Annotated in this window: 52 protein-coding genes, 5 tRNA genes and 1 riboswitch; of the genes, 55 read left to right on the top strand and 2 right to left on the bottom strand. The window is 48.1% G+C overall.

Annotated features, from left to right (window positions below; all coding sequences use genetic code 11):
* Positions 1-177 precede the first annotated feature (177 nt).
* On the bottom strand, positions 178-450 hold the full coding sequence (locus BLQ59_RS05000; protein ID WP_074571817.1) for an IS3 family transposase: 273 nt from the start codon (positions 448-450) through the stop codon (positions 178-180).
* A gap of 35 nt (positions 451-485) precedes the next feature.
* Positions 486-728: a transposase gene (locus BLQ59_RS04995; RefSeq protein ID WP_176756731.1), complete on the bottom strand. Its 243-nt coding sequence runs from the start codon at positions 726-728 to the stop codon at positions 486-488.
* A gap of 442 nt (positions 729-1,170) precedes the next feature.
* Here BLQ59_RS04995 and BLQ59_RS04990 point away from each other — a divergent pair, with 442 nt between their 5' ends.
* From BLQ59_RS04990 to metK, 55 genes are all read left to right on the top strand, one after another.
* Positions 1,171-1,872: a hypothetical protein gene (locus BLQ59_RS04990; RefSeq protein ID WP_074571815.1), complete on the top strand. Its 702-nt coding sequence runs from the start codon at positions 1,171-1,173 to the stop codon at positions 1,870-1,872.
* A gap of 63 nt (positions 1,873-1,935) precedes the next feature.
* Positions 1,936-2,541, top strand: coding sequence for a hypothetical protein (locus tag BLQ59_RS04985; protein ID WP_074571814.1), 606 nt, complete (start codon positions 1,936-1,938; stop codon positions 2,539-2,541).
* Positions 2,542-2,628: 87 nt separating this feature from the next.
* Complete coding sequence (locus BLQ59_RS04980) at positions 2,629-2,829, top strand: hypothetical protein (protein ID WP_074571813.1); 201 nt, start codon at positions 2,629-2,631, stop codon at positions 2,827-2,829.
* Between the two features lie 76 nt (positions 2,830-2,905).
* Complete coding sequence (locus BLQ59_RS04975) at positions 2,906-3,421, top strand: CbrC family protein (RefSeq protein WP_074571812.1); 516 nt, start codon at positions 2,906-2,908, stop codon at positions 3,419-3,421.
* 258 nt (positions 3,422-3,679) lie between these two features.
* The gene (locus BLQ59_RS04970) at positions 3,680-4,360 is read left to right on the top strand and encodes a TIGR00266 family protein (RefSeq protein WP_074571811.1); all 681 of its coding nucleotides are present in this window, start codon (positions 3,680-3,682) and stop codon (positions 4,358-4,360) included.
* Between the two features lie 25 nt (positions 4,361-4,385).
* On the top strand, positions 4,386-4,775 hold the full coding sequence (locus tag BLQ59_RS04965; RefSeq protein ID WP_074571810.1) for a hypothetical protein: 390 nt from the start codon (positions 4,386-4,388) through the stop codon (positions 4,773-4,775).
* 40 nt (positions 4,776-4,815) lie between these two features.
* The gene (locus BLQ59_RS04960) at positions 4,816-5,148 is read left to right on the top strand and encodes a hypothetical protein (RefSeq protein WP_074571809.1); all 333 of its coding nucleotides are present in this window, start codon (positions 4,816-4,818) and stop codon (positions 5,146-5,148) included.
* A 179-nt stretch (positions 5,149-5,327) separates the two neighbouring features.
* Positions 5,328-5,852 (top strand): hypothetical protein, encoded by a 525-nt coding sequence (locus BLQ59_RS04955; RefSeq protein WP_143005289.1) that lies wholly within the window; start codon positions 5,328-5,330, stop codon positions 5,850-5,852.
* A gap of 132 nt (positions 5,853-5,984) precedes the next feature.
* On the top strand, positions 5,985-6,401 hold the full coding sequence (locus BLQ59_RS04950; protein WP_176756730.1) for a PHP domain-containing protein: 417 nt from the start codon (positions 5,985-5,987) through the stop codon (positions 6,399-6,401).
* A 125-nt stretch (positions 6,402-6,526) separates the two neighbouring features.
* The gene (locus BLQ59_RS04945; protein WP_256324609.1) at positions 6,527-7,177 is read left to right on the top strand and encodes an ATPase, T2SS/T4P/T4SS family; all 651 of its coding nucleotides are present in this window, start codon (positions 6,527-6,529) and stop codon (positions 7,175-7,177) included.
* A 315-nt stretch (positions 7,178-7,492) separates the two neighbouring features.
* Entirely contained in the window at positions 7,493-7,858 is a 366-nt protein-coding gene (locus BLQ59_RS04940) for a transposase (protein WP_143005287.1), read from the top strand.
* A gap of 5 nt (positions 7,859-7,863) precedes the next feature.
* Complete coding sequence (locus BLQ59_RS04935) at positions 7,864-8,223, top strand: hypothetical protein (protein ID WP_143005286.1); 360 nt, start codon at positions 7,864-7,866, stop codon at positions 8,221-8,223.
* 64 nt (positions 8,224-8,287) lie between these two features.
* Positions 8,288-9,232: a TFIIB-type zinc ribbon-containing protein gene (locus tag BLQ59_RS04930; protein ID WP_074571803.1), complete on the top strand. Its 945-nt coding sequence runs from the start codon at positions 8,288-8,290 to the stop codon at positions 9,230-9,232.
* Between the two features lie 19 nt (positions 9,233-9,251).
* Positions 9,252-9,797: a hypothetical protein gene (locus tag BLQ59_RS04925; protein ID WP_074571802.1), complete on the top strand. Its 546-nt coding sequence runs from the start codon at positions 9,252-9,254 to the stop codon at positions 9,795-9,797.
* Between the two features lie 27 nt (positions 9,798-9,824).
* Positions 9,825-10,454: a hypothetical protein gene (locus BLQ59_RS04920; RefSeq protein ID WP_074571801.1), complete on the top strand. Its 630-nt coding sequence runs from the start codon at positions 9,825-9,827 to the stop codon at positions 10,452-10,454.
* A complete protein-coding gene (locus BLQ59_RS04915) occupies positions 10,451-10,924 on the top strand; it encodes an Imm50 family immunity protein (protein ID WP_074571800.1) in 474 nt (157 codons plus the stop codon). The genes BLQ59_RS04920 and BLQ59_RS04915 overlap by 4 nt, the downstream gene beginning before the upstream one ends.
* On the top strand, positions 10,914-11,318 hold the full coding sequence (locus tag BLQ59_RS04910) for a hypothetical protein (RefSeq protein ID WP_074571799.1): 405 nt from the start codon (positions 10,914-10,916) through the stop codon (positions 11,316-11,318). Before BLQ59_RS04915 ends, BLQ59_RS04910 begins: the two co-directional genes overlap by 11 nt.
* A gap of 38 nt (positions 11,319-11,356) precedes the next feature.
* Positions 11,357-11,878 (top strand): hypothetical protein, encoded by a 522-nt coding sequence (locus tag BLQ59_RS04905; RefSeq protein ID WP_074571798.1) that lies wholly within the window; start codon positions 11,357-11,359, stop codon positions 11,876-11,878.
* A gap of 29 nt (positions 11,879-11,907) precedes the next feature.
* Positions 11,908-12,453: a hypothetical protein gene (locus BLQ59_RS04900; protein ID WP_074571797.1), complete on the top strand. Its 546-nt coding sequence runs from the start codon at positions 11,908-11,910 to the stop codon at positions 12,451-12,453.
* Between the two features lie 112 nt (positions 12,454-12,565).
* Entirely contained in the window at positions 12,566-12,937 is a 372-nt protein-coding gene (locus tag BLQ59_RS04895; RefSeq protein ID WP_074571796.1) for an immunity 22 family protein, read from the top strand.
* Positions 12,938-12,951: 14 nt separating this feature from the next.
* Positions 12,952-13,386 carry a hypothetical protein gene (locus BLQ59_RS04890; RefSeq protein ID WP_143005285.1) on the top strand — a complete coding sequence of 145 codons (435 nt, stop codon included), beginning with the start codon at positions 12,952-12,954 and terminating at the stop codon, positions 13,384-13,386.
* 365 nt (positions 13,387-13,751) lie between these two features.
* Positions 13,752-15,251 carry a Y-family DNA polymerase gene (locus BLQ59_RS04885; RefSeq protein WP_074571794.1) on the top strand — a complete coding sequence of 500 codons (1,500 nt, stop codon included), beginning with the start codon at positions 13,752-13,754 and terminating at the stop codon, positions 15,249-15,251.
* Positions 15,248-15,451 (top strand): hypothetical protein, encoded by a 204-nt coding sequence (locus tag BLQ59_RS04880; RefSeq protein WP_074571793.1) that lies wholly within the window; start codon positions 15,248-15,250, stop codon positions 15,449-15,451. The genes BLQ59_RS04885 and BLQ59_RS04880 overlap by 4 nt, the downstream gene beginning before the upstream one ends.
* 133 nt (positions 15,452-15,584) lie before the next feature.
* On the top strand, positions 15,585-16,142 hold the full coding sequence (gene efp, locus BLQ59_RS04875) for an elongation factor P (protein WP_014424354.1): 558 nt from the start codon (positions 15,585-15,587) through the stop codon (positions 16,140-16,142).
* 180 nt (positions 16,143-16,322) lie between these two features.
* Positions 16,323-16,724, top strand: coding sequence for an Asp23/Gls24 family envelope stress response protein (locus BLQ59_RS04870; RefSeq protein ID WP_014424355.1), 402 nt, complete (start codon positions 16,323-16,325; stop codon positions 16,722-16,724).
* A 28-nt stretch (positions 16,725-16,752) separates the two neighbouring features.
* Entirely contained in the window at positions 16,753-17,328 is a 576-nt protein-coding gene (amaP, locus tag BLQ59_RS04865) for an alkaline shock response membrane anchor protein AmaP (RefSeq protein ID WP_074571792.1), read from the top strand.
* A gap of 12 nt (positions 17,329-17,340) precedes the next feature.
* Entirely contained in the window at positions 17,341-17,586 is a 246-nt protein-coding gene (locus tag BLQ59_RS04860; RefSeq protein WP_074571791.1) for a DUF2273 domain-containing protein, read from the top strand.
* 36 nt (positions 17,587-17,622) lie between these two features.
* A complete protein-coding gene (gene nusB, locus BLQ59_RS04855; protein WP_074571790.1) occupies positions 17,623-18,051 on the top strand; it encodes a transcription antitermination factor NusB in 429 nt (142 codons plus the stop codon).
* Positions 18,052-18,113: 62 nt separating this feature from the next.
* Positions 18,114-19,319 carry an exodeoxyribonuclease VII large subunit gene (gene xseA / locus BLQ59_RS04850; protein ID WP_074571789.1) on the top strand — a complete coding sequence of 402 codons (1,206 nt, stop codon included), beginning with the start codon at positions 18,114-18,116 and terminating at the stop codon, positions 19,317-19,319.
* The gene (xseB, locus tag BLQ59_RS04845; protein WP_074571788.1) at positions 19,319-19,558 is read left to right on the top strand and encodes an exodeoxyribonuclease VII small subunit; all 240 of its coding nucleotides are present in this window, start codon (positions 19,319-19,321) and stop codon (positions 19,556-19,558) included. Before xseA ends, xseB begins: the two co-directional genes overlap by 1 nt.
* 2 nt (positions 19,559-19,560) lie before the next feature.
* Positions 19,561-20,442 (top strand): polyprenyl synthetase family protein, encoded by an 882-nt coding sequence (locus tag BLQ59_RS04840; protein WP_176756729.1) that lies wholly within the window; start codon positions 19,561-19,563, stop codon positions 20,440-20,442.
* 19 nt (positions 20,443-20,461) lie between these two features.
* On the top strand, positions 20,462-22,333 hold the full coding sequence (gene dxs / locus BLQ59_RS04835; RefSeq protein WP_074571822.1) for a 1-deoxy-D-xylulose-5-phosphate synthase: 1,872 nt from the start codon (positions 20,462-20,464) through the stop codon (positions 22,331-22,333).
* Complete coding sequence (locus BLQ59_RS04830) at positions 22,333-23,142, top strand: TlyA family RNA methyltransferase (RefSeq protein ID WP_074571787.1); 810 nt, start codon at positions 22,333-22,335, stop codon at positions 23,140-23,142. Before dxs ends, BLQ59_RS04830 begins: the two co-directional genes overlap by 1 nt.
* A 26-nt stretch (positions 23,143-23,168) precedes the next feature.
* Positions 23,169-24,038: an NAD(+)/NADH kinase gene (locus BLQ59_RS04825; RefSeq protein WP_256324608.1), complete on the top strand. Its 870-nt coding sequence runs from the start codon at positions 23,169-23,171 to the stop codon at positions 24,036-24,038.
* 35 nt (positions 24,039-24,073) lie between these two features.
* Complete coding sequence (gene argR, locus BLQ59_RS04820; protein ID WP_074571820.1) at positions 24,074-24,526, top strand: arginine repressor; 453 nt, start codon at positions 24,074-24,076, stop codon at positions 24,524-24,526.
* A gap of 14 nt (positions 24,527-24,540) precedes the next feature.
* On the top strand, positions 24,541-26,259 hold the full coding sequence (gene recN, locus BLQ59_RS04815) for a DNA repair protein RecN (protein ID WP_074571786.1): 1,719 nt from the start codon (positions 24,541-24,543) through the stop codon (positions 26,257-26,259).
* Positions 26,260-26,724: 465 nt separating this feature from the next.
* Positions 26,725-27,084, top strand: coding sequence for a hypothetical protein (locus tag BLQ59_RS04810; protein ID WP_074571785.1), 360 nt, complete (start codon positions 26,725-26,727; stop codon positions 27,082-27,084).
* A 132-nt stretch (positions 27,085-27,216) separates the two neighbouring features.
* A complete protein-coding gene (locus tag BLQ59_RS04805) occupies positions 27,217-28,926 on the top strand; it encodes an MATE family efflux transporter (RefSeq protein ID WP_218122869.1) in 1,710 nt (569 codons plus the stop codon).
* Between the two features lie 5 nt (positions 28,927-28,931).
* Positions 28,932-31,100: a SpoIIE family protein phosphatase gene (locus BLQ59_RS04800; protein ID WP_074571783.1), complete on the top strand. Its 2,169-nt coding sequence runs from the start codon at positions 28,932-28,934 to the stop codon at positions 31,098-31,100.
* Positions 31,101-31,102: 2 nt separating this feature from the next.
* Positions 31,103-31,519: an ATP-binding protein gene (locus tag BLQ59_RS04795; RefSeq protein ID WP_074571782.1), complete on the top strand. Its 417-nt coding sequence runs from the start codon at positions 31,103-31,105 to the stop codon at positions 31,517-31,519.
* 75 nt (positions 31,520-31,594) lie between these two features.
* Positions 31,595-33,463, top strand: coding sequence for a condensation domain-containing protein (locus BLQ59_RS04790; protein ID WP_074571781.1), 1,869 nt, complete (start codon positions 31,595-31,597; stop codon positions 33,461-33,463).
* 32 nt (positions 33,464-33,495) lie between these two features.
* Entirely contained in the window at positions 33,496-33,795 is a 300-nt protein-coding gene (locus BLQ59_RS04785) for an STAS domain-containing protein (protein ID WP_074571780.1), read from the top strand.
* Positions 33,796-33,798: 3 nt separating this feature from the next.
* On the top strand, positions 33,799-34,422 hold the full coding sequence (locus BLQ59_RS15955; RefSeq protein WP_176756727.1) for a hypothetical protein: 624 nt from the start codon (positions 33,799-33,801) through the stop codon (positions 34,420-34,422).
* A gap of 71 nt (positions 34,423-34,493) precedes the next feature.
* Positions 34,494-34,976 carry a hypothetical protein gene (locus BLQ59_RS04775; protein WP_074571779.1) on the top strand — a complete coding sequence of 161 codons (483 nt, stop codon included), beginning with the start codon at positions 34,494-34,496 and terminating at the stop codon, positions 34,974-34,976.
* A 119-nt stretch (positions 34,977-35,095) separates the two neighbouring features.
* Positions 35,096-35,172 (top strand) — tRNA-Asp (locus tag BLQ59_RS04770).
* Between the two features lie 2 nt (positions 35,173-35,174).
* Positions 35,175-35,250 (top strand) — tRNA-Gly (locus tag BLQ59_RS04765).
* Between the two features lie 6 nt (positions 35,251-35,256).
* A tRNA-Cys gene (locus BLQ59_RS04760) sits at positions 35,257-35,330 on the top strand.
* A gap of 10 nt (positions 35,331-35,340) precedes the next feature.
* A tRNA-Gly gene (locus BLQ59_RS04755) sits at positions 35,341-35,416 on the top strand.
* Between the two features lie 7 nt (positions 35,417-35,423).
* A tRNA-Cys gene (locus tag BLQ59_RS04750) sits at positions 35,424-35,497 on the top strand.
* Positions 35,498-35,607: 110 nt separating this feature from the next.
* Positions 35,608-36,177 (top strand): NUDIX domain-containing protein, encoded by a 570-nt coding sequence (locus BLQ59_RS04745; RefSeq protein ID WP_074571778.1) that lies wholly within the window; start codon positions 35,608-35,610, stop codon positions 36,175-36,177.
* Positions 36,178-36,804: a site-2 protease family protein gene (locus BLQ59_RS04740; protein ID WP_073089483.1), complete on the top strand. Its 627-nt coding sequence runs from the start codon at positions 36,178-36,180 to the stop codon at positions 36,802-36,804.
* Positions 36,805-36,811: 7 nt separating this feature from the next.
* Positions 36,812-37,537, top strand: coding sequence for a segregation and condensation protein A (locus BLQ59_RS04735; RefSeq protein WP_074571777.1), 726 nt, complete (start codon positions 36,812-36,814; stop codon positions 37,535-37,537).
* A complete protein-coding gene (gene scpB / locus BLQ59_RS04730) occupies positions 37,530-38,162 on the top strand; it encodes an SMC-Scp complex subunit ScpB (protein WP_074571776.1) in 633 nt (210 codons plus the stop codon). The genes BLQ59_RS04735 and scpB overlap by 8 nt, the downstream gene beginning before the upstream one ends.
* A gap of 54 nt (positions 38,163-38,216) precedes the next feature.
* A complete protein-coding gene (locus BLQ59_RS04725) occupies positions 38,217-40,697 on the top strand; it encodes a U32 family peptidase (RefSeq protein ID WP_074571775.1) in 2,481 nt (826 codons plus the stop codon).
* 84 nt (positions 40,698-40,781) lie between these two features.
* Positions 40,782-40,885, top strand: a riboswitch (SAM riboswitch).
* A gap of 101 nt (positions 40,886-40,986) precedes the next feature.
* A complete protein-coding gene (gene metK, locus BLQ59_RS04720; protein ID WP_074571774.1) occupies positions 40,987-42,177 on the top strand; it encodes a methionine adenosyltransferase in 1,191 nt (396 codons plus the stop codon).
* The last annotated feature ends 77 nt before the right edge of the window (positions 42,178-42,254 follow it).

The following is a 42,254-nucleotide window of genomic DNA, read 5'->3' as shown; positions in this document are numbered from 1 at the left end:
ACGATTATGTATCCTGATAGATTGTAAAAATTTTGATGCGGCTCTTTAAGCAATTCATAGAAGACCTATTTACAGACTTTTATTCACACCCTCCTTTAGGTCATTTCATCAAATTAGGCAGCAATTTTCTCAACTGACACACGCTCCATATAATATTCTTCTGGAGTTTGGTAATTGTTACTCCTTCATTATACGCTCTACCCGCTTGTGGTTTACCTTGATGCCTATTTTTCGAAGTTCTTTAACCACACGAACAGCGCCGTAGGTTTTATTGGATTTTTCATGAATTTGCTTGATAATGCGTAAAAGTTCATCATTACTGTTATCACGTGGACTTGGCTTGCGGGAAAGCCAAGCGTAAAAACCGCTTCGGGAAACTTTAGCCCAGCGCACCATCTTTGCAATCGGATATTTGCCGCGGTTAGCTTTGATGTAATAATATCGGATCACTTCAGGTTCTTGGCAAAGAAGGCGCTTGCTTTTTTTTAGAATTCGTTCTCCTGCTCAAGGTCTTTAATCCGTTTCTGCAGTCTGCGTAACTCCGCATCTTCGTCACGAAGCTTGCCACTACCTACAAAGGGCTGCTCCGGGTGCTTCAGGTATCTAGCTTTCCAAGTGTATAGGGAACTTACGTTGACACCTATTTCTCTGGCTACCTGACTAGCTGGAACACCGCTCAGGACTCTCTTTACGGCTTCTTCCTTAAATTCATTACTGTACTTATTCAATCGTATCACCCCATGAATGTATTTTACCATTCATTTAAGGTGTCTAGCAAAGCGGGTATGGGGCAAAGAAGTCATGGAAAAGGTCTGGAACAGTATGAATGCAGGATTTATGGAGATAAAGCCTGAATGATATGCTGATTGTTCCGAGAAGTAAGACAAGGCTACTGGGCTTAAAGAAGGGGATAGAAACATCTGGCAAAATACAAAGAGATATATGCAGCTTGCTCCGAGGGAATTCAATGATACTTTCGGAGTTTTTGATGTATAAAAGACAAAAATGTTTGAAGGTATGATAAATCTAATGAATCCTTAACCAAACGCTAAACAGGTTTTAAGAAACAAGTGATAAAATTTATCAGTATTTATATGAAGCTGGGAAAATAGCACTGCAGATGCCGTGCAGCCAAGAATTTGGTGAAATGGAAGAAAGGGAGTCAGATTTGTGGAAGCAGAATTAAATGAGGTACAGGTAGCGAAAAAAGAACCAGTAGACAAGGGCTGGTACAGTTATTTCCTATGGGTGAACTGGTTGGTTACATACGCGACATTACGGCAAGATGCAATACAAGTGCTTATTGCAAGTGTTGTCTACGCGCTGATAACCTTTTATGTGGCCTGTCGGAGCAAAAGCCTGCAATTTTGCCTGAAGATGCTCCCAGGAGTATTACTGAGTATGTTCCTGACTTTTAAAGGTTTTGAGCTGATTGGGGGAGCGGCCTTTGCGATAGCGCTCATTGCAGCATTGTACGTAAATCGGAAGCGGTTCAAGATGTATGGGAGATATAAGTCATTTATGATCTTTTATGGCTCTCTTGTGCTTATGTGGGTCGGGTTCGTTGGAATTCCCTTTGTTTCGCTGATGCTGGATAACATCGGTCAAAATGTAACCTATACAACGCCACGCTGGGTGGATATAACCTGGAGTATACTGACCTGTTTGGCTTTGTGGCTGCTGTTTCATAGGGAACAAACAAATGGCCGCAGGTTTTGGGAAACAATGCGAATCTTGTATCTTTTTCCCATAGTATTTGCGATACTCCTAATCGATTGGGCTACACTGATACCAATAAGATTCATCTCCGGCAAGAGTACTTTGGGGGATGATGAACATGATTTTTTTTTGCATGGGAAAGCTAGAATATAAGTAAAAATAGCCAAAGAAGAAATAGTATATGGAGTTATTGCACCACTAGGAGATGATTAAATCATGAACACTTTTTGGAAGCGATTTATTATAATAGGACTTCCTATGCTTGTTCTTATGACAATAAAATATTCCAATAAAATAGAAAACTATACCCATAGTCAATTGCCTATAGTTACTGAAAAAAATATCACCAGCTGGCAATTGGCGAACTTAAAGCAAGATGATGGTAGGATGCTCAGACTTGAACTGCCTTTTGAACTTGACAAACACATGGATTTGTCATCAAAGGGAGATCCTAACCTTAAAAAAGCTGAAAGCTATACTCATGAGGGGATGGAGGGCGGAATATTTGTTGTTGTTTACCATGGTGTTGTGTCGGATCCAAATATCAAAGTAAATTTCAATAAGCGGACTTTTATGTCTAGTTTTAATAACAGTGAGAAACAAAAAACAGAAGTTCAGTCACTTGAACCGCGAATAATAAACGGAAAAAATGTGACTTACGCGAAAATAAAGTATGCTGTTGATGATGAAGAATGGGAGATGCAAGGACTTGGTATAAATGAGAGCAACGAATTCTGGAAAATAATGTGCTGCTATCGTGCAGATAATGGTAAAGCTGCCCAAAATGCCAAACACACTATAGAGTCTCTAAAAATACAATAATCATGACAACACTAAAAAGTACCATTTCACAATGGAGAGTTGCCGCGTAATAATGAGTATAAGGTGTGTAGAATAGAAGGATTTCAAATGGATGATAGAAACGAGAGCCCCTGGGGGAGTTCTGTTTCATTGGATGCAGAATTTGCAACTTCCTTATCCGATGATGAAATTAAAGACTTTTACATGCAATATTTAACTGAAAATGGATGGGATTATCATGAGAAAGATAATGGATATATGAAAGATGGATTGAGACTTGTTGTCAGGAAAAAGAAAGAAGGAAAGTAATCTATAGGAATAGTTAAGTTTTATAACTATAGACTTGCCAATGTGAAAGAGTAAAGTGTTAGAAAAGGTGGAGCATATGAAAAAGGTTAATTTCAAGTATTTTCCAAACATATATGAAGATGACGCCTTGATTCATGCAGAGGGAGTATGCCAATGCTGTGGCAAGCGTGTAAATGAATATATCGAAACAATGTATACCAAGGTTGATGTTGATTGCATATGTCTCCATTGTGTCAGTGATGGAAGTGCCGCAGCAAAATTTCACGGCGATTTTATTGATGATGCAGACCCGGTAAGTGATCCAGCTAAGCGGGACGAATTATTTCATAGGACACCAGGGTACCTTTCCTGGCAGGGAGAATACTGGCTGGTATGCTGTGATGATTATTGTAAGTATATTGGATATGCAGGAATCGAAGAACTCGAAAAATTGGGATGTAAAGAGGAAATTCTCAAGGAATATGTGGAACGTGATCCATTAATCCCTATAGAAGATTTAGAAGAATGCTTAAATAAAGATGGATATATGCGTGGATATTTATTTCAATGCCTGCACTGTGGGAAATATCACTTATGGGTTGACATGGATTGATGAAAAATGAGTGGGGATTGATAAATCGATGAACAGCAACGAATTAAAGAAGTATTATGAAGATAAGAAACAGTCTGCTTAGTTATCGTAAGGAACTGCAGGATGAGCTCCGATTTCCAAACGGGTGGAATACTGTTAATCCCTGGGATGAGATAGCGAGACGCTGGAATGATGTATTAGGCGCTGCAATAACTGTCAGCAATAAACAAGGCTAGGTTACCTCTAAATTAAAGAATAAAGAAGGACAGGTGGTTTAAAATGAAATATGAAATTATGTACTCAGAGGCTTTTCCAATTGTAAAATATCAGCTGGAGCGAGGTGAAAAACTGAAGGCAGAATCAGATGCTATGATAACGATGTCGGCCACTATTGATGTGGAAGGCAAGATGAATGGCGGATTGTTATCTGGACTTGCTCGGAAGTTTCTGACTGGTGAAAGTTTCTTCTGTCAGGAGTTAATTGCGTCCAGAGGAGCAGGTGAGGTACTGCTGGGACATTCTCTGCCCGGTGGCATACTTGATTTAGCATTGAATGGCTCTTATGGCTGGAGAGTGCAAAAAGGCAGCTATATGGCAAGTACAGAGGGAATTGAGTTTGATACAAAAATGCAGAACCTGTCTAAGGGACTGTTTTCAGGGGAAGGTTTCTTTATATTAAACGTTAAAGGAAGTGGAACCTTATTTGTAAGCAGTTTCGGTGCAATTCATCCCCTAAGTCTTGCTGATGGAGAAGAAATCATCATTGACAATGGAAATCTGGTTGCATGGCCGGACTATATGGATTATACAATCGAAAAAGCTTCCAGCGGATGGATATCTGGGATTAAGTCAGGGGAATGTCTGGTGACGCGGTTCCGGGGGCCGGGCACGGTATTGATTCAGACAAGAAATCCCAATGGTTTTGAAGCATGGATTCGTTCGATGGTGCCGGCAAAATAACGGTGATGTGTGCAGGAGACGCGGGATGAACAATAAGATCAATTCATCATATTCGAAAATGGGAAACGCGGAAATTGTAAGGGCGGAAAAGATATGGTATAAGTTATTCGGAGGGGAAAAAAGAGCATTTATACACTGGTATATCGTTATATATGTGATAGCTGTAACACATCATGAATATCATTCGATAATGCATTTTTTTCCTATAAAGCTGATACCATATCTTTTCGCCAGAGATATTGGTGAATTGTGTTATAAGAGGGCAATGAAAATCAGCAATTCACAGGTACAAATATCAGAAGAAGAATTTAAGAAACGGATAATAGAGGATGGCATAGCATCTCTATTCGGACTGGTGATAGTATTACTGCTGGAACATATATCAGGGCAGGACTTGATTTGGCTTCTTATGTGAAAGGATATCGAATAGACCTATGTGAAGCGAGGATAATGATATGAAAAATAAAGAATTATTACTTGAAGCAATAAATAATACAATAGTTGAACTGGAGAAGGCATATACACAAGAAGAACTGAGTAAGGGAATTTTACATTTAGTCTATAAATACTATAAAAGAGATAGAGAGATTTTAGAATCAGGACATGAACCATGGGATTCTGATGGCTGGATGCTGGCAGGCGGCTGCCATGCATATGCAGATCAAGCTGGATATCAATATAAGCATTTAGAAGCAGTAGGGAACTGTATGCACCAGGCAGAAAAACTTATGAAGGAGGAAATGGATTTGGCGATAAAGGAAGGGAAATTTAAGATAAAAGATGCCTAAGCGGCATAAGATTATAATGCCTGACTGTTGGCGAAGTGTACTAGTGCAGAATGTTGAATTGACAAGTCAGAAAAATGAGGTTATCAATCATATTCCACTGAGAAGATTCCATTTTATCGGACAGCAGGATGATAATAAATATTATTTGTGAAATAGATACAATAATCTTGGAGGTAACTATGGGAATGTTTTTTTCAATTTATAAGCGGGTTACTGCAGTGCTGGTGTTGCTGTATTTAACGAATCATATTCTGCTGGGTGGCGCTTCCTATGGCTTTGCAGATTATACAGGATGCTATGCAATCGGGGAGAGTGGAGATTATTTACCGGTTTCAGCAGTATATTACTATTTTGATTTCATAACATTTTGGGGCTTTGGTCTGCTTGCGTTGTTAAGCCCATGGATAATTTGGAACTCCTTGAAATCTACGTACAAAATCATACAGCAAAGGATAAAGCATGAAAAGAATAAAGTGAGAGTGGCCACGGGTATGGAATATGCGTTATACGTTGGTTGGTATTTTCCTGGTATAATTAAATTGTTTCTGAAGAAAAAGGGAGACTGGCAGCAGAAATGGCAAAAATTGTGCATGGAAAATAATGTAACCAAGTTGTTGGTTTTCGACTCGGGGATAGCGTTTTACTTTTGGTGTATGTTATTTTTTTCATATATTGTAGGGATATATCATAAGTTCGCAATATAACTTTCTTTATAGTTAATGCGATTTTTCATTCACAAAAAATATTATCGGTTTACTATCTTATCTGGCCTTCAAATTGTTCAACGTCCATCATATAACCAGTGGAGGCAAATGGTGGAGATACAAACGATTGGATTGGAGAAAAAGATGATTGATTTACATATACATACTTGTGCTTCAGATGGGACGGATGACACCCGCAGCCTGTTGGAACGGCTTAGACAAGCAGGGATAAAGACGTTTGCTGTTTCTGACCATGATACTGTGGATGGTATTTCGAGTATAGAGCCTTTGGTACCTGAGGACATGATGTTCATCCGGGGAATTGAGTTTGGATGCATTACGGAGGTAAGGAACTGCCATATTCTGGGGTATGGTTTTATGCCAGTGGCGAAAGCCTTTGTGCGGATACTGGAAAAAGCCTGTCAGAAAAACAGGAGGTTATTCATAGGAATATCGGCTTTATTGCCAGCCAATATGGAATTAAGCTTGAAGAGGAGCTTATACAGCTGTATGGAAATGGTGATTGGAAGCAGCGACTTGGTGAGATAGGTTCATCTTTTAATAAAAATTCCTCGTCGAACCATACATCATATTCGGTGCCCTTGTATTCAAAGTATCGTCAGTCAACAAGTTTGCATTTGATGATGTCGTAGGCTTCGTGGGGCTTTGAGATTATGAATTTTCTGCAGGATCAGGACGTTAATGAGATTATCGTAAATCCGGATACGAGAATCTGGGTGGATACCTTCTCGAAAGGGCGGGTGCTTACGGCAAGACAGCGGGAAATCATACTGGGGGCCATCCGGGACAGGAAGAACATCATCGCGGCAGGGGGAACCAAGTCGGGGAAGACTACGTTCCTGAACGCCATTCTGGCGGAAATATCCAGAAGCGATGACCGGATTGTGATGCTGGAGGATACAAGGAAACTGAAATGTGCGGCCAGAAACTATCTGTCCCTGAAGGTTACCGAAAATTGCAGCATGAGCGATTTGCTACGGGATACCCTGCGGGCTACGCCGGACAGAATCGTGGTGGGAGAAGTCCGGGGAGATGAAGCGCTGGCTCTCCTTGATGCATGGAATACCGGCCATGATGGTGGCTGCTCCACAGTACATAGCAGTTCTGCCATGCTGACGCTCAGGCGTCTGGAGCAGCTGGTATCAAGAGTATCTGTAACTCCCCAGCAGGAAACCATAGCCGGCGCAGTAGATGTCATTGTGTACCTAAGGCGCAAGGGAACAGGACGTGTAGTAGAGGAGATATTGAGCATTGACGACTATGACGGTGAAAAAGGCAGATACATAACACATCCATTGCAATAAAAAGAAATAGCAGAAGGGCTCCGAGGCTTAAGTTCCTCGGAGCTTTTTTGTAAATACAGTCTAAGAAACTGCTAAGGAAAAATTAATCATAGTTTAATGATATTGTAATATAATTTTTTGTATTTACATGAAAATGAAAACAAGTAGCAATAGAAGCTGTTAGGAGAACGGAAGATGAGGATGGCAGGTAGGGAATAATGAAAAGAATAGATGTGAGTTTCTCGCTGGAGACTGAAGCTGTATTAGGAAAAATGATTGGCAAGGAATTATTTCCTGCAACTGCAGAATAGTATATACCTGCCGTTGGGGGTTGACTTGTTTGAAGAGACACGTATAGAACACGAAGAAACTAATGAGATTGCAGAGATCCTACAAGGAAGACCTGTGGATGAAGAACTGCTGGTAGAGTATCCGGGAGGTACGATTGTATCTGGAGTGATAGATGAGATTCGCGAGAATTATGACTATATAGGAATTGATGAGCCTCTATACCGGAAACGTGAAGACTATATCTTACATGTACATGATGTAATTCAGAATGGGAGAGAGGAAATAGGGCCAGGACGGTTACTTGCTCTTAATAGCCGTGAGAAGCCAAAGAGAATTATGGATAGCAATGGGAATGTTATATGGGGGCTCCACATAACGAATATAAGGGTAACAGACGGAGAAAGGGGATAAACTTGTTGAAAAAAATAGTAGAAATAAGCATGCGATATAAGATATTGATGCTGGTTTTGCTGATTCTCATAGGTGTCGGAGCATTTTATTGGGGATATTCATTGGTAAATCAGGATACTAAAGCGGACAATATGGTTGTTGAGACAAATACCGAGAAAAGCATAACAGAAAGTTCTGTAGAGACGGCCAATACAAAAGCAGAGGAAGATTTAGAAAAAATGGCCAGGGAACTTGACGAACATAAGAAAAAAGTGGAAGAAGACAAGTCTATAGGTACAAGAACAAACGGAACGGTGAAAGTTGCACCGCCTAAATTTGAAGCACCTAAAGACCTGAAGGTCAGACAGGCTGATTTTAAGGACTAAGCATAAGATGGCAGAATGGTCTACGGTTTCGTATGTAGGTTCAAGATGAGAGAAGGGTGGCAGAGTGGCGGATACTTCAGTGGCATATAAATGTCCGAACTGCAGTGCCCCGTTGGAATTTCAACCTGGTACGCAGAAAATAAAATGTGAGCATTGTGATACGGAACTCGAAGCAGCAGCAATAGAGGAGCTGTATCGGGCTAAAGAGCTGATGGCGGCCCAGGCAGCAGATAATGAAGATATAAAGTGGAACAAAGCTAATGCGGAAAAATGGAGTCCCGAAGAAGTGGCATCCATGAAGACATTTGTCTGTGAATCCTGTGGCGCGGAAATCATTGCGGATGGTAATACTATGGCTACAGAATGCTGTTACTGTGGCCATGCAGTCATGATACCACAGCGATTTAGTGGTTCGTTGCGGCCGGATTACATTATCCCTTTTAAAACGACGAAGGATGAGGCCATGAAGGCAATATCGGAATTTTATAAGGGCTTGTGGCTTCTGCCTAGGGGATTTATGTCTAATAATCGGATTGAATCTGTTCAAGCACTATATGTTCCCTTCTGGCTCTTTGACTCCTTTGTAAACACGCTTGCCAATTTTCGTGCTAAAATAATTCGGGTTTATACCGATGGGGATGAAGCGGTGACAGAGACCAGCCACTATGAGTGCCTGCGGCAAGGAAATATGAGTTTTGCCAAAATCCCCGTGGATGGCAGTGAAAAAATGAATAATGACTATATGGAAAGCATCGAGCCTTTTGACTATGCAGATATGGTGCCTTTTACCAGTTGTTATAAGAACAAAATCTATACGTTTATGATGAACGGGCAGACAGGTAAAGTCGCTGGGGATCTTCCTGTAAGCTGGATAAAAACATTCCAGTTTTTTTCTTTTACATTTGGTGTTTTCTGGGGACTTTTATATTACATAATCAAGATTAGCTGGCCTTATGTTGGCGAATACGTACTTATGTGCATACCTATAATTCTATCAATTGTTTTATGAGCATACACAGGAGGGAAATATGACCGGCGATGATTTTGTAAAACTATGTCATAATGAAAAAGAAAAGTTGATGAAGGATTATTTTGATCAAGAATCTAGCCTTGTGGTTTCGAATATAATCAAAAAATTGGTTCAATCTGGGACGGACAGGAAGGAGCTTGTTAAATTAATCGATGAGGTGCTGAATGAGAGCTTTCTATCCGACTTATCCAATGGCAAGTATATGGATAGTTTCACTGCCTTCACGGAAGGGGTAGATAAACAGCTGTCTGGAGATGATGAGGAAAAAGATAGTGATCCGGACAGATATAATAAGATTTATGCGGCGGTGGCCGGAATATTAGCTTTTATTATAGCAGTAATCTCTACCGTGCTGTTGGTAGACTGTATGGGAAATGTTGCAGCAGCCAAGGAAGCGAATGATTATTTGAAAAAAGATAGCGTAGATATTACGAATCAAAAGGATACCTTTGTAGGCATGACTGTTGTCCGTGTGAAAAAATCCAGCAGTTCGAGTGCTAGCAGCAGTAGTAGTGGAGGGGGCGGAGGAGGCGGCAGTTTCTGATGACAGGCGAGCGAAGGGGGTAAACATATGATTCGAAGCAATAATGGCCAAATTGCTATATTCGGTAAAAGTGGATATGGGCACTACTTTGGAGGAAATACGTGGAAAATGCCAATCTGTTCAATCTGTGATGAGCCTTATCATCAGATACTGACATTAGACACTAAGGATGAACAATTAAACTGGCTTGAATGCTCATTAAAGGAACTCCCTTTAATATCTTGTGTAAATTGCTCTACCTGCTGGGAGAGGCAGTTTTATCATATCGATGAGAAAGATAGGGCAGTAAAGATGCTAGAGGTTGCTACCGCAGATGCATGGCAACAAGATGAGGAAGATAAAATTGGATATCCATTGCCTGTACGGAGATTGAAACTGGAGCCGTTAGAATGCTTCGATGTTGAAGAAATCATTGAAAGCATGGGGTGTGATTATTTCTGCAAACTGGGTGGTAAACCTGTATCCTTGACTGATCCCATAGAGATGTGTTGCAAAGAGTGTGGGAGAAAAATGCAATATGTAGGAGTATTAACAGGCAGTGATTTTGAGAACATTGAATTGCTGAATGGCGTAGATTTCTATTTTGGTGACATGTTTTTGTATTTCTATTATTGTGATGCGTGCAATGTAGTAGTGGTTGATTCACAGCCATTATGAAGAAGGATATAAGACGAGAGTATAATTGGTATAATTATTGCCATAAGAATATATTTATAGAAAACCTGTATGGACATGATATCCCTGCATTAGATGATGTAGATATTGAATATATGGATATCAAACTTAGTCCTAATAAGGAAATGGTTTCTTCTGTACAATTTGTTATCCGATTGCGAGCATTGCCAGATAACATGCCTGCAAAATGGCGAATTAGCAACGTAAATTGTCTGAAGATAAAACTGGATGTCATCGAAGTGGACTGCGTGAACATAAAGTCAGCTGCAACTGGCAGAAGCGCAATTGATGTATATACAGATGAAAACAATATTGTGTTACGGGTGAGTGGAGCCATTACAGGAATAATAAAGTGTCCATTGGAATATAAGCAGACTTTAGAAGATGGTACACAATTGGTTGATGATAAATGTTTCGCTATTACGGAGATAAAAGGTATACATGAGGATTGAAAGACTAGAGGAAATCGCAACCCAAAAGATAAGAGATGTCTTGAGAAATATTTATTCCGAAACGATTAGGATTGAAAACTGTCAAATAGATAAGATAGAGTATCATGGTGACCGAATTAGAGTCGGTGGTTATATCACAGTTCCTGTGGATAAAACTAATAAACTGTTTATGAAAGATACTTTTGTCTATTACTTGTTTGAACTGATAAATGTGACAGGATTTATATTAACATCCAAATATATTTTTTCCCATTTCATGATTACAAAAACGAATAATCAAGTAATAGTAAAAGCAGACAGTGGTTTGAAAATAATTGCAGGAGATATAAGGTTGGATAGCATAACAGCAACATGGTGTAAGAAATTGGACAATACAGCTTATAACTATATATAGTTGTTCTAAAAGTATTATAAGTCATTGGGAGTTATTATATGGATATTAATATAGATAAAGAGCACGGATATGTATCCTGGCATAATGGGGATAATACGGTAACACGCAAGGTGGGAAGGATTGAGAGAGCCTGTTATCATGAAGATGATAATTATGTCGAAATGTTTATAGGAGAATATGGTGAAGATGGATATATAGTATTTAGCATGGACGGTGATATTGTTTGTTCAGTTGATTTGATACGGCAACAGTATGTTTTATTAAACTTTAAGGATATACTTCCTGAAAGAACGAAAAATGTAATGTTCTACAAGAAAAGAAATGCGTTATATTGCTTATATGAATACGGTGGAATAAATGCCATTAGGATAATATGTGGTGATAGAAGTGTCACAATTGATATTTCGGCAGGTATTCATCCGCAATATATGCTTGCGATGGATTCTAGAGCTACGCTTGTTGCTGAAACAGATGAGGCTGACCAATATGGCAGATACAGATGGAACTATACAATAGACTCTGAGAATAAAATTATTTGTAAGAGGTGTCTGGCGTATTAAAAGGTGTTCTACTGAAGGAGAGAGCTTTGATGAAGAAAACTATGCCGAGGATTTATCAAGAGTGGCTTGATAATAATCCTATAGGTGTTATGTGGGAAAACGGAATCAAAATATATGGCTCACAAGAGTTGGAGGAAAGAAATATTACTTTTGAATGTGATAAATATTTACCTCTGTATGTAGCGGTGGGGGATGATAGCGGAGATACGTTATTTTTTATGCAACGTGATGTGTCATCTAAAGTCGTATATGCAAGCGATGTTGGAGATATGACGGAAGCAAATATGGTAATCGTAAGCAATGATTTTAACAAATGGATTAAAGGAATAAATGAAGCAGAAGAATTGGATAATAATGGTGATTACTGTGCGGTTTATATAGAAAAGATACCTGAAACTATTACGGATGTAATTCATATTAAAAAATATCTCCGATTAAATTTATCGACAGGTGAGATAATGAAAACATTAAAGAAACAGCAACCTGTTCTGCTGCTTCCAAGAATTCATAAATGTAAGTTGCGAGTTTTAATGAGAGGGCATGAAGAATTGCTTAATTATCTAAGTTTGAAATAAGTTGCTATCATGTCGATAGATGAGAGTGATAAAGAAGTACTGGGCGCTACGCTTGATGAATTCTTTATGACGTTATATAAGCGACGCTAACGTAAGAATGAGGAGGTGGTTCATGGAGAAGTCTTGTGTGTCGATATGGGTTGGGTATGTAGAAGAGGAGGATTCTTTTTATGCTTATACAAGAATAGAATTTGATGATGATGATAATTATGTATGCGTGTTTGCCAAGGATTTTCAGATTGATCGGGATGACATTGATGAAGATTTTATAGAGGTGTACTGGAAAAGAGAGAATCTATCTCCTGCTGATCTCTTGGAAGGATGCTCATATTACGATAGTATGAAAGATGTAGTAGCCAAAATTCAAGATGGAAACAAAACGTATAACTGCTTCGTTCTTTTTTATGACTATGAATATACAGGGCCTGTATGTGAATGTCCTTCTGGCTTGAGTTACCTGGGTGTATTTGAATATGAGAAATGATGGGAATGAACGTAATGGATATACAGGATTTTGTTGAGTTTTTAATAACAGCAATAGAGATTGTTGCTATTGTTATCTTAATTAGTTTGGGAAACCGGAGACATTGGCCTTTGTTATGTTTGGATAATAAACTTGATAGGCAAAGTTTTATTTTTAGAGTACTGCCGTTTTTTGTTTTTTTACTTAGTGGATTAAAAATAGGTAATGCGGAATTATTCTTGATGATCTTTCCATTTTTAATAGTACTGAAAGGTATTATGTTTGCTGCGATAATTCAGCGTGGAAATAAAACGCAAATGAAAAGTCTGACTGTAGAAATGATGTTAGGAGCGGCTGTCGTTGCAGAACTATTGGACTTAGTGGATGCTAAGATATATTTATTGATTTGTATAAGGTTGCTTTTTGCTAAGGATAAAGCGTCAGACCGGCACAATGTCATAACAGCTTGAATGAAAATTGATTTTGGACGGTGAAGTGAATAGATGATACATATAGATTTTTCCAGAGAAAGCGTATGCATGGGGGATGATTATTACGCTGGAACATATAGCATGGAATTCGCGGAAGATGCAGTGATGAAGGATTTAGTAACTGTAATCCTTCATGGCGGGCATGGAAATACATGGCCGGTGGCACGAGTCGCTTCCTAGAGGGGAGACTGGATAATTAAGACAAATGCTGGTATTCTGGCCGATATTTATGCAAAGTTTGGTGGCAAGTGGAAGGTTAACTATCAGGATTTTAATGTTGCCATAAACGCTATATCATGTTACACTGTGTGTAAGTAAACATCACAAAGTGAAAGGTGAATGCTATGGAGAAGGCAAGTTATATAGCAATTGACCTGAAATCATTCTATGCGTCGGTAGAATGCGTAGAGAGAGGGCTTGATCCGCTGACTACATGTCTTGTGGTCGCAGATGATTCGCGGACGGAAAAGACAATATGTTTGGCAGCTTCTCCAGCCATTAAGAGATACAGGATTCCGGGGAGAGCGCGGCTGTTTGAAGTCGTGCAGCAAATAAAACTGGCTAATGGCGGCCGCCGTTGTTTTGCGCCAGGCAGAAAACTGATCGGTGAATCCTGTGATATCGTAGAGCTGGAAAAGAACCCCAATCTGGCCATCAGCTATATTGTCGCTCCGCCAAGGATGGCTCTTTACATGAAATACAGTGCACGGATATACAATGTATACCTGCGATATATTGCCAAAGAAGATATACATACGTACTCTATCGATGAAGTCTTTATCAATGCAGGGCCGTATCTGGAGACCTATAAGCTGACGGCGCATGAACTGGCGCTGAAGATGGTGCGGGAGGTGCTGGATGAAACAGGCATTACAGCTACAGCTGGTATTGGGACGAATATGTATCTGGCCAAGATCGCTATGGACATTGTGGCCAAGCATATGCCGCCGGATAAAGATGGCGTGCGGATAGCAGAACTAGACGAAATGACCTATCGGCAGAAACTTTGGGCACATACACCGTTGACTGATTTTTGGCGTATCGGCAAAGGCTATGCACAAAAACTGGAGAGTATGTGCCTGTACTCTATGGGCGATGTTGCCCGTGAGTCCATGAGCAAAAGAGGCGAAGAGAGACTATACAAGGCTTTTGGCATAAATGCAGAGCTATTGATTGACCATGCATGGGGCTATGAACCCTGCAGGATGGAGGCTATCAAATCATACCGGCCATCAAGCACCAGCCTGAGCAGCGGGCAGGTCTTACATGAGCCCTATACGAACGAACAGGCAAGATTGATTACATGGGAGATGGCCGACCAACTGATACTGGAACTGGTGGCAAAGAAACTGGTAACGAATCAGATAGTTTTGGATGTAGGCTATGATATAGAGAATATTGCGCGTGGTTATACCGGTGAGGTGCATATTGACCATTATGGCAGAAAAGTTCCCAAGACAGCCCACGGAACCGTGAGCCTGTCAAAGCATACATCGTCTACCAGGAAGCTGTTGCAGGAAACGCTGGCGCTATATGACCGGATCACCAATCCTGCGCTGTTGGTGCGCCGTATCACGGTAACGGCAGGCAGGCTTGTCGATGAGGATAGCCTGGAAAATCAGAGAGAGTCCGTGGTGGAGTTTAATCTATTTGCAGATGTGGATGCACAGGCGCAAAAAGAAGAAGCCAGCCTGCGTGAGGAAAAACGGGAGAAATCCTTGCAGTATGCAATGCTTGCGATTAAAAGCAGGTTCGGGAAGAATGCTATCCTGAAAGCGGCCAATCTCAAGGAGGAAGCCCGTACGATAGCCAGAAACAGTGAGATTGGAGGACATAAGGCGTGAAGATAACAAGAGACATCAAAGAGTATGAGGACATCATAAATCTGCCACGGCCTGAGCCGCAGTGTCATCAGCGGATGCCAATGGAGAAGCGGGCTGCCCAGTTCAGTCCCTTTGCGGCACTTACTGGTTACGAGGAAGTAATAAAGCAGACAGCGCAGGAGCATGAGGCTAAGATAAATATTAGCAATCAAGATAGATGAGATTAGGTGGTTCATAATGCGTTAGTCAAAAATTCCTTGAATATTGGTGGTTACTTGTGCTATAATTGTGGCGTTATATTGAAATTGAACCGCTTAGAAAAGCATTCAAGTATTTATTGGAGGGCGTAAGTTAATGATTAATAGTACTGATTTTCGCACAGGTCTGACCATTGAGATCGATGGCAACGTTTGGCAGATTGTGGACTTCCAGCATGTAAAGCCGGGCAAGGGCGCTGCTTTCGTGCGCACGAAAATCAAGAACGTTGAGACTGGTGCAGTTGTTGAACGCACGTTCAACCCGAACGAAAAGATGCCGGCTGCTCATCTCGAAACTCGCACGATGCAGTATCTCTACGAGGCAGATGGCATGTACACGTTCATGGATACGGAAACCTATGAACAGAGCGAACTCAACACCGAGACGCTCGGCGATGCTCTGAACTACCTGAAAGAAAACATGGAAGTAAATCTCCAGACTTTCAAGGGCCGTATCATTGGCATCAGCCTGCCAAACTCCGTTAACCTCGAAGTTACGGAATGCGAACCCAGCGTAAAGGGCAACACGGCTACAGGTGCAACGAAGATGGCTAAGCTCGAAACTGGCTACGAAGTTCGCGTGCCGCTCTTCATCAACGAAGGCGATGTGCTGCGCATCGATACCCGTACGGGTAACTACATCGAACGCGCATAATCTAAGTTCACGATGTACGGTGACTGCCGCATCATTTTGATGGTGCGGCAGTTTTTTCGTCCTGCTTGCATATAATTTCTCACAGACTTGCATAAATTTGCAGGAATTTGTCTATTTATCCGCGAAAATATGATATAATAAAGTTAAGTTTGTAAGTCAGATGATATGGAGGGATTTGTAATGGATCAGGCAAAAGAAATGGTAAAGAAAGACAATTCTCTGGGTTCAATCCGTATCGCGGATGAAGTGGTCAGCATCATCGCTGGCCTTGCGGCAACGGAAGTGGAAGGTATTGCCGGCATGAGCGGCGGTATCGCCGGTGGCATTGCTGAGATGCTGGGCCGTAAGAATTTCGCCAAGGGCGTGAAGGTTGAAGTCGGCGAGAAGGAAGCTGCCGTTGACCTCTATATCATCGTGAAATACGGTGTCCGCATTCCGGATGTGGCACTGGCTGCACAGGAAAATGTAAAACAGGCCATTGAAAACATGACTGGTCTTTCCGTGGTGGAAGTCAATATCCATGTACAGGGCGTAGGCTTCCCGGATGATGAGGAAAATAAGGAAGAGGTTCGCGTCCGCTAAGGCGTAGGCTGCGGAAGAGGCGTAATCTATGAGTATAGTCAATCGTTTTTTTGTTTTACTATTGTCGCTTACATGCATCGGCCTGTCTAGTCTGGTTATGGCGGCGGCTGTGCAGGTGTTGCCGGAGAATGTCTGGCTCAAGCAGCTGCACTATATCCTGGGGCGGCAGGAAACCCTGATGGTCTGCATCGTGGCCCTGCTGATTGCGGTAAAATTGCTTCTGGCTGTGTTTTCCCGCAAAGCCAGTGATCCGTCCACCAGCAAGGGCGAGTATGTCATTGATGCCGGGCCACAGGGCGAGGTGCGCGTGGCGCTGGAGGCCATGCGCAGCCTGGCTGACCGGATGGCCCGGGAGGTACACGGCGTACGGGATGCCAATGTGCGCATCAAGGCCAAGAATCCCAAGGAAGGTGCGGCCAGTCTGTCGCTGGATGTGGATCTGACCGTAGGTCGCGAAGCGGATGTGTCCGTGGTGGCTAAGACGCTCACGGAGCGGGTGCAGGAGCATTTCCGTCGCACGATGGCGCTGGAGAGTGTGCCGGTCAACGTGGTGATTTCTGAGGTTTCCGATGCGGAGCCGGAAAAGAAACATCGTGTGGTCTAAGGCGGTGGGCAGATGAACGAAGATTTGCAGAAGATGCTGCTCGATATGTGGCAGAAGCATCGTGGCAAAAGCTGCGGCCTGATAATGGGCATGCTTTTTGGGACAGCGGTGCTCTGTTTTGGCTTTTGGCACACCTTTTTTGTGCTCTGCTGTGGTCTTATCGGACTGTTTATCGGTACGCAGCTGGATCATGAGGAAGATGCCTTAGGCAGTCTCCGTGAGAAAGCGTGGATGCTTTTTGAGCGTTTTCAGCGATAAAACGCTTGTAATAAAGAATGTTAAGGAAGGTAAGTAATGAGTCGTAGACAAGCAAGGGAAGCAGCCCTGCAGGCGCTTTTCCAATTAGATTTGAATCCCGGTGAGGCAGAACAGCAGGAGCAGTATGAGACGCTCGCCATTGATACGGTGTTAGGGGAGCTGGAGACTCCTTTGAGCAAGCGTGACCGCGAGTTCATCAAGACGCTGGTGCATGGTACCCGGGTGAATCTGTCAGCGATTGACAGCCTGATTGCCGCCAGCTCCAAAGATTGGAAAATTGAGCGCATGGCAACGGTGGACCGCAATATCACGCGGCTGGCAACATATGAGATTCGTTTCGCAGAGGAGAAACTTGTTCCCAATATTGCCATCAACGAAGCTGTGGAACTGGCGAAAAAGTTTGGTACGGATGATTCCAGCCGTTATGTCAACGGTATACTCGGAGCAATGATGAAGGCTCAGTGAGTGACAAAAATTGCCAGCCCCCAAGTTTGGGCTGGCATTTTCGTATGTATGGGGGGACTTTTGTGGCTGTTCATTCCGTCAGCGAGGTAAATCGCTATCTAAAAGACCTGCTTTCTGCCGAGCCAATCCTCAGAGGGATTGCCGTGCGGGGAGAGATTTCCAATTTCAAAAAATATCCTTCTGGTCATTGTTATTTTACCTTAAAGGATGCCGGTTCCGCGCTGAAATGTGTCATGTTCCGGAGCTATGCCCAATACATGCGTTTTGTACCGCAGAATGGCATGCAGGTGGTGGCATCTGGCAGCATCTCGGTCTATGAGCGGGATGGCGTCTATCAGCTCTATGCAGAAAGCCTGTTGCCGGAAGGAACAGGAGATTTGGCGCTGGCCTTTGAGCAGCTCAAGGAAAAACTGACGGCGGAGGGCCTGTTTGATTCGTCAAGAAAGCGCCCCTTGCCACTATTTCCCAAGAAAATCGGCGTCGTGACCAGTTCAGCCGGTGCCGTGCTGCGGGATATTTACCGGGTATCCAAGCGGCGCTGGCCTTCGGTACAGTTGGTGCTTTATCCTGTGCAAGTGCAGGGCGAAGGCGCGGCGGAACAGATTGCCGCTGGCATTGACTTTTTCTCCCGCAAATATCCCGTGGATGTGATCATTGCGGGCAGGGGCGGCGGCTCCATGGAGGATTTATGGGCCTTCAATGAGGAAGTAGTGGTACGGGCCATTGCGGCCGCTAAAGTGCCCCTGATATCCGCCGTGGGGCATGAAACGGACTTCACGCTGGCGGATTTTGCCGCCGATATGCGGGCTGCAACGCCTTCGCAGGCGGCAGAGCTGGCCGTACCTGACCGGTCAGAAATCAGACGTCAGGTGGAAAATCTGACTGGTCAATTGACGCGTCAGATGCGAAGGGAGATAGCCGCCCGCAGGACGCGACTCGAAAATATCCTGCAAAACCGCGTATTGCGGGAGCCGCAGAACCTGTTGGCCGAACGGCGCCAGCGGCTGGATTTCCTGTTGGAAGGCCTGCAGAAAGGCGCGAAACAGAATTTACAGAGCAAGCAGCATCGCTTGGGACTGGTGATGAACCGGCTCGCAGCCATCAATCCGGCAGCCGTGCTGGGGCGAGGCTACGGCCTGTTGACCAGACAGGATAAGCTGGTCACGAGCGTAAAGTCCGTGGCGGTAAATGATGAACTGAAAGTGACGCTCCGGGATGGCAGCATTTCCGTGCGGGCACTTATGATAGAGGAAAAGGGTGACAGGTAATGCCAAGAAAAAAGGAACTTTCCTTTGAGGAATCATTGGACAAGCTGGAGGCTATCGTGGAAGCGATGGAGCAGAGCGATACCAGCCTCAAAGAGCTGATGGCTAACTACACGGAGGGCATGAAGCTTGGCGAAGCCTGCCTGCAGGAATTGGCCAAGGCCGAAGCGGCCATGGATCTGGTCATCAAAAAAGACGGCAATAAGATTGTGGAAGCAGAACTAAACATAGAAGGGGAATAACCATGGAATTGAAGAAAATTTGGCAGGAACGCAGTGCTTTGGTAGAAGCGCAGCTGGTTAAAGAACTGAACGAAGCAAATCCTTTGGACAAGACGCTCTGTGAGTCCATGAAATACAGCCTGATGGCCGGCGGCAAACGCCTGCGTCCGGTGCTGTTGATGGCCGCAGCCGATGCGGTTGGTGCCAAGGGCACGGACTATCTGACTACGGGCTGTGCGATGGAGATGATCCATACTTATTCCCTGATTCATGACGATCTGCCCGCCATGGACGATGATGATTACCGCCGCGGCAAATTGACCAATCATAAGGTCTATGGCGCCGGTATGGCTACGCTGGCTGGCGATGCACTGCTGACGCTGGCCTTTGAAGTGATCCTGCGCCAGCAGGGCGTCAGCGCAGATAAGCTCGTGCAGGTTACCCGGGAAATCAGCCAGGCAGCCGGTCCGGATGGCATGGTGGGCGGTCAGGCCCTCGATATGGAATCCGAGGACAAACAGATTTCCATGGAGACCATGAAGAATATCCATTTAGGCAAAACTGGCGCCCTGTTCCGGGCTGCTATCCGCAGCGGTGCCATCTTGGGCGGTGCGGATGAAAAGGCACTCGCAGCGCTGACCACTTATGCCGATAACTTCGGCCTGGCCTTCCAGATCACCGATGATATCCTGGATGTCATTGGCGATGAGGCTGTGATTGGCAAGCCAGTGGGCAGTGATGAAAAGAATCACAAGTCCACCTATGTGACGCTGACTTCTTTGGAAGAGGCGCAGAAACTGGCTCAGGAAGCCGTGGATACGGCTATTGACGCCTTGCAGATATTTGGGGAAGAGGCGGATTTCCTGCGGGAATTGGTGGCCTATCTGGTAAAACGCAATAAATAATGGGGAAGTGCGGATGATCATGTATCCACTTTTAGAAAAAATCAAGGAAGCCGCTGATGTCAAACGCTATAGCGTCAGCGAGTTGGAGCGGCTCGCTAGGGAATTGCGGGAATTTATTGTGGAGACGGTGGCGGAAAATGGGGGACATTTGGCACCAAGTCTCGGAACTGTGGAGCTGACGCTGGCTCTATACAGTGTCTTTAACTTTCCGAAGGATAAGCTGATTTGGGACGTAGGCCATCAGGCATACAGCCATAAGATACTCACGGGACGCCGGGACAGGTTCCGTACGCTGCGCCAGAGGGGGGGCATCACGGGCTTTCCCAACCGGTTTGAGTCCGATTATGATGCTTTCGGTGTCGGCCATGCCAGCACGTCCATTTCGGCGGCGTTGGGAATGGCCATCTCGCGGGATTTGAGCGGCCGGAAAAATGAAGTGATTGCGGTAATCGGCGATGGCGCTTTGACCGGCGGCGAAGCATTGGAAGCCCTTAACCATGCCGGGGATATCGGCCGGAAGCTGATTGTCATCCTGAATGACAACGAGATGTCCATCGATAAGAACGTCGGCGGACTCAGCGAATACCTGTCACGAATCCGCATCACACCGCAGTACAACAAAGCCAAAAAGGATATGGGCAGCCTGCTCATGAGCATTCCCCATATCGGGGACAAGGCCTTCCGTACGGCACAGGTGGTCAAGGACAGTGTCCGGGCAGCTTTGGTGCCCGGGGGTATCTTTGAGGAGCTGGGGTTTCACTATATCGGGCCGGTGGATGGACACAATATCAGCCTCTTGCAGGAAATCTTGGAAAGTGCCCGGGAAATGAATGGTCCGGTGCTGATTCATATCCATACGACAAAAGGCAAGGGCTATGCGCCTGCGGAGATGGAACCGGACAAGTTCCATGGCATTGGCAAGTTCAACAAGGAAACAGGTAAGTGTCTGCCAAAGGATGGTGCGCCATCCTATACTTCGGTTTTCAGCAAGGCGCTGATTGAACTGGCAGACAAGGACAGCAATATCACGGCCATCACGGCAGCAATGCCCAGCGGTACGGGGCTCAAGGCGTTTGGTCAGGAATATCCCAACCGTTTCTTCGATGTGGGCATTGCCGAGGAACATGCGGTAACGCTGGCTGCTGGTATGGCGGCCGATGGTAAGCATCCGGTGGTGGCACTTTACTCCACCTTTGCCCAGCGGGCCTATGACCAGCTCATGCATGATGTCTGCCTGCAGAACCTGCCGGTAACCCTGTGTCTTGACCGCGCTGGTTTGGTCGGTGCCGACGGCCCCACGCATCATGGGGCATTTGATTTGTCTTATCTGCGGCATATGCCTAACATGACAGTTTTTGTGCCGAAAGATGAAGCAGAGCTCCGGGATATGCTGGCAACAGCTGTCAAAATGGAGAGTCCTGCGGCAGTCCGTTATCCTCGTGGCAATGGCATAGGGGTGGAACTGCAGGCTGGATTCCGTGAGGTTCCGGTGGGCAAGGCCGAGCTTTTGCGGGATGGCAGTGATGTGGCCATCCTGGCGTTAGGGCCGATTACGTATAAGGCGCTGGAAGCAGCAGAGCTTCTGCAGCAGCAGGGAATTTCCGCTGCGGTAGTGAATATGCGCTTTGCCAAGCCTTTGGATACGGAGATGATTCAGCGGCTGCGTCATGTGAACCTGTTGGTAACGGTGGAGGAAAACTCCCTTGTGGGCGGTTTTGGCTCCGGTGTGGCTGAATATCTGACAGACAGTGGTCTGGCGCGCAGCGTAGATCTATTGCGCTTGGGCCTGCCGGACCAGTTTGTGGAGCAGGGCACGCAGGAAGAACTCTTGGCGCTTTGCGGCTTGCAGCCGGAACAGATGGCAGAACGAATAAAGGAAAGATTGAAGTAATGGCAAAACAACGTTTAGATATATTGTTGGTAGAACGCGGACTGGCGGGCAGCCGGGAACGAGCCAAGCGCATGATTATGGCCGGTGAAGTCCTCGTGGACAATCAGAAGGTGGATAAGGCCGGCGCCACGGTAAAGGCAGAGGCTGAAATCCGTCTGCTGGGAAACGATATCCCCTATGTGAGCCGGGGCGGCTTGAAACTGGCGAAGGCGATGAAAGAATTTGGCGTGGCCATCGAGGGCAAGCGCTGTGCAGATATTGGCGCTTCCACTGGCGGCTTTACCGACTGCATGCTGCAAAATGGTGCGGTGCAGGTATTCGCCATCGATGTGGGCTATGGTCAATTGGCCTGGAAACTGCGCACTGATGAGCGTGTGGTCAATATGGAGCGCACGAATATCCGCAATGTGACACCCGATGATATCGGTACTATGCTGGATTTCGCCTCTATTGATGTGGCCTTTATCTCCCTGACCAAGGTGCTGCCTGTCACCCATACGCTGCTCAATGACAGCGGTGAAGTCGTGGCGTTGATCAAGCCACAGTTTGAAGCCGGCAGGGAAAATGTCGGCAAGAAGGGCGTAGTCCGCGATCCTAAGGTACATGAGGATGTCATTCGCAAGGTCACAGCTTTTGCCCGCGAAATCGGTTTTTGCACGATGGCATTGACGTTCTCACCGGTCAAGGGGCCAGAGGGCAATATTGAATATCTGATTCGCCTGTCCAAAGACTTGACAAAAGAGGACACGGTCACCGAAGAGCGTATCCTGCAGGTGGTGGCTGAGGCCCACGGCGAATTGGACAAATAAAACGGGCCAATTAAGGAGCGGTGTGTATGCCAATCAAGACCATTGCTATATTTCCTAATGTGAGCAAGCCGCAGTCTCCGGAAGTGTTGCGGCGGATTTTGAACTTTTATCAGGATAAAGATGTGCGGCTGATGCTGCCGGTGGATGAATCGCGCTATTTTGATTTGGAATATCTAGGCGTGCCGGATATCGAAAAACAGCAGGCGGATATCGCCCTGTCCATTGGCGGCGATGGGACACTTCTGGGTGTCTGCCGCCGCTATGGAGCCAGTGCCGTGCCGGTATGTGGCATTAATATCGGCACCTTGGGGTTTATGGCAGATATTGAACTTGCGGAGCTGGAGACGAAGCTGCAGAAGCTTTTGGACGGCGATTACCGCATTGAACATCGTCTGCTTCTGGCCGGTTTTGCCAAGTCCGATGGGGAGGAGCGTTTCTTGGGACATGCCATCAATGATGTGGTGGTGACCAAGGGCGGTGTGGCTCGTATGCTGCATTTGGGCTTGTCCATCAACGAATCCCATCTGATGGATTATAAGGCGGATGGTGTGATTGTATCTTCACCCACTGGTTCCACGGCATATTCCCTGTCGGCAGGCGGCCCTATCATGAGCCCGTCCATTCAGGCACTATTGGTAACGCCAATCTGTGCGCATACATTCAATATGCGGCCGTTAGTGGTGGGGCAGGATGATGTGGTGCATATCAAGATTGCCGCCATCCATCAGGATATCATCGTGACCTTTGACGGTCAGGAAAGTTTCCGCCTATTGCCGGGGGATGAAGTGACCGTGATGAAATCCACGGCTCAGGCTGGCATTATCAAATTTGAGGACAAGGATTATTATCAGATTTTACGCACCAAACTTTGGAAAAACAACGGGGTGGAATCATGAGCCAAAAAGAAACAACCAAGCGGGAAGGTGAAAAGGTGAAGAGTGTACGTCAGGCTGTGATCAAAAGTATCATTGGCAGCCAGATTATCGAAACCCAGGAGGATTTAGCCGATGCCCTGCGCGGACAGCGCATCAAGGTCACGCAGGCTACTGTGTCCCGGGATATCAAGGAAATGATGCTGATCAAGGTACCCACGGGTGACGGACGCTATCGTTATGCCTATCCCATGCAGAATGCTGTAATCTTTACCGAGGAACGCATGCAGCGCCTGTTCCGGGATACGGTGGTGAACTGCGACTACAGCGAAAACATCGTCGTGGTCAAGACGCTGCCCGGCGGCGCCAATACGGTAGCTTCGGCCCTCGACCATGCCAACTGGCCCGAAGTATTGGGTACGGTTGCCGGGGATGATAATATCTTCATCATCGTGAAGCCCAAGGCTGCTGCAGAAATCGTCACCAAGAGACTCATGTCATTTCTGGAGTAAAGGGGATCACGGCGATGCTGAAAACACTTACGGTTTGGAACTTTGCCCTGCTTGAGCATGTGCAGGTGGAATTCGGTGAGGGGCTCAATATCCTTACAGGTGAGACCGGCGCGGGCAAATCCATCCTGATTGATGCCTTAGGGGCAATCCTCGGTCAGCGGGTATCGGCCGATGCCATCCGTACCGGCTGCGACTGGCTGCGAGTAGAAGCGGTATTTACCTTGGATGATGAATCCCTGGGTCTCCATGAGCTGTTGACCGGTCAGGCTATCGATGATTCGGAAGGCATGCTGATTATCACCCGGCAAGTCACGAAAAACGGGCGCAGCATGGTGTTGGTCAATGGCTGTCATGTAACCTTGACGGTTCTCAAGCAGATTGGCGCTTTCCTGGTGGATATCCACGGTCAGAACGAGAATCTGGCCCTGCTAAAAGAAGAAAGCCAGTTTGCCCTGCTGGATGAATATGATCCGGACCTGACAGAAGCGCTGGCGGGCTATAAACAGATATATACCGCTTGGAAGGATAAGCAGCAGGAGCATAAGGAAAAAGAGCAGGCTGCCCGGGAATATGCCCAGCGGCTCGATATGCTGCGCTGGCAGGACAAGGAAATCAGCGAGGCAGAGCTCAAGGAAAATGAGGATGAGGAGCTGGATGCGGAAATCCGTAAGCTTTCCCATGCCGAAAAGATTGCCGGCTTCGTGGAAGAATCCTATAATCTGCTGGATGTGGGAGCAGGCGGCGGTCAGGCTGTGCTTACGGCCGTGGCTAAGGTCAAGAAGAACCTTGAGGATATGAGCCGCTATGACGACTCATTGGAAAACACCTATACCATGGTGGAAGAGGCCTATATCTCCCTGCAGGAGGCTGCCTCTGAATTGCGCGATTATGGCGAGTCACTGGAATTTCAGCCTGCCAGACTCGACAGGCTGCAGAGCCGCATGGATGTGATTGACCGCCTTTGTCGTAAATACGGTGCGACTATAGCCGATGTGCTGGAACATCAGCAGAAGGTGCAGCAGGAACTGTTGGATATCGAAAATTACGATGACGATATGGCCAGATTGGAAAGGGAAATCGCAGCTTTGGAAGAAAAACTGAGGACTAAGGCTGACAATCTGACGAAGATGCGCCAGCGGGCAGCTGGCGAGTTGGCAACAGCCATTGGCAGCCAGCTGACTGCTTTGGGCATGTTGCAGGCTTCGTTCCATATTCGCGTGACGCCGGCGGATAAATTCCTCGCTAACGGTGCCGACAATGTAGCCATGTATTTTTCCGCGAATCCCGGTGAGGAAGAAAAACTCCTGTCCAAGGTCGCATCGGGCGGCGAGCTCTCACGTATTGCTCTGGCCATCAAGACCGTGGCTGCTTCGAGGGACTCTTCCGTGCCCAGCATGGTCTTTGATGAAATCGACACCGGCATCGGTGGCCGCACTGCCCAGATGGTGGCTGAGCGCATTGCTCTTGTGGCTCAGTACAAGCAGGTGCTCTGCATCACCCATTTGCCGCAGATTGCCTGCATGGCCGATGTTCATCTCTATATTGCCAAGACCAGCGCTGGTGAATCGACGGTAACGCAGGTGCGCCCGCTGACCGAACGCGAACGCATCAGCGAAATCGCCCGCATGGCCTCCGGCGTCGATGTGACCACGGCATCGCTGGATAACGCCAAGGAAATGGTCAGCCATGCCAAACTGGTCAAGAATAAGTTCAGCGCAAATAAAAATAATTGAAACGGAAAACGCTTTTGCTCATTGTGTTGTAATAAGTGAAGCTGATTATGAGAAATAGCCGCTTTGTTGGTATATAGCCAGCAGGGCGGTTTTTTGTGCTACAATGGTGAGAAAATTGACAAGTAAATATTGTGGCGTTCACAAATTATGTAGAAGTGGGGATGGATATATTTGATTAGTATTAGAATCTCAAAGTATAATCCAATCTATCGTGATGAAAATGGTTACTATTTGAAGAACGAATGGATATCTTATGGTGACATCGGCAAGAAGTTTCCAGATGGAATTTTGACTGAAAATACTTATCTCCTGTTTGTCCAATTTGTGAAGATTCATATCCGCAACTGTTGACATTAGACATCAAAGATAATAATCTTAATTGGCTTAAGTGTTCGTTAAATGAGCTTCCTTTAATTTCATGTGTGAATTGTTCTACCTGCTGGGGAAGACAATATTATCATATAAATGAGCAAACTGTCCATACAGTTGTTGGAAGCGGATACGTCAGAGGCGTGGCAGCAGGATAAAGTGGATAAATTCAGTTATCCTTTTCTTGCGTTTAGAGTGAAATTAGAGCGATTGAACGATTTCAATGAAGAAGAATTTATTGAATGCATGGGGCGTGAATATTTTTGCAGGCTGGGTGGGGATCCGGTTTTTTTGAGTGACCCTATAGAGATGCGTTGTCCTAAGTGCGGAAGGAATATGCAATATGTAGGAGAGTTGACAGATAACAATTTTGATAATTCTGCTTTATTAAATGGATTGGATTTTTATTTTGGGGATATGTTTTTATATTACTATTATTGTATGAATGTCGCGTGATAGGAGTAGATATGCAATCCATATGAAAAATATGGTGATATTTTTGCAGGTTTTTGTCTGTTCGATATTGAATTATCATCTTAAAGGGTGATGTTCATGCAACGTAATGGGATTTTAGTGCAACAGAAATATATGGAGTACCTGGGCTCCACGATGGCCTTTATCGTGTCCTTGTATCTGGCAGCAATCGTGGATGGCATTCTAGTAAGCCGCTTATTGAGTCCGGATGCGTTTGCGGCCATCAATCTGACTATGCCTGTATACTATGCCAGGAATATTGTCTTTTTTCTTTTCGTGGATGGCGGTGTGACATTAGCGGCCCAGTTCATTGGTTCCCGGGATCGGGCAGCCTGCGATAAGGTGTTTTCCCTGTCTTTGGGCTGGGGCACGCTGATCTTGGGCGTGCTGGGGCTGGCAGGCTGGATTTTGGCGGCGCCGACAGCATGCTTGCTGGCTGGCGACAGTTCGCTGGCGGTCATGGTCGAGGATTATCTGGGGCCCTTGTGGCTGACCGGTCCGTTGCTCGTGCTGGCCAACGGTACGGCTGCCTATCTGCGGCTGGAAGGGGAACATAGACTGGCTATTGCCATTCCCGTGGTGGCCAATCTCTGCAATCTGGTATTTGATTATGTTTTCATTGCCCTATGCGGCTGGGGAATCGCCGGAGCGGGCTGGGCTACCGGAGCGGGCTATGTATGTTCGCTGTTGCTGCTCGTGCCATATTGGCGGCGCGCTGAACGGAATTGGCATCTGGTCAGCCTGAAAGGCGTGGAAAAATCCATGCTGCGGCGGATGGGCGTGATCGGCCTGCCCATGGCGCTGATCCCGTTTGGCTTGGTAGTGCGCCACTATGCAATCAACAGCATTGCCGTGGACACGTTGGGGGATATGGGCGCGCTGACGGTTTCCCTGTGCAATGCTGCTTTGCTCTATGCCTGGATGTTTGCGGACGGTTCGAGCACAGCACTGTCCAATGTCTGCGGAGCGCTTTATGGGGAGATGGATAAGGCAGGTGCCCTGCAGGTACTGAGAAGGGCCTTGCGGTTGACATTTGGCTTGTGTTTGGGAGCGTTCCTATTCCTGTTTTCCTATCCGGAATCCTTTATCGCTTTTTATGGTGTACCCGCGGATAAGATTACGCCGGAACTGATCCTTTATCTGCGGATCAGTCTTTTGTATATGCTGCTATTGGCCCATGTGTTCGTTATGCGGGCTTTTTATCAGTCCACCCGGCAGGAGCGGGCAGCTACGATGTTTTCCCTGTTGGAGGGTGTCATTCTGCTGGTGCCGCTCTTCTATGCACTGTCTTTATGCAACCCTGCTCTGATGTGGCTGGCACCGGCATTGTCGGCGCTGATATCCTTGGGGTGGCTGGTCTGTTATATGCGGCGCAGGGCCAGGAAGCAGGGAACCGACAGTTTTCTGATGTTGCAGCAGGATGATGCCCATGATGTATGGGAGGCCAGCATTCCCGCCACGATAGGTGCTGCGGCCGAAGCTGTGCTGGCCGTAGAAGAATTCTGCCAGCTCCAGGATGGCCTGGATTCCCGGCAGGCATATGCTGCGCAGGTGACTGTGGAAGAGTTATGTGTCAATATCGCCGAACACAGCGGTTTGGGCGAGTCGGGGCATATCGATGTGTTCGTGCGCTGTCATGGGGCAAGCGTCGTCGTGAAGGTACGGGATGCCGGCAAGCCATTCAATCCTGTGAAGTTCCTGGATGATCAGGGGGAAGAATTTTCCGGACTGCTGATGGTGCGGAAGCTCACAACCCAAATCGAATATGTGCGTATCTTAGGTTTTAATACGACCATCGTTACCATTGGCAAAAGAAGGGGATGAGATATATGAGAAGACGCAGTATACGCTATCAGGTCCAGCGACTGGTGCTCCTGTGCAGTGTAGTATCCCTGCTGCTGCTCGGAGGCATTGCCTTGCTGGGCATGATGGGGGCCCGGGACAATTCCCTGCGTGATGGCCGGGAGATGGGGGAAGAAGCCGCGCTGGCGGTCAGCAATACCTTGAAGCAGGAAGCCGAAAAACAGCTGCAGGTGTTTGCCGGTGAGAAAGCCAGTCAGATCGCACTGGAACTGCAGCGTATCGCCGACCGTACCGAGCTTATGGGGCGGGAAGCCGGCTGGCTGCGTGAACATGCCGGGGAACTTGCGCCGCGCAGCATCAATGAGCCGCGCCGGGAAAATGCGGGCAGGCTGGTGCCCCAGCTGGAATATGCTGCAGATGCCAATAAGGCAGCTTTAGCCGGGGAGATCGGCCTGACGGCGAATCTGCAGGACCTTATGCTGCAGGTCGCTAGGCAGAATGGTGAGGGAACGGCAATCAGCGTGGCCTCGAAGAATGGCTTCACGATCTCCGTGGATACGGATTCTGCCGCCCGCTTTGCCAATGATGCGTCGAATACGCCGTTGACGTTCAATGCTACGAGCCGTCCCTGGTATCGGCTGGCACAGGAGAAAGGGAAAATGACGTTTACCGAAGTCTATCCGGACAGTTTCAGCGGCGGCCTGCGCATTGCCTGCACCATGCCATATGAGGCGTATGGGAGCTTTGCTGGCGTGGTGGCGATGTCCACTTATCTGAAAAACATCAGCCAGCTGGTACTCAACGCGCAGGCGGAAACCTGTTTCGTGCTGGACAACAATGGCCATATCCTATTCTATAAGGATGAGAACAACATCATCGGCAGCGATGCAAACTTGCAGCAGGATTTGCGCAATCTGGACAATGAAGGCATGGCCGAGGCCATCAAGGCAATGGCCAAGGGGGAAGAAGGGGCCTGCAATATAACCATCAACGGAAAAGAATACTATCTGGCCTTCGCACCAATCAAGCAGGTAGGCTGGAGCTTTGCCGCGGCCATTGATGCAGAACAGGTACTGAAAACAGAGGCACAGGCCCGGGAGGATGTGCTGGCTATTGCCCGGAAGAACGTAGGCAATATGAATACCTATATGACCATGGTCATGTTGGCCATGGTGGTGGTGATCCTCGTGATCATTGCCGGCGTGACCTGGCAGGGCAGGCGCATGGGGGAGCGCTTCGTTCATCCAATCCTTGACCTTTCGGATGGCGTGCGGGAGATTGCCAGCGGCAATCTGGATAAGAAACTGGATATCCGCACCGGTGATGAGATCGAACACCTGTCTACATGTTTCAACGCGATGACGGATGAGCTGCAGTCCTATATGAAGAATCTCACCAAGGTGACGGCGGAAAAGGAACGCATTGCCACTGAGCTCAATGTGGCGACGAACATCCAGGAAAGCATGCTCCCCAATATCTTTCCGCCGTTCCCGGAACGGTCAGAATTTGATATCTATGCCACCATGCATGCAGCCAAGGAAGTGGGCGGCGACTTCTATGATTTCTATATGCTCGATGAGAATCATGTGGTCATCACCATCGCCGATGTTTCCGGCAAGGGCGTGCCGGCAGCGCTTTTCATGGTAATTTCCAAGACCATCCTCAAGAACTTCGCCCTGACCATGACGGGGGAAGATGATTTGGCGGCAGTGGTGTCCTGTACCAACGACCAGCTTTGTCAGAACAATGATGCCATGATGTTTGTCACGGCCTTTGTGGGGATGCTCGATATCAGTACGGGCAGGTTTGTCTATGTGAATGCGGGACATAATCCGCCCTTGCTTTATTCCCGAAAAGAACAGACGTTTACTTATCTGCCGGTCAAGCGGAATTTCGTCATGGGCGGTATGGATGAGCTGGATTATCAGGGGCAGGAACTGTTGCTGGAACCCGGTGATAAGCTGTTCCTGTATACCGATGGCGTTACGGAAGCGTTAAGCGAAACCGAAGAACTTTTTGGTGAGAAACGGTTGCAGGATTGCCTGAATGCGTCTGCAGACAAGCCAATCAAAGACCTGATGGCCGAAGTGAAGAAATCCCTGTCACTTCATGTGGGCGAAGCTGAACAGTCAGATGATATCACCATGCTGACCTTGGTGTATAACGGACAAGCGCAGCAGGCGGAGGAGGTGTGAGCATGGAATCAGCAAAGGAGATAAGTCTGGCAGCCACTGTGGAGAATCTGCCATTGGTCAACGAATTTGTAGAAACGCTCTTGGCTGAGGAAATGGTTTCGGCAAAAGCGCAGATGCAGATAGAACTGTCGGTGGAAGAAGTTTTTGTCAATATTGCCAATTATGCCTATGGTGAAGCAGGGGGAAAGGCTACTGTGCAGGGAAAAATCCTGAACGAACCTGCAGGTCTGGAACTGGTGTTTATCGATGGCGGCCAGCCCTACGATCCCCTGTCACGGGAGGAACCGGATCTGGAGCAGAAGATGGAGGACCGTGCTATTGGCGGATTGGGCATCTATCTGGTGAAGAAGAATATGGATGAAGTCCATTATGCGTATCAGCAGGGGAAAAACATTCTTACGTTGCGGAAGTATTTCTAGCAGGAAAATCCTGTTAAGAGGCGAATTCTAGAAGTAATGATGAATAGCAACATCCACAACAAGAGGGGTGTTTTTATGGAATTGCCAAAACTGCATGTTGCGGATTTACCCGAGCCGGAACGTAATGTGTTGGAACAGTTTTACGGTGGCCAGATGTCCGATGAGCGGGGGTATTCGCCCAATCATATCGTCTATGTGCGGGAACTGTCAGCTACAGAAAAATCCCTGTTCAGCCATACGTTGGCCATTCAGCCGGTTGGCGCAATCCTGCAGAATCTATACAAGTTGAAAGGGAAACTTTCGCCGGCACGTTTTTCCCGGGCTGTGAATCAGCTGACCGCAGCCGAAGATGCCTTGCGCATGAATTACTGTTCGGTGGGCGGGCGGCTGCTGGCGGTCGTGCTGAAGGAGCGTCAGCAGACTGCGCCGGTCGTCTTCCGCAATATCGAAGGCGTCGATGGTGAGGAGCTGGATGCTACCTTGCGCCGAATCATGGATGCGGATCTGCGTCAGGGCTTTGACAGCCGCAGTGGCTGCCTCGTGCGCTTTTCAGTCTTGCATACCAAGCAGGATGAATATGCGGTGCTGGTGACGGCCGTACAGGCGGTGCTGACCAATTTCAATGTGCGTCAGGTCTTTGCCATGGCGATGGATATGCCATGGAAGAGCGGTCAGATGGAAATGCTGGTCGCCCAGACGCAGTCTCATAGCATGGCAGCTTCTGTGCGGGATTATTGGCGCAAGATACTGGATCATTTTCCGGGAAGTTGCCAGATTCCCCAATACATGCCGGGGAGTGGACTCAGTCACAAACAGCGGGCCTATGTTGCCCGCGTACCGGCCAATATCCTGTCGGACCTGCGCCTGCGGGCCAGATCCAATAAAAGGATGCTGATGTCCATCCTGCAGACGGCCTGGGGCTTCTTGCTGCAGTTGGAAAACAGCTCGCAGGATGTGGGCTACTGCCTGCTGGTGCCTCGCCGGGAACAGGCGGACTGCAGCTTAGGGAATGTTCCGAGTCTGGTGCCGGTCCGCTTGCAGGTGCAGGGAAATCCCACTGTGCAGGAGCTTGTGACTAAGGCATTCCAGCAATTTGTCATCTCGCAGCCCTATGCCAATATGGGCAGGGACGATATTGAGGAAATCCTGGGGCAGGAAAACAAGGCCTTCGATCATTTCCTGAATTTCTGTGACTTTTTCTGTGAGTCAAAATCCTTTAGCGAAGTAACGGGGACGCCGACTGGCAAGCTGGTCATGCAGAATTCCTGGGATGGTCGCGACAGCAAGCTGGGAATCAGCTTCCGGCTGGACGATCATCAGCTCATATTTACCATGCTCTATGGCGAGGGGAATTTCCCGGGACAGAATATGAAACTGTTGGTGCAGAAATGCCTGCTGGTCCTGCAGCAGATGCTGACGGACTGGAATGCTACTTATGCAGATTTCATGTTGCGGCTGCAGCAACGGCTGCAGATGGAGGTGGAAGACGGTCAAGCAGATTCGCAGAATCGGGCTGTGCTCCAGGATTATCTGTCCCGGCTCACGCTTTTGCAGGAATGCGATCATGGCATCATCCAGCTGTTCATGAATCATGCCAGGCTGTCCATGCGGTTTGAAGGCGACCGGATTGCTGAGGAAGAGATTGAGGAAAATCTGATCTTTCTCGTATCCGGGCGCGTGGCCCGCAGCATCGAAACCGGGGACGGCTGGTATTATACGCTGGATATCCAGAAGGAGAACAGCTGGCTCAATGAAACGGCATTGCTGCCCGAAAGGAAAAGCCGTATGGCTGCAGAAGTGCTGACGGAGCAGGCGGTTATCCTGTCTGTGCCCCTGCCTTCGGCAAGCCTGATCTTGGAGAAATCACCACTGCTGGCAAAGAATATCATCAAACACATCAGCAAGCAGATGGAAAAATATCAGCGTTTATGGATTCAATCCTGACGAATCCTCAAATATGGAAGGAGCAATTTACTATGGAAATCAAAAAAGAATTGAATGGCAGTGCCTTGCAGATTGCGTTGACAGGCCGTCTGGATGCCGTATCGGCACCGGAATTGGATAAAGTGGTGCAGAATGACCTGGCGGGTATCACGGAACTGACCTTTGACTTCAAGGAACTCGTGTATGTGGCTTCGGCAGGCCTCCGTGTGCTCTTGCTGGCGCAGAAGCGGATGAAAAAGCAGGGCACGATGAAGCTTACCCATGTTAATCCTGACGTGAAGGATGTCCTGGAAATGACAGGCTTCATTGATTTCCTGACGATTGAGGATTAAGCTATGAAGACGAGAAAGATTACCGTGAACAGCAACGGCAGCGGCATGCCCTGGGCCTTGGATGCCGTGGAGGAGTTCAGCCGGGATATGGGGTTTGATGAACGCTGCGCCCGCCGCACCCGCCTGCTGGCTGAGGAAACGATGAGCATGGTGCGGGCTATCGTGGGCGAATTCGTGGCAGAATTCTGGATGGAGAGCACCCCTGAGTGCAGCTGTATCCTTCATCTGCAGGCTTCCTCTCCCATGAATTTTGAAAAGAAACAGGAGCTTATCGAAACTTCTTCCCAGCAGCGCAATGAAGCGTCGGTGGGAATCATGGGCAAGATACAGGATTTCATCGAGGACAGTCTCTACAGCATGGAGTACAGCCAGCGCGTAACCATGGGCGGCGCTGAGATCATGAGCCTCGGCGGTGTGGCCTTGGCTGCAGATGGCTATATGTGGTCTTTGGATAAATACCGGGAAGATATGGAGCAGAATGGTGACGATGAGGATGCCGCGATGGATGCGGCTCTGGAGGAATTGGAAAAATCCATCGTAGCCAATATCGCCGATGATATCCGGGTATATGTTAAAGGCAATGACATTGAAATGATCATCAAAAAAAATTTTCCTGTGACAACTTAGGACAAGGACCTTGCCCCGGGCAAGGTCTTTCTTGTATAATTATGGGGTAACAATTTACGCGGAGGTGCACCATGAATAGACGCAGAATCGTTAGTGGCGGAATCCTCGGTTTGTTGCTGCTCGGCGCGGCGACGGCTTTTTTATGGCCGAAAGAATCGCCTCAAGCGCCAGCCAGTCAGCAGATAACCGAAACCACTGTGGCCACCAGAAACGAAGCAGAAACGAAAATCAACAGGATACCTGAGCCTCAGCAGGAAAAACGAACGGAAAAACCGGAAGTAAAGCCTATCAAGGATGTCTTTGTCTATACATTTGAAGGCGATAAGGTCTTCATTGTGGCAGGCTCTGTTACGACCAACAAGAATACCCAGGAATGGCAGGCCAAGATCAAGAATGTCAACAGCAAGGGCGAAGCACAGCCTGTGCAGTCGGTTTCCTTCAAGCAGGAAGGCACGCAGATTCTCACCCGCAGCGGTCAGGGAAAGTGGCGCGCCATTGACGAGATGGACCGGTCTTTGTTCAATAAAGTCGTGGATATTTCCGGCAATTATTAAGCACCTAAAAATAAATTTATAAAGTTTTTTATAAAATTTGTAATTTAGGTGTTGACAAGGCAGGGGGTTATCCGTATAATAATACATGTCGCTGAACGACGGCGGCAAAAAGTAAAGACGGCCCGGTAGTTTAGTTGGTTAGAATGCCGCCCTGTCACGGCGGAGGTCAGGGGTTCAAGTCCCCTTCGGGTCGCCACTGCGGAAATAGCTCAGTTGGTAGAGCACCACCTTGCCAAGGTGGGGGTCGCGAGTTCGAGTCTCGTTTTCCGCTCCATATTATGGCGACATAGCCAAGTGGTAAGGCCGAGGACTGCAAATCCTCTATCCTCAGTTCGATTCTGAGTGTCGCCTCCAATTTCATACTGCGGAAATAGCTCAGTTGGTAGAGCACCACCTTGCCAAGGTGGGGGTCGCGAGTTCGAGTCTCGTTTTCCGCTCCATTATTATGGCGACATAGCCAAGTGGTAAGGCCGAGGACTGCAAATCCTCTATCCTCAGTTCGATTCTGAGTGTCGCCTCCATAATGAAATGCAAGCCTTCTCCTGTTTGATGGGGGAAGGCTTTTCTGTATTGAAGTCAGCGGACAAATATTGTAAAATATGTAGTATATGAATTTGGGGAGGCTGTATTGATGGCAGTGACAGACAAGGATTTAGACAAAGAGTTGGTTGAAGAAAAAATCAGCAGCGAAGATATTTTTGATGGCAATCTGCTTCATGTGAAGCGTGATACGGTGAAATTGCCCAGCGGCAATGAAGCCACGCGGGAGTGGATCAAGCATCCCGGCGCTTCGGCCGTGATTCCTGTGACGGAGGATGGCCAGGTTATCCTGGTGAAGCAGTACCGTTATCCGATCGGCCGCATCACGCTAGAGATTCCGGCGGGCAAGCTCGATGCGCCGGATGAAGATCCGCTCTACTGTGCAACCCGGGAACTGTCGGAGGAGACGGGCTATGAAGCGGAACGCATCACGAAACTGACGACCGTGGCAACGACGGTTGGTTTTTCCAATGAATACATCCATATCTATGCAGCAGAGGGCCTCAAAGCTGGCAAGCAGCATACAGACGAAGATGAGTTCATCAACGTGGTGAAGATGCCGCTCGAAGAGGCCGTGGAATTGGTGCTGAATGGCGAGATCTATGATGCTAAATCGGTAACCGCTATTTTGATGCTCGAACGCAGCCGGAGGGAGAAGTAAATGTTTGATTTCAATCCGATGATGATCATTGCAGGCCTGCCAGGTCTGATTATCGCCATGGTAATCCATGAGTATGCTCATGCCCAAGTGGCGGTCTGGCTGGGCGATTTTACGCCGCGGCTCATGGGGCGGCTGACGCTGAACCCCAAAGCGCATATCGATCCGATTGGTATGCTGATGCTTTTCCTCGTGCATTTCGGCTGGGCCAAGCCCGTGCAGATCAATCCTCGCAATTTCAAGAATCCCCAGCGGGATGATATCCTGGTGTCGCTGGCTGGCCCCATGGCGAATTTTGTCACGGCATTTCTGGCCCTGGTGGTGCTGGTGGTGTTTGACCGTATGGGCGGCGATATGACGGCTGGCGTTTACATGGTTTTCCGGCTGATTATCGAGTATAATATCGGCTTCGGTATCTTCAATCTGATTCCGCTGCCACCGTTGGATGGTTCGCATGTACTCATGCAGCTGCTGCCCCGGGATATGGCCTATAAACTCGCGGGCTTGGAGCGCTATAGCTTCCTTATCCTGATTGTATTGTTGATGACGCCGGTGCTCAGCATGATCCTGATTCCCTGCCGCAATCTGATCTGGCAGATCTTCAGGCTGTTGCTGAGTCCTTTTATCTGATTTTTGCATGGAAGATTACAAATTTAAACTCGATGCCTTTGAAGGTCCGATGGACCTTCTGATGCATCTGATTGAGAAGAACAAGATTGATATCTACGATATCCCCATAGCGGAGCTGACGCGGCAGTATCTGGACTATTTGGATAAATTCCGGGAGTTCAATATCGAGATTGCCAGCTCCTTTTTGGTGATGGCCGCGACCTTATTGCAGATCAAGTCCCGCATGATGCTGCCCAAAGCGCCCAAAGAGGAAGGAGAACCGGAGGAAGATCCGCGTTTTGAACTGGTGCAGCGGATCCTGGAATACCGCAAGTTCAAGCAGGTCAGTCAGGTCCTGGGCGATATGGCAGGGGTACAGGAGCGGTTTGTGGCCCGCGAGCCCATGGAGCTGCCCGTGCATCATCTGCCGCCGGGAAATCTGTCGCTGGATCTGTTGGTGGATGCATTCCGTACGGTCTTATTGGTGAAGGAAGAACTAACCATCCCAAAAGCCTTGGTGGAGCCAGAGGAATACAGCATCAAGGGCAAGATGGAGGACATCATCCTGCTCTTGGGCCGCAGCCGGGGAAAATTATTGTTTTCGGAGGCGTTTCGCTCGGGCACGCGCAGCGAATTGATCGTAACCTTTTTGGCGCTGTTGGAACTCATGAAACTGCGGACGGTCACGGTCAGGCAGCAGCGGCCATTTGCGGAAATCTATATCTGTGTCCGGGAGGAGGAAGTCCATGCCTGAGAAAGAACGGGCAGAAGTAGCGGCGACGGGGTTGGTGGAAGCCGTGCTCTTTGCGGCAGGCAATCCCATGAGCGTGAAGGAAATCGCCCATATCATGGAAATGGGTGTGGTGGAAACCCAGAATACATTGACACGCCTGCAGGCAGAACTCGATGAACGCCATAGCGGCCTTACCCTGCGGCAGGTTGCAGGCGGCTATCAGCTCGCCACCCGGCCTGAGGCCTATAGAACGGTGGAACGGCTGAGCCAGGTGGTGGACCGGAAGATATCGGCGCCGACTATGGAAACCCTGTCCATCGTGGCCTTCAAGCAGCCAATCACGAAAGCGGAGATTGAGAATATCCGCGGTGTGCGCGTGGAGCGCGCCCTGCAGAAACTGTTGGAATTGGAACTTATCGCTGAGGTAGGCCGCAAGCCAGTCTTAGGCAGGCCGATACTCTATGGCACGACGGATACCTTCCTGCGCTGTTTTGGGATAAACACGCTGGAGGACCTGCCGGAACTGCCGAGTACGGAAGAAGCCGTGGCCGCGCTCGATAACGAGCAGATGGAGCTGTTCCAGGAAATGCAGCATCTGCAAGAGAATACAGAAACATTGAAAGCCGAAGATAAGCCTTCCCCTTGAGGGGAAGGTGTCAGCCGTAAGGCTGACGGATGAGGTGTCTTAGGAGGAAATGGAATGATTGAGTTACTAGCCCCGGCGGGCAGCCGGGAGGCTTTGATTGCAGCCGTGGAAAGCGGCGCTAATGCGATCTATATGGCCGGCACGCAGTTTGGTGCCCGGGCCTATGCCAATAATTTTGATGAGGATGGCCTGCGTGAGGCCATCCGTTTTGCGCATTTGCGGGATGTGCTGATCAATGTCACGGTCAATACCATCGTCGACGATGAGGAAATCCCGGCGCTCAAGGAATATCTCTTGTTCCTGCGGGATGCTGGCGCGGATGCGATTTTGGTACAGGATTTAGGCGTGGCCCGCATTGCCCGGGAAATCATCCCCGATATGCCGCTGCATGCCAGCACGCAGATGACGGTACACAGCCTCGAAGGCGTACTAGCCCTGCAGGAACTTGGGTTTTCCCGCGTGGTGCTTTCCCGCGAACTGTCTTTGAAGGAAATTGCCCATATCTGCGCACATTGTGATGTGGAAATCGAAGTATTCATGCATGGAGCGCTCTGTGTCTGCTATTCGGGACAGTGCCTAATGAGTAGCATGATCGGCGGCCGCAGCGGCAACCGTGGCCGTTGTGCCCAGCCCTGCCGCCTGCCCTATACCCTGGTGGATGAGCATGGGGATGATGTGCTCGGAGATCGTGCTGGCAGTTATCTGCTCTCGCCGCGTGACCTCAATACCATCGATGTGATACCAGACCTGATCAAGGCGGGCGTGGCTTCGCTCAAAATCGAAGGCCGCATGAAGCGTCCGGAATACGTGGCAACGGTTGTGGGTACCTACCGCGCGGCTATCGATTTGTATCTGACCGGTCAGGATTATACGATTGACCAGTCAGCGCGGGACAATCTGGCGCAGATTTTCAACCGTGACTTTACGACGGCTTACCTGGTGGACCGTCCCGGCAAGAAGATGATGAGCGACCGCCGTCCCAATAACCGCGGCCTTCTGATTGGCCGGGTTACCGCCTACGACTGGGATAAACGCCTTGTGACCGTGAAGCTCAGCGGGAAATTAGCACTGGGGGATCAGGTTGACTTCTGGGTGAAAGTCGGCGGCCGGGTAACGGCGACCATCAACGAAATGTCAGATGTCAAAGGTCAAAAACTGACCGTTGCAGAAAGTGGCGATACGGTGCGGTTTGCGATTCCCGCTGCCGTCCGTGACCATGACCGGGTATTCAAGGTCTATGATGCTCAGTTGATGGAAAGTGCCAAGGAAAAATATGCCAGCGGTGCGCCCGTGCGGCGCATCCCGATTACGGCAGAAGTCAAGTCTGCTATCGGCGAGCCCTTGACGGTCATCCTGCGGGATAACGCAGGGCATACTGGCCACGGTCAGACGGATTTTATCGGTGAAGCCGCCAAGAAACGGCCTCTGTCCGAAGATGTCATTCGCAAGCAGGTGGACAGACTCGGCACTTCCGTTTACGAATTGACTGAGCTTACGACGGAAATCAACGGCGAAGTCATGGTGCCCATGAGTGAGATCAACGAAGCCCGGCGTCAGGCCGTGGAAGAATTGGATGCACAGCGTTTGGCGCATTATCCCCTGCGGGTGACAGAGCCGGTGCCCTTCAAAGCAGAAAAATTTGCCGGCAAGCTGACGCAGCCGAAACTCATGGTGGCGGTGGACACTCTTGCCAAGCTGCGGGCTGCTATCGACGGCGGTGCGGATGGCATCATCTTCGGCGGGGAATCCTATGAACATGAAGCCCTGACTGTGATGGACTATGAAAAGGCCTGGCATCTGGCGCAGAAGGCTGGTGTCCGTCTGGACTTCAACCTGCCGCGCATTATGCGGGATGATTTCCAACCATTCTTTGAGAAAATCCTGACAGCGGCGAAAAATTTTCCGCCGGCGGCAGTGCATGTTCATAACATCGCTCAGCTGCATCTGGTCAAGCGGCTGACGGATTTTGCCATTCATGCCGATTACAGCCTGATTTCCTACAATAAGAGCACACTGGCCTTCCTTGAGGATTATGGCGTGGCATCCGCTACCTTGTCGCCGGAACTCAAATGGCAGCAGATGGAGGCTCTGGCCAAGGAAAGCAATCTGCCGCTGAGTGCCATTGTGCATGGCCGCCTGGAACTGATGGTTTCCGAATACTGCGTGACGGGCAGTTTCTTAGGCAATGTGGGCGAAGGTGCCTGCAGTCATCCCTGCACGAAAGGGCGGTATGCACTGAAAGACCGCAAGGAGGCATTATTCCCTTTGCGCATGGACCAGTTCTGCCATATGCACGTACTCAACAGCAAGACGCTCTCGATGCTGCCTCATGCCATGAAGTTTAGAGGAGCAGGCATCAGGACCTTGCAGATTGAAGCAAAGGCCATGGAGTCAGCGGAAATCTCCCGGATTGTGGCAGCTTACAGAAAAGCCATGCAGATGCCTGCTAACCTGGACGAAGCCCAGGAAGCGGAACTGAAGCAACAGGAAGGCCTGGATATTACCCGCGGCCACTATTTCCGGGGCGTCCTGTGACCAATATCAAAGTGTTTCGACTATTTTCCTTGACAGTAGGAAAATAATCATGTAAAATTAAATTATCAATTACAGCTGAATAGAAACTCATCCAGAGCAGTGGAGGGATAGGCCCGATGAAGCTGCGGCAACCATCATGAACGTGAAACGGTGCCAATTCCTTTAGGCATAGTCCTAGAAGATGAGAGTAAAGATGAAAGGCTCTCATTTATGAGAGCCTTTTCTTTTTGCCAACGGAGACGAGCTAATTCAGCGCAGCAGTTTATGCTACATTTAAGGAGGAAAGATTATGAGTAAGAAACGCATGCTGTTCACGTCGGAATCCGTAACGGAAGGTCATCCGGATAAAATGGCGGACCAGATCTCCGACAGCATCCTCGATGCCATCCTGGCTGAGGATCCGATGGGCCGCGTGGCCTGTGAAACGATGGTGACGACGGGACAGGTTCATGTCGTTGGCGAGATTTCCACGAAGTGCTATGTCGATATTCCGAAGATCATTCGTGATACGGTAAAGGAAATCGGTTATACGCGTGCAAAATATGGTTTTGACGCCGCTACCTGCGGTATCCTCGTTTCGCTTGATGAGCAGTCCCCGGATATCGCGCAGGGTGTTAATGAGGCAATCGAGTCGCGTGAAGGCGGGATGGATGCCGCTGAAGCCATTGGTGCCGGCGACCAGGGCATGATGTTTGGTTACGCAACGAACGAGACGCCGGAATTCATGCCGCTGCCCATTGCCTTGGCGCATCGTCTGGCACGCCGCTTGGCGGAAGTCCGTAAGGATGGCACGCTGCCGTATCTGCGTCCGGATGGCAAGACGCAGGTTACTATTGCCTATGAAGATGGCAAGGCTGTGGCTGTGGATACCATCGTTATCTCCACCCAGCATGATGAAGACGTGACGCTCGAGCAGATCCGCAAGGACCTCATCGAGCATGTGATCAAGCCGGTTGTGCCCGCCGAACTGCTCAAGGAAGATACCCGTATTTTCGTCAACCCGACGGGCAAGTTCGTGATCGGTGGTCCGCAGGGTGACTCCGGCCTCACGGGGCGCAAGATCATCGTGGATACCTATGGCGGCTGGGCACGTCATGGCGGTGGCGCTTTCTCCGGCAAGGATCCCACGAAGGTGGACCGCAGTGCCGCCTATGCTGCCCGTTATGTGGCCAAGAACATCGTGGCTGCCGGCCTGGCCGACAAGTGCGAGATTCAGCTGGCTTACGCCATCGGCGTAGCATATCCGGTTTCCGTCATGGTAGATACCTTTGGTACCAACAAGGTGGATGAGGAAAAGATCGAGGAACTCGTGAGCAAGCACTTCGACCTGCGTCCGGCCGGCATCATCAAGATGCTCGACCTGCGCCGTCCCATCTACAAGCAGACTGCAGCCTATGGCCACTTCGGCCGTACCGATGTGGACCTGCCCTGGGAACACACGGACAAAGCTGACGTGCTGAAAAAAGAAGCAGGCTTATAATTAAAACATAAGAAGACAGGACTGGAAAAGTGTCAGAAACTTTTTCAGTCCTTTGTCTATATTTGAAGGATATTTGC

It is taken from the genome of Pseudoselenomonas ruminantium, assembly GCF_900104055.1.
In the GTDB taxonomy this organism is placed as follows: domain Bacteria; phylum Bacillota; class Negativicutes; order Selenomonadales; family Selenomonadaceae; genus Selenomonas_A; species Selenomonas_A ruminantium_C.
This window is presented reverse-complemented; position numbering and strand designations above follow the sequence as displayed.

Excerpts from the sequence above, each read along its gene's own strand:
- BLQ59_RS04985 (WP_074571814.1), top strand. The coding sequence starts at position 1,936 with ATGAACACTTTTTGGAAGCGATTTATTATAATAGGACTTCCTATGCTT.
- BLQ59_RS04980 (WP_074571813.1), top strand. The coding sequence starts at position 2,629 with ATGGATGATAGAAACGAGAGCCCCTGGGGGAGTTCTGTTTCATTGGAT.
- BLQ59_RS04975 (WP_074571812.1), top strand. The coding sequence starts at position 2,906 with ATGAAAAAGGTTAATTTCAAGTATTTTCCAAACATATATGAAGATGAC.
- BLQ59_RS04970 (WP_074571811.1), top strand. The coding sequence starts at position 3,680 with ATGAAATATGAAATTATGTACTCAGAGGCTTTTCCAATTGTAAAATAT.
- BLQ59_RS04965 (WP_074571810.1), top strand. The coding sequence starts at position 4,386 with ATGAACAATAAGATCAATTCATCATATTCGAAAATGGGAAACGCGGAA.
- BLQ59_RS04960 (WP_074571809.1), top strand. The coding sequence starts at position 4,816 with ATGAAAAATAAAGAATTATTACTTGAAGCAATAAATAATACAATAGTT.
- BLQ59_RS04955 (WP_143005289.1), top strand. The coding sequence starts at position 5,328 with ATGGGAATGTTTTTTTCAATTTATAAGCGGGTTACTGCAGTGCTGGTG.
- BLQ59_RS04945 (WP_256324609.1), top strand. The coding sequence starts at position 6,527 with ATGAATTTTCTGCAGGATCAGGACGTTAATGAGATTATCGTAAATCCG.
- BLQ59_RS04925 (WP_074571802.1), top strand. The coding sequence starts at position 9,252 with ATGACCGGCGATGATTTTGTAAAACTATGTCATAATGAAAAAGAAAAG.
- BLQ59_RS04920 (WP_074571801.1), top strand. The coding sequence starts at position 9,825 with ATGATTCGAAGCAATAATGGCCAAATTGCTATATTCGGTAAAAGTGGA.
- BLQ59_RS04915 (WP_074571800.1), top strand. The coding sequence starts at position 10,451 with ATGAAGAAGGATATAAGACGAGAGTATAATTGGTATAATTATTGCCAT.
- BLQ59_RS04910 (WP_074571799.1), top strand. The coding sequence starts at position 10,914 with ATGAGGATTGAAAGACTAGAGGAAATCGCAACCCAAAAGATAAGAGAT.
- BLQ59_RS04905 (WP_074571798.1), top strand. The coding sequence starts at position 11,357 with ATGGATATTAATATAGATAAAGAGCACGGATATGTATCCTGGCATAAT.
- BLQ59_RS04900 (WP_074571797.1), top strand. The coding sequence starts at position 11,908 with ATGAAGAAAACTATGCCGAGGATTTATCAAGAGTGGCTTGATAATAAT.
- BLQ59_RS04895 (WP_074571796.1), top strand. The coding sequence starts at position 12,566 with ATGGAGAAGTCTTGTGTGTCGATATGGGTTGGGTATGTAGAAGAGGAG.
- BLQ59_RS04890 (WP_143005285.1), top strand. The coding sequence starts at position 12,952 with ATGGATATACAGGATTTTGTTGAGTTTTTAATAACAGCAATAGAGATT.
- BLQ59_RS04885 (WP_074571794.1), top strand. The coding sequence starts at position 13,752 with ATGGAGAAGGCAAGTTATATAGCAATTGACCTGAAATCATTCTATGCG.
- efp (WP_014424354.1), top strand. The coding sequence starts at position 15,585 with ATGATTAATAGTACTGATTTTCGCACAGGTCTGACCATTGAGATCGAT.
- BLQ59_RS04870 (WP_014424355.1), top strand. The coding sequence starts at position 16,323 with ATGGATCAGGCAAAAGAAATGGTAAAGAAAGACAATTCTCTGGGTTCA.
- amaP (WP_074571792.1), top strand. The coding sequence starts at position 16,753 with ATGAGTATAGTCAATCGTTTTTTTGTTTTACTATTGTCGCTTACATGC.
- BLQ59_RS04860 (WP_074571791.1), top strand. The coding sequence starts at position 17,341 with ATGAACGAAGATTTGCAGAAGATGCTGCTCGATATGTGGCAGAAGCAT.
- nusB (WP_074571790.1), top strand. The coding sequence starts at position 17,623 with ATGAGTCGTAGACAAGCAAGGGAAGCAGCCCTGCAGGCGCTTTTCCAA.
- xseB (WP_074571788.1), top strand. The coding sequence starts at position 19,319 with ATGCCAAGAAAAAAGGAACTTTCCTTTGAGGAATCATTGGACAAGCTG.
- BLQ59_RS04840 (WP_176756729.1), top strand. The coding sequence starts at position 19,561 with ATGGAATTGAAGAAAATTTGGCAGGAACGCAGTGCTTTGGTAGAAGCG.
- dxs (WP_074571822.1), top strand. The coding sequence starts at position 20,462 with ATGTATCCACTTTTAGAAAAAATCAAGGAAGCCGCTGATGTCAAACGC.
- BLQ59_RS04830 (WP_074571787.1), top strand. The coding sequence starts at position 22,333 with ATGGCAAAACAACGTTTAGATATATTGTTGGTAGAACGCGGACTGGCG.
- BLQ59_RS04825 (WP_256324608.1), top strand. The coding sequence starts at position 23,169 with ATGCCAATCAAGACCATTGCTATATTTCCTAATGTGAGCAAGCCGCAG.
- recN (WP_074571786.1), top strand. The coding sequence starts at position 24,541 with ATGCTGAAAACACTTACGGTTTGGAACTTTGCCCTGCTTGAGCATGTG.
- BLQ59_RS04810 (WP_074571785.1), top strand. The coding sequence starts at position 26,725 with ATGAGCAAACTGTCCATACAGTTGTTGGAAGCGGATACGTCAGAGGCG.
- BLQ59_RS04805 (WP_218122869.1), top strand. The coding sequence starts at position 27,217 with ATGGAGTACCTGGGCTCCACGATGGCCTTTATCGTGTCCTTGTATCTG.
- BLQ59_RS04800 (WP_074571783.1), top strand. The coding sequence starts at position 28,932 with ATGAGAAGACGCAGTATACGCTATCAGGTCCAGCGACTGGTGCTCCTG.
- BLQ59_RS04795 (WP_074571782.1), top strand. The coding sequence starts at position 31,103 with ATGGAATCAGCAAAGGAGATAAGTCTGGCAGCCACTGTGGAGAATCTG.
- BLQ59_RS04790 (WP_074571781.1), top strand. The coding sequence starts at position 31,595 with ATGGAATTGCCAAAACTGCATGTTGCGGATTTACCCGAGCCGGAACGT.
- BLQ59_RS04785 (WP_074571780.1), top strand. The coding sequence starts at position 33,496 with ATGGAAATCAAAAAAGAATTGAATGGCAGTGCCTTGCAGATTGCGTTG.
- BLQ59_RS15955 (WP_176756727.1), top strand. The coding sequence starts at position 33,799 with ATGAAGACGAGAAAGATTACCGTGAACAGCAACGGCAGCGGCATGCCC.
- BLQ59_RS04775 (WP_074571779.1), top strand. The coding sequence starts at position 34,494 with ATGAATAGACGCAGAATCGTTAGTGGCGGAATCCTCGGTTTGTTGCTG.
- BLQ59_RS04745 (WP_074571778.1), top strand. The coding sequence starts at position 35,608 with ATGGCAGTGACAGACAAGGATTTAGACAAAGAGTTGGTTGAAGAAAAA.
- BLQ59_RS04740 (WP_073089483.1), top strand. The coding sequence starts at position 36,178 with ATGTTTGATTTCAATCCGATGATGATCATTGCAGGCCTGCCAGGTCTG.
- BLQ59_RS04735 (WP_074571777.1), top strand. The coding sequence starts at position 36,812 with ATGGAAGATTACAAATTTAAACTCGATGCCTTTGAAGGTCCGATGGAC.
- scpB (WP_074571776.1), top strand. The coding sequence starts at position 37,530 with ATGCCTGAGAAAGAACGGGCAGAAGTAGCGGCGACGGGGTTGGTGGAA.
- BLQ59_RS04725 (WP_074571775.1), top strand. The coding sequence starts at position 38,217 with ATGATTGAGTTACTAGCCCCGGCGGGCAGCCGGGAGGCTTTGATTGCA.
- metK (WP_074571774.1), top strand. The coding sequence starts at position 40,987 with ATGAGTAAGAAACGCATGCTGTTCACGTCGGAATCCGTAACGGAAGGT.